This window comes from Duganella dendranthematis (assembly GCF_012849375.1).
GTDB classification, from domain to species: Bacteria; Pseudomonadota; Gammaproteobacteria; order Burkholderiales; family Burkholderiaceae_D; genus Rugamonas; species Rugamonas dendranthematis.
The window spans coordinates 6,112,655-6,168,018 of sequence record NZ_CP051684.1 but is presented as its reverse complement, the minus strand read 5'-3'; the positions used below and the strand labels follow the sequence as shown (position 1 = coordinate 6,168,018).

Below are 55,364 nucleotides of genomic sequence, written 5' to 3'. Positions count from 1 at the left end.
GCCGAGGTGCTGGGCGGGCTGGTCAAGAGTTTCCGCCAGGGCGGCGTCGGTTTCTATTACCGCGCCGGTCCGCGCGGCGGCTGGATCCACGCCGACACCGGCTTGCAGCGCACCTGGAAGGGTTGAGCGCGATCGGCTACACTGGCGTCTTGGCAACGCAACAGGATGAGCATGCAAGACAACAATGAGCCGCCACGCTTCCGTCCGGTGACGTGGAGCGGGCTGGAAACGCCCGTCGACGTGGAACTGTGGATCGAAGAGCACAACCAGGCTTTGCAGCAGCATATCGGCAAGAACGAGACTGGCTATGGGGTCTGCTTCACGCTGGCCGAGGGCGGCGAGATCTATCTGCAAACCACGCAGGACGGCCATCTGGTGCTGGACGTGACCGACGAAGCGTCCTGGGTGGCGCCGCTGATCATGGCGGCCGCGCGCGTTGCCGAAGCACCGGCCGGGTCGCTGTGGGTGCTGCCGGACGATAAGCTGGTGCAGTTGATGATAGGCTTGAGCGGTTTGATCGCCAGTTCTATCCTGGTCGTTGGCCATAACTTCGGCCTGCGTCGTCGCATGGGCGCCTGGTAGGCGTCCGCCCTGAAAGGAATTCCATGTTGAAACGTGAATTTATGCTGGCGCTGGTTGCGCTGAGCCTCGCTGTGCCGGCTTCGGCGGCCGACCTGCTGGCCACCGTCAAGGCGCGCGGCACGCTGAAGGTCGCGACCGAAGGCACCTATCCGCCGTTTAACTACCGCGAGAAGAATGGCGAACTGGCCGGCTACGACGTCGACGTCGCGCGCCTGGTCGCCAGCAAGCTGGGCCTGAAAGTGGAATTCGTCACCAGCGAGTGGGCCAGCATCCTGGCCGGGCTGGCGGCGGGCAAGTATGACGTGATTGTCGCCCAGGTCGGCATCAATCCCAAACGCGAGCAGGCCTTCGATTTTTCCGCACCGTATATCTACTCGATGCCGCAGCTGATCGTCCGTAACAACGAGACGGCCGGCTACAAGTCGCTGGCCGACCTCAAGGGCAAGAAGCTGGGCGTGGGGCAGGGCAGCGTCTACGAGCAGCAGGCCAAGGCTGCGACCGGCATCGAAGTGCGCAGCTATGCGGCGGCGCCGGACACCATGGCGGACCTGGCGGCCGGCCGCATCGACGCCGCACTCAACGATAGCCTGATGTCGGCCTATCTGCTGAAGATCTCCAAACTGCCGATCAAGGCTGGCGCGCAGGTCGGCGCGGTCGAGCGCATGGGCATTCCGTTCAAGAAGGGCAATCCCGAATTCAAGCAGGCGCTGAACAAGGTACTGGCGGACGCGGCGGCAGACGGCAGCCTCAAGGCCATCTCGCTGAAGTGGTTCGGCGTCGACGTCAGCAAGGCGCCGTAAGCGATGGAGTTGCTGGACCTGCTGCGCGAAGCCGCGCCGGTGATGCTGCGCGGCGCCGGCTATACGGTGCTGTTTGCGCTGGCGGCGATGGTGGGCGGGCTGCTGATCGGTTTCCCGGTGGCGGTGCTGCGCATGCTGCCGTACCGCCTGCTGGCGTGGCCGGCCGGCGTGTATGTCAGCCTGATGCGCGGCACGCCGCTGCTGGTGCAGATGTTCGTCATCTACTACGGCCTGCCCAGTGTCGGCATTGAATTTACGCCGGTCACGGCCGGCATCCTGGCGCTCAGTTTGAACTCCGGCGCCTTCCTGTCGGAGAGCCTGCGCGGCGCGATTTCCTCGATCAGCCAGGGCCAGTGGGCGGCCAGCTACAGCCTCGGCCTGGGCTACTGGCGCACGCTGTACTACGTGGTGCTGCCGCAGGCGCTGCGGGTAGCGGTGCCTGCCATGAGCAATACGCTGATCAGCCTGATCAAGGATACTTCGCTGGTGTCGGTCATCACGCTGACCGAGCTGATGCTGTCGACCAAGGAAGTCATCGCCACCACCTTCCAGCCGCTGCCGCTGTACCTGAGCGCGGCGGCCATTTATTGGCTGCTCAGCCTGCTGTTCGAGGCGCTGCAACGGCGCGCGGAACAACGCTTGAACCGCGCACACCGCAGCAGATAAGCGGTACGCTCGACATCCCCGTTGCGAGATGTTAGTCTTAAAACATCAACCAAGGGGGTGTATGGATAAGACTATGCACGCTGAGATTGCTGGCCTGTCGGTATTGCCGGGGCAGGCTGCGATCGAGCCTTATGCTATCAATGCAAACGCTGATGCGGCCGCCGCCGATGCCGTCGAGCCATCATGGTTCAACGACATCTACCTACTGGCGCCGGTCGGCTATTTCGTGTTGTCGTTCGATACCACCATCTTGCAGATGAATGTGGTCGGTGCCGATCAGCTCGGCATTCCGCGCGCCAATCCCGAGCGGGCCACGCTACGCCAGTTCGTGGCGCCGCGCTTCCACGACGACTTCGACCGTTTCCTGCGGCGCGCCGTCAACAGCGCCCAGCCCGAACAATGCAATCTGCAGATGCTGCGCGGCCGCGACCGCCAGGGTTTTCCGGTGTCGCTGCGCGCCAGCGCCGACAGCAGCGGCCAGGCCGTGCGCGTGGTGCTGGAGCCGGCCGAAGGCAAGCTGCCGGCGCTGGAGCACAGCGAGGAACGCTTCCGCCGCATCGTCCACAATGCCGAGGAAGGGATCTGGGAAATCGACGCCGCCGCCCGTACCAGCTTCGTCAATCCGAAGATGGCGCAGATGCTCGGCTACAGTATCGAGGAGATGCTGGAACAGCCGCTGGTGGCCTTCATGGACGAGGAAGGCCGCACCATCCTCGAACGCAATATCGCGCGCCGTCAGCAGGGCCAGGCCGCGCGCCACGAGTTCAAATTCCTCCGCAAGGACGGCGCCGAGCTGTGGGCCACGCTGGCCACCAATCCGATCTTCGACAGCGAGGGCGGCTACCGTGGCGCGCTGGCGCTGGTCAGCGACATCACCGACAGCCGCGCCTCCGCCGAGCTGATCTGGCAGCAGGCCAACTTCGACACGTTGACCGCGCTGCCCAACCGGCATATGTTCCAGGACCGCCTCGGCCAGGAGCTGAAGAAGGCGCGCCGCGAAGGCTTGCTGCTGGCGCTGCTGTTCATCGATCTGGACGGTTTTAAAGCCGTCAACGACACGCTTGGCCATGCGCAGGGCGACGCCTTGCTGGTGGAAGCGGCGCGCCGTATCGGCCGCTGCGTGCGCAATTCGGACACGGTGGCGCGCCTGGGCGGCGACGAGTTCATCGTCATTCTGCCGGGGCTGGAACAGGTTGATGGCGTCGACCGCATCGCCCAGAGCATGCTGACACTGCTGAGCAGGCCGTTCGTGCTGGACGGCGCGCAGCCGTCGATCTCGGCCAGCGTCGGCATCGCGCTGTATCCGGCCGACGCCAGCGCGTCCGATGAGCTGCTGCGCGCGGCCGACCAGGCCATGTACGCTGCCAAGCAAAGCGGCCGCAACCGCTACAGCTATTACACGCAAGATCTGCAACTGGCGGCGCAGGCGCGCCAGCAGGCCACGCTGGATCTGCGGACGGCGCTGGCGCAGCAGCAGTTCGCGCTGCATTACCAGCCCATCGTCAATCTGCGCAGCGGCAAGATCGAGCGCGCCGAAGCGCTGCTGCGCTGGCGCCATCCGCAGCGCGGACTGCTGGCGCCGGCCGAATTCCTGCCGTGCGCCGAAGCCGGCGGCATGATGCTGGAAATCGGCGACTGGGTGTTCCGCCAGGCCGCGCAGCAGGCGCGCCAGTGGCAGGACGAGCTGGGCAAGGGCTTCCAGGTCAGCATCAACCAGTCGTCGGCGCAGTTGCGCGGCGATACCGCGCTGTATGTGGACTGGCTGCGCCATGCGGCGGAGCTGGGCCTGGCGCCGCGCAGCATCGTGCTGGAGATTACCGAAGGCGTGCTGATGGACGCCAGCCGCGCCGCCGAACGCCTGCGCGACCTGCGCGAGATGGGCTTGCAGGTGGCGCTGGATAATTTCGGCACTGGCTATTCCTCGCTGTCGCATCTCAAGCATTTCGGCATCGACCTGCTCAAGCTGGACCGCAGCTTTATCCAGCATCTGGCCAACGACAGCGGCGACCTGGCGATGTGCGAGGCGCTGATCGTCATGGCCCACAAGCTGGGGCTGCGGGTAGTGGCGGAGGGCGTGGAGACGGCGGCGCAAAGCGGCTTGCTGGCCATGGCCGGCTGCGATTATGCCCAGGGATATGCGTTTGCCGGCGCGCTGCCGGCGCAAGAACTGGCCGCTCTGGCCAAGCGCGGCCTGCAGCTACTGCACTAACGGTTCAAGAACGCAGGCGCAGCAGCGACATCACGCGCTCGCGGCTGATGCCGGCCAGCGCCGAGGTGATCGACAGCAGCGACTGGTAGCCGGGCTGCTTGGTGGTGGAGACGAAATTCTGCGCCACCTGGTCCATGCCGCCCTTGGTGGCGGTCGGATCGGCGCTTTGCACGCGGGCCGCGACCTGGGCCAGCGCCTGGCGCACCGAGGCGATCGACTGCTCGACCTTGGACAGCGACTGCACCACCTGGGCCAGCGTGGTGCGGATCGATTCGAGGTCGGTGGTTTGCCAGGTGTCCGGATCGACTTGCGGCGCCTCCGCATCGGCCTTGACGCGGGTCAGCTGGCCGCCGGGGAAGCGGATGCCGCCGCCCTGCAGGGAGATGGTGTCGCGCACATTGGCCCACTGCGATTCCGCGGTGGAAAAGGTCAGCTGGCCGTCGTCGCTGATCTCGGCGCGCACGCCGGCCGGCGCCAGCGCGTCATTGAAGCGCTGAGCAATCTGCTCGTCGCTCAAGCCCGGCTCCAGCACCACCGAGCGCACATTCTGGCCGCCGCCAATAGAGACGGCGATCACCTCGCGGGCGCCGCCGCGCAGGTTGCTCAGGTTCAGGCCGCGCACGGTGAAGCTGGTGTTGCTGCCCTTGGTGCTGAAATTCAGCTGGCTGTCGAGCGTGCCGCCGGAGGCGCTGGTGCGGCTGCGCCAGCTGTTGCTAAACTGGCGCACCCGTGCTTCCAGCGCGCCGTCGGAACGCTGGCGGGTCGCCAGCCGGGTGCTGAGGTCGGATTTCAGGCTGCGCAGCTGGGCCGCGCTCTGTTCCAGAAAGTCGAGCGCCTGCTGGGCGCCGGAGATATCGCCTTGCAGCGGCTGGTCCCAATTGCTCAGACCGCGCCGCAGCGGCGCCGCTGCATTATTGGTCGGCGTGACCGGCGTGGCGGTGGCGGCGTTTTCGCCGTTCAAGCCCAGCGCGGTACCGTCCACCGCGCTGGCATTGCTGCCGGCGTTGGCGCCGGGAACAATCACCGGAGGCGTGGAGGCGGACGAAATTTGCATACGAGGCGGCGCTTATAAAATTACAGGATGTTGAACAGCGACAGGCCGCTGATTTTGGCGTAAGCCTTGTACGAGGCTTGCAGCGCCGTGTTATAGCCGTTCAGCTCGACGGTGGCCTGGCCGTAGTCCAGCGAATTCAATTCGAAAATCGCGTTCTGGTTCGACAGGCTGACGTTGGCGTGATTGCCGTTCAGCGTGTCCATGACGTTTTGCGCGCCGCCGAAGGTGGCGATCTTGCCCGCTACCAGCTCCAGCGTCGCGCTGGTGCTGTCCATGCTGTCGGCAATGGCGGCCTTGACTGCTGGATCGCCCGGGTCGACGGTGGTCTGCGACAAGGCATCGATGGTGGTGTCCAGCTTGTTGAGCATGCCTTCCAGACCGGAGACGTCAACGTTGACGGTCTGGCTGATACCGTTGCCGATCACCGACTTCTGCTGATTGGTGTTGCCGCTGAAGGTGTAGCGCGAACCGAGCGGCGCGCTGGCATCGTAACTGATGGCCGGGGTGCCGGTAGCGGTGCCGGAGAACACATAATTGCCCTCCTGGTCTTTTTCGTTGGCGCTGTACAGCAGGCTGTCGCGCAGTGAAGTGAAGGTGGTCACCATGGACTTCAGGTCGTCGCCGGTGTTGCTGCCGTCGGCCGCCAGCACCAGCTGGTCGTGGGCCTGGGTGATGTCGTTGACCATGCTCTGCAGATAGGTCTCGTTGGACGACAGGCGGATCTTGATGGCGCCGATATTGTCCTGGTACTGGCCGAGGATGGCTTCCTCGCGCGCCAGGCGCGACAGGCGCACGGCGGTGACCGGATCGTCGGACGGTACCTGGATCTTGTTGCCGCTGGACATTTGCGCGCTCAGCGAGGACAACTGGCCCTGGTTGTATTGCAGGCTGCGCGTCATGGTGGCCTGGAATTGACTGGTGGCGATACGCATGAAGCTCTCCTTAACCGAACATTTGCAGCGTGGATTCAAACAGGGTATTGGCCACGGCAATCACCTTCATATTGGCCTGATACATATTCTGGAATTCCACCAGGTTGATGCCTTCTTCGTCGCTGTTGACGGCGCTGGTGGATTTCCAGTCGTCTTCCGCCTGCGAACGGACGGTGGTGGCGGTCGCCAGCAGGGCCTGGTTTTGCTGGCTCTGGATGCCCAGCTTGCCGACCAGCTGGGTGTCGGCGTCGCTCAGCACCACGTCGGTGTTGCCGAGCGAGGACAGCTGGATCTTCTGACCCTTGACGTCAATCAGATTCTGCAGATTGCCGCTGTCGCCCGGCGTGCCGTCGCTGGAGAACGCCAGGCCGCCACTGGTAAAGCCGTCACTGATTTGCATGATGCCGGTGGTGGCGGGCACCTCGAACATCGGCTCGCCGGTGACGCCCGGGGCGGTGTAGCCGGTGGCCTGGGCGGCGTTGATCCGCGTTGCGACCTGGTCAGCCAATTCCTTGATCGAGGTCTGCAGCGGAATCAGCGTGTTTTGCTTGAAGTCGCCCAAACCGCCCAGCTGACCGCCGACCTTGGTGTCGTCCAGCGTGAACTTGACATTCGAGTAGCTCAGCTGCAGCACCGGCGAACCGCTTTCGGTGCTGTAGGACACGGTCGAGGCGGAGTCGCTCATCACCAGCGGCTCGCCGCTCTTCAGCGAGACGTTGACGCTGCCGTTCGGGTTGTAGACCACGTCCACGCCGACCTGCGCCGAGACGCTGTCGATCAGCTGTTCGCGCTTGTCCATCAGCGCCGAGGTGTTGGTGCCGGTGCCGCCGACCGAGACGATCTGCTTGTTCAGCAAGGCAATGCCGGCCAGCGATTCGTTCAGCGACGGCAGGATCGCCTGCTGCTGCTGGGTGACCGAGATCACCTGGTTGGCAGCCACGTTGTAAATCGAGTTGAACTGCTGGGCCATGGAGTTGGCCGTGGTGACCACCTGCTGGCGCAGCGGGCTGGAAGTCGGATCGACGCCGGCCGCATTGAGCGCCTTGAAAAAGTTGTCGATGCCATAACTGATACTGGACTGCTCGTCGCTCATGACCGTTTCCAGCGCCGTCAGGTAAGGCTGGGTCTGCGCGTGTGCGCCCAGATCCGAATTGGCGCGCCACATCTGTTGCAGCTGGTAGGTATTGCTGAAGCGCAGCAAGGAACCAATTTGCACGCCATTGCCCGCCGACAGCGTGCCCGGATCGGACGCGGTCGCCTTCAGCAGCACGCCCTGGCGGGTGTAGCCCGGGGTCTGGACGTTGGCCAGATTCTGGCTGACGGTATTCAGTGCGGCCTGGGCGGCCAGGGCGCCCGACAGTGCGTTATAAGTAATGGTCATGGTGCGGGTCTTTTCCTGGTGAAGTCCGAGGAACCCGTGGCGCGCTGCACAACGCCGGCGCCCACGGGTCCGATAGTAATAAGGGGCGACCGTTTATTGCTGCTGATTAAGCGATTCCGGAGAATTTTGCGATTCGGAAACTTTTGCGGAGGAATTATTGACGGCGACCGTGGTGGCGGGGACGGCCGGGGCGGCCGGCAGCAGCTGGCGCAGGATGGCGTCGGCCACGCCGAAGGCGCGTTTGCCGGCCAGCTGGTCGGCCACCAGGTTGTCGGCCATGTCCAGCATGTCCTGGTTGATGCGGTCCTTGCTCGGGCTGTCGTCGGCCGCCAGCGCGCGGGTGCCGTCGCGCATCTGGTGCAGCATGTGGCCGATGAAGAAGCTTTCAAACTTGACCGCCGCCTCGGTGGCCTTGGCGCGGTAGGCCGGATCGACGGTGTCGCCCGGCGCCGCCGCTTGCGGCGCCACGGCGGTGCTGCTCAGCTGGCCGGCGACGCCGTTGGCCAGGTTGCGGTCGAGGGGAGTGTCGAAGTTCATGCGGAATCCTTAAATGACGACCAGTTCGCCTTCGATGGCGCCGGCCTGATCGAGCGCCTGCAGGATCGCCATGATGTCGTCCGGGGTGGCGCCGAGGCTGTTGACCACGTCGATAATCGATTGCAGCTTGGCGCCGGCCGGCCATTTGAACATCTGGGCCGGGCCCTGGTCGGCGCTGACCTGCGACTGCGGCGACGACACGGTGGTGCCGCCGGCCAGCGCGTTCGGCTGGCTGACCTTGGTCGATTCGGAAATCACCACCTTCAGCGAACCGTGGGTGACGGCGGCGGCGCGCACGCGCAGGCCTTCGGCGATCACCACGGTGCCGGTGCGGGAATTGAACACCACTTTCGGCGCATCTTCGCCCACTTCCACATTCATCGACTCCAGCTTGGCCATGAAGGCCACGCGCTGGGTCGGATTGGCCGGCGCCACCACGTCGACGCTGGTGGCGTCGCTGGCGGTGGCGATGTCGCCGAAGCGCTTGTTGATCGAGTTGACGATGTTGATCGCCGTTTCAAAGTGGGGATGGCGCAGCGACAGGCGCACCGACGGCTTGGTGTTGAAGTCGCTCGGGATTTCGCGTTCGATATTGGCGCCGCTTGGAATGCGGCCGGAGGTCGGCGTGTTGACGGTAATCGACGAGCCCGACTTGCCCTGGGCGCTGTAGCCGCCCACCACCACATTGCCTTGCGCCAGCGCATAGGTTTCGCCGTCGGCCGCGCGCAGTGGGGTCAGCAGGAGGGCGCCGCCGCGCAGGCTCTTGGCGTCGCCCATCGACGACACCACCACGTCGATCGACTGGCCCTTGCGGTAGCCGGGCGGGAACACCGCCGACACCATCACGGTGGCGACGTTTTTCGATTTGGCGTCAGTGCCGTCCGGCACCTTGACGCCGAACTGCTTGAGCATATTGATCACGGACTGGCTGGAGAACTTGACCTGGGTCGAGTCGCCGCTGCCGTTCAGGCCGACCACCAGGCCGTAGCCGACCAGCGGATTGTCACGCACGCCCTCGATGGCGACCAGATTGCGCAGCGCCTGCGCGGCCTGCACCGGCAGGGTGGCGCCCAGCGTCATGCTGAGCGCCAGGGACACGGCGATAAACTTGCGGAAATTCATGTGGTCACCCGTCTTTCAGTAAAACTCAGAACGGCATCAATGGGCCGTTGAAGAAGCGCGTCAGCCAACCCGGCTGCTGGGTTTCGGCCAGCGTGCCTTGCGCCGAGTAGGCGATGCGGGCGTTGGCGATGCGTTGTGACGACACCTGGTTGTCGGCGTCGATATCGGCCGCGCGCAGGTAGCCGCGCAGGCGCACATATTCTTCGCCGTTGTTCAGGGTCAGGGTTTTTTCGCCGGAGATGCGCAGCAGGCCGTTCGGCAGCACTTCCTGCACGATCACGGTGATGGCGCCGGTCAAGGCGTTCTGCTGGGTGCTGGTGGCGTCGCCGGCAAAGGTGTTGGAGGCGCCCAGGCCGATCGCCGCCTTGCCGAAGGTCTTGCCCAGCAGATTAGGCGCGTTGATGTTGTCGGCCGACTGCTTGGAATAGCTGGTGCCGGCCTTCTTGCTGGCCTGTGTGGTTTCCAGCAGGTTGACGGTGACCACGTCGCCGACGCGGAAGGCGCGGCTGTCCGAGGTCAGCGACAGGCCGACGTCGGAGCTGAACACGCCGCCCGAGACGCCGCGCGGGCCGCTGTTGCGAGCCGCCGGTGGCGGTTCGTCGGACGGACCGGGCCGCACCGCCGGCGGCTGCAACTGGGCGCAGCCGGCCAGGGCCAGCGTCGCCAGCAGCAGCGTGGAGCGCAGTGCGGTGTGCATCAGCGTGCCGCCGCCGACAGGTACTGCAGCATATTGTCGGCTGCCGACAGCACCTTGGTGTTCATCTCGTAGGTGCGCTGGGCTGCAATCATGTCGACCATCTCTTCGACCACCTGGACGTTCGAGCCTTCCAGCGTGCCTTGCTTGATCTTGCCCCACTGGGCGGTACCCGGCTGGCCTTCGGTCGGCGTGCCCGACGACGGCGTTTCGGCGAACAGGTTCTCACCCAGGGCCAGCAGGCCGGTCGGGTTGATGAACGAGGTCAGCGTCAGCTGGCCCAGCGCCTGCGGCGTGACGTTGTCGGCGATCTTGGCCGACACGGTGCCGTCTTCGCCGATGGTCAGCGCGGTGGCGTTGGCCGGCACGGTGATCTGCGGAATCAGCGGCAGGCCGCTGGCGTTGACCAGGATGCCATTGGCGTCGACCTGCAACTGGCCGGCGCGGGTGTAGGCGGTTTCGCCGTTCGGCTGGCGCACCGACAGGAAGCCATTGCCCATCACCGAAATGTCGAGGTCGCGGCTGGTGGTTTGCAACACGCCCTGGGTGAACACCTTCTGGGTGCCGACCAGGTGCACGCCGTTACCCAGCTGCACGCCGGACGGCGCCAGCGTGTTGTTGTCGGCGCGCTGTGCGCCTGGCTGTGCTTCGACCGAGTAGAACAGGTCTTCGAACACCGCGCGGTCGCGCTTGAAGCCGACCGTGTTGGCATTGGCCAGATTATTGGCGATGGTTTGCAGCTTCATGTCCTGAGCTTGCACGCCGGTTTTGCTGATCCACATTGCTGGATTCATGATTTCTCCCTGGTGGTGTGTGGTTAGCTGCCGCTAATCAGGCGGTTGCCGGCTTCGGTCATCGAATCGGTCGACGTAAACAACTTCATCTGGATTTCAAACGTGCGGTTCAGGCTCATGGTGGCGACCATTTCTTCGACCGCCGACACATTGCTGCCTTCCAGGTGGCCGGGCCGCACCACTACGCTCGGGTCGGTGGCCAGCGGCGCGCCATCGCGCGCCACCAGCAGGCCGGCTTCGTTCTTGGTCAGTTCCGATCCTTCGGCCTTGACCAGACGCAGCTTGTCGATGGTTTGCATGATGGTGGTGCCGGGCGCCTGGATCGAAATGGTGCCATCGTTGCCGATGTCGATACGGGTGTACTCCGGCAGCGTGATCGGACCGCCTTCGCCCATCACCACGTCGCCGTTGACGCGCAGCGTGCCGGTTTCATCCAGCACCATATTGCCGGCGCGGGTGTAGGCTTCGCCGCCACCGGCGGTCTGCACCGTCAGGAAGCCGGCGCCGGCCACCGCCACGTCGAGCTCGCGGCCGGTGCTCTTCATCGTGCCCGGTTTGGTCGACACGCTATTGGCCTGCAACTGCGCCATGTGGCGGTCGTCGTAGCCGTAGCCGTTGACGGTCTGCGCGGTGGTCAGCTCCATATTGGCGCGGAAACCGCCGGTGTCGACGTTGGCCAGGTTGTTGGCGTGGACCTGTTGGCCGCGCAGGGCCCGTTCGGCCCCGCTCATGGCGGTGTAAATCAGCGCATCCATCGGTTAGTCCTTAGATCGCCTGCATCAGCGATTGCAGCATGGTGCTTTCGGTCTGGATCACTTTGGAGTTGGCCTGGTAGTTACGCTGCGAGGTCATCAGACCGACCAGTTCCGAGGTGATGTCGACGTTCGACTGTTCCAGCGTGGCGACGTTCAGCGTGCCGTTGACACCGACACCGGCGACGTCGGTATTGGCGGTGCCGGAGGCGGTCGAGGCTTCCCAGCTGGTGTCGCTGACCTGGGTCAGGCCCTGCTCGTTGGCGAAGGTGGCCAGCACCACGCGGCCGACGGTCTGGCTCTGGCCGTTGGTGTACTTGGCGATCACCGAACCATCGGTACCCAGCGAGACGCCGGAAAATGCGCCGGCGCTGTAACCGTCAACCGGCGAGTTGGAGGCGGTTGAGGTCTCGCCGGCGAAGTAGGTGGTGCCGGTGTAGTCGATGGTGACGGCGCCGCTCATTTTGGCGCCGCTGGCGAACTTCGGCCACTTGGTGGCGTCGGTGGTGTCCAGCTGCGAAAAATCGAGAGCGTTGACGGTCTTGGTGCTGTCGGCGTCGGCGTTCAGCTGGCCGGTGCCCGGGTCGAATGCCAGTTCCTTGGCCGGGCCGACCAGGTTGCCGTCAAGCGCGTAATTCACCGTCACCGCGCCTGGGCCGGTCATGCTGAAGTACTGCGTCAGCACGTGTTTGGTGCCGACGCTGTCGTACATGTCGGTCGACTTGCTGACGTTGTAGGTAGATGGATCCGGCGGCGTGGTTGGCGTCACGTCGTCTGGGAAAGCGTCCTTCACGGTCCAGTCGGCCGACAGGTTGCCCACATAGGTGGCCTTGGTGGTGATCTGCGCCGGGATCGATTTGTTCGGAATCGCCAGGTCGCCCTCGGCGCCCAGTTCGGTGCTTGGCGGCGTGATCGCCATGCCTTGCACGCGGCGGCCGGAAGCGTCCACCAAGTAACCGTCGAGCGAGGTGTCGAAGATGCCGACGCGGGTGTACTGCATGCTGTTGTTGGCGGTGCGCGTGACGAAGAAGCCGCGGCCGCTGATCGACGCGTCCAGGTTGTTGCCGGTGTTCAGGATGCCGCCCGACAGACCGATGCTTTGCGTGGTCGAACCGACCTGCACGCCGTTCAGCTGGCTGCCGGCCACCAGCGTGGCAAAGTTGGCGCGGTTCGATTTATAGCCGTAGGTGCCGGCATTGGCGATGTTGTGGCTGGTGACGTCCAGCGATTCGTTGATGGCCTGGATGCCGGACAGTGCGATATCGAAACTCATGATGGACCTTCCTGAAGAATGGGCAGATTAAATGGTGGTGGCGGCTTTGCCGTTGAAGGCGGACAGCGTGTCGGAACCGGTATCGCCGACATTCGAGACGTTCAGCTGCACGCTGCCGTTGGACAGCAGGCGCACATTGTTCAGGCGGCCCTGGATGTTGACGCTCGGGGTCTCCTTGCTGCTGGTTTCCAGCGCGACCGTGTAGCTGCCGGCCGGCAGGCCGAGGTTGGCCGGGTCGATGCTGAAGTCGACAATGCCCGGCGCCTGCGTGCCCAGCGCCACTTCGTGGCGGGCGCCGTCGCTGCCGGTCAGTACAAGCGTGGTGCTGGTGCTGGCCGCGGTCAGCGTGGCCTGGCCGGTAACCTTGGTGCTGCCGTCCAGCTTGACCGTGCTGGTGTTGATCATGACGTCGGAGCCGACCTGGCCGCCCAGCGCCATGACTTGCAGGCTCGACAGCGCGCTGGCGCTGGCCGAGGTGATGCTGGCCATGTTCTGCAGCGATTCGGTCTGCGACAGCTGGGTCAGCTGCTGGACGAATTGCGCCGGATCGGTCGGCGACAGCGGGTCCTGGTTCTGGATCTGCGCCACCAGCAGCTTGGTGAACATATCCGACGTTTCACTGGCGGTGTTACCGGTGATGCTGGTGCCAGTGGTGGTGCCGGTGCTGCTGTTGTTATTAAGGAGACTGACGGTCATGACTTAGCCTTCACCGAGTTTAAGGAGGGATTGCTGCATCGTGCGGATGCGGCCGAGAACTTCAACATTGGTCTCAAAGGCGCGCGAGGCCGACATCATGTCGGTCATCTCGGCCACCTGGTTGACGTTGGGGTAGAACACCATGCCGTCGCCGTTGGCCATCGGATTGCCCGGCTCGTAGACCTGGCGCAGCGGCTCGGCCGACTGCACCACGTCCAGCACCTGCACTTTGCCGCCGGCGCTGGCCATGCCGTCCGGGCTGTCGCCCATGACGGCGGCAAACACCGGCTTGCGGGCACGGTAGGTGTCGGCTTCGGTGCCGGCCACGGAATCGGCATTGGCCAGGTTACTGGCGATGGTATTGAGGCGCACAGTCTGGGCCGCCATGGCCGAACCGGCAATCTCGGAAATATTCTTGAACGACATCTGATACTCCTGTGACGGCCGCTTATTGACCGCTGATGGCCTTGGCCAGACCCTTGAAGCGCATATTGGCGAAGGTCAGGCTGGTCTGGAAATCGGTGGCGTTCTGCGAGAAGGCGGCTTGTTCGACGCCGATCTCGACGGTGTTGCCGTCGCGCGTAGGGTGGTAGGGCACGCGGAACAGGTTGGCGCTTTCGCCGCCGTCGCCGATGTCGCCATTGCCTTCGGCCTGGACATTGGCCAGCGTGGCGCTGAAGTCCATGTCGCGGGCCTGGAAGCCCGGCGTGTTTTCATTGGCGATGTTGGCCGCCAGGATGCGGGTGCGGTCGGCGCGCAAGGCCAGTGCATCGGCGTGGACGCCAGCCGCATCTTTGAAGTTAATGCCCATCTTCTTCCCCTGTGTGACGTTGCAGTAAAACGCATCGGCATGAGTACCAGTTGCTACTTGCCATGTAGAATGGCGGCCAAGCCCTGGTGGGCCACCGCTTCCGGCATCATAGTAGAGGTATTGCTCATGTTCAACAAACCTATTGTAACTGTTTCGGCCCGTAAGTTGCTGGTTTGCATTTCATTTTATTTGCCAACGGTCGCCTTTAGTGCGGTCACTGCCGAGCAGGTGCCGCCGCTCGTGGAAAAAGCCGCGCACGACCATGTCGCGCGCTGGACAGCGTCGAGCGGCTTGATCGAACCGCAATTCAGCGTCACCGTCGTGCCGGGTTCGCGGCCGTTGGCGGCCTGTTCCCAAGGCGTCACGGTGCAGGGCGCCGATACCCGGCAACCGGCGCGCATGCGTTTCATCGCCGTTTGCGCCGGCGCCGGCGGCTGGCGGTACGAGTTCATCGTGCGCGCCCAGATCAGTGCGCGCATTGCCGTCATGGCAAATGACTTGGCGATTGGTAAAGTTCTGGCAGACGAAGATGTGTTGCTGGAGCGCCACGAAATCGGCTCATTGACCGACGTCATCAGCGATCCGCAAGACGTGGTCGGCATGAGCGGCAAGCGGGCGCTGCGGGCTGGCGAGGTAGTGCGCAAGACGCTGCTGATGGCGCCGACGGTGGTCAAGCGCGGGGACCCGGTGCGGATTGTCGCGCGCCGCGATGAAATCGAGGTCAGTATGGCTGGCGAGGCGCTGGACGCCGGCGCCCGTGGCGACACGGTGCGGGTGCGCAATGCCAACGGCACGGTGATCCGCGCCCGCGTAACCGGCGCCGCCACGGTGGAACCCATGTCGATGCCGGTCACGGCTAGTTCTCCGTCGGAGTAGGACTGAGTTTGCCGCCGCGCTGCAATTGCGTGGCCACCTTGCTCAGCTTGTCTGCATAGTTGGGATCGGTGGCATAGCCGGCCTTGGCCAGTCCGCTGGCGAAGGCGCGTGCATCGCTGCCGGTGTTGAGGGCGGCCGCGTAGCGCGGATTGCTGGTCAGCAGATCGGCGTAGTCGCGGAAGGCGCTGCGTGTGTCCGGGTAGCTGCGGAAGCGCTCGGTCTTCTTCAGCAATGCGCCATGTTCGAATTCGGTGGTGCTGGCGACGGCGACGTCACCCTGCCAGCTGCTGCCGGCCTTGACCCCGAACAGGTTGTTGGCGTTGGCGGCGCCGTTCTTCAGCGGTTGCTTGCCCCAGCCCGATTCCAGCGCCGCATGGGCGGCCACCAGTTCCGGCGCCACGCCCAGCTTGTCGGCGGTTTCCTTGGCCCACGGCTGGATGGCGGCCAGGAATTGCTGCTGGCTGTCGCTGTCGACGCCATTCTCTTCGTCGATGACGCCGCTGGCGCGGTTGCGCAGCGCCATGGCTTGCAAGCTCATGGCCTGGGACGGGGCGACGTCGCTGGGAAAGCCGCCGTCGCCCTTGGCGATGTAGGTGGCGACGTCGGTCTGGACCTGCTGAAAGGCGCTGCTGAAGCTGCCGGCAGACGCAACACCGCCAGTGGCTGCGGTTGGGCGGCTGGCGGTCATATTGGAAACGGTGGCGGCAGTGGGGGCGGTGGCTTGCATCCCGCTAAGCTGGCGCATAAATCTGCTCCTCGCCATGCAGCACGCGCTGCATGATGGTGTATTGCTCGGCCAGCAAATCGCCGTTGCGTTTGCTGAGGCGCTTGCACTCGAGCACCGCAGTTTCCAGCGATGCCCAGTCAGCCTCCATTTTCTCCCGTGCCGCATTTTTCAGCAAGGCAAAAGCCTGAGCCATATTGCCAGTTTCACCAACTAAACGTTGTACCAGCGCCACGCGATCGCTGCGGCGTTGCTGCATGGCGTCGACTAGCGTGCCGATACCTTCGGCGGCGGCCTGCAGTTCGCTGGCTTTGTGGCGCAGCGAGGCGCGGAATTGTTCGTGCAGCAGTTCCTGCAACTGCGCATAGGCTTGCAGGTCATCGGCGATACCGGCCAGCAGGGCGCGCATGGCGTCCTGGCGGCTGAGGTTGCTTACTGCGGTGCTAACCGTCACTGTTCGCTCCCGTGGAAGCGCTGGATCAAGCCGGCCAGCTTGGCCGGGTCGAACGGCAGTTCGCCCTTGGCCAGCGCATCGCGCAGCATGTCGATTTTTTCCTGGTCGATTTCCGGCATCTCGCGCATCGCCTGCAGCGCCGGCTGCATGACCGACGATTGCAACGGTGCGGCGGACGGGGCGGGCGCCAGTGCCTCGGCGGCGTCGGCCGGGGCGCTGTCGGCTACGCGCTGGACGGCCAAGCCGTCCGGAGTCGATGTCGAGATTCTCATGCGGGTGCCTCTTGTTGGCTTGGTTTCCATACGTCTGTCTTATTTGTTGCGTCGCGGATCACGCAACGGACTGTCGCCCTGGCCGGTGAGCTGGTTGCGCAGCTTCTGCAACACGGTGGCGTCCGGCAATGCGGTGTCGACATCGTGGATCAGGGCGCTGCTGTTTTCCGGCATGCCGAACATGGCGGCAATGGTCTTGGCCTGGGCGGTGGTCAGAATCAGCAATTCGATGCGGCGGTTGACGCCGGCGTCGACGCGCTTGGTGTCGAGCGGCGCACGGTCGGCCATGCCCACCACTTGCAGCACCGATTCCGGATTCATCGAGCCGGCCAGCAGCTGGGCGCGGGCCGACATGGCGCGGTTGGCCGACAAGGTCCAGTTGGAGAAGGCGGCATAGCTGGTGTCGGCGTATTGCAGCGAATCGGTGTGGCCGACGATCAGCATCTGGTTTTCCATCTGCTTGAACAGCGGCCCCATCTTGCGCAGCAGCGCGCGGAACTTGTCGGTCGGCACCGCGCTGCCGCGCACGAACATGCCCTGGCGGTCGGTGTCGTGCATCATCACGCGCAGGCCGTAAGGCGTGATCACCGCTTCCAGATTCGAGGTCAGGCCGTAGTCGGCGCTCATCTTGGTCAGCGCCTTGGACAGCGCGGCCAGGTCGTCCGGGCTGTCATAGCGTACCTTGGACGATGGTTCGGACGGGATGTCGGTCTGCTCGGCCTGGGCCTTCTTGGTGCCTTCGGTTTCGGTGCTGCCGAAGTGCGGCATCGGGAAGCGGTCGATCAGGCTGCCGCGCGGGCCGCCGACCTGCTCCGGCATCACGCCCTTGCCCTGGTCGGTCTTGGCGCCGTCGGCCTCGGTCAGGATCTGTTGCAGCGACTCGGTATTGCGCGCCGCCATCAGCCACAGCACCAGGAACAAACACATCAGCGCGAGACAGAAGTCGGCGAACGCTACTTTCCAGGCGCCGCCGTGGTCGTCGTGCTTGTGCTTGCCGCCACCACGCTTGATGATGGTCTGGTCATGCGCTTTATCATGCGGCTTTAGCACCACGTCCTCCGCGACCAGAGTTGTCGGACGAACCGCTGTCGCGGCCTTCCAGATCGTTGATCCAGCGTTCCAGCTGGGCGAAGCTTGGCTTGATGTTCAGCTGTACCAGGCGGCGGCCGGCGTCGATCGCCAGCAGCGGCGGTTTGCCGGCCACGTGGGTGACCAGCACCACCTTGACGGTTTCCTTGTTGGCGGCTTCCGAGTTGACCAGCTGTTTCAGCATATTGCACAGTGGATCGATCAGGCCGTAGCACAGGAAAATACCAATGAAGGTCCCGACCATGGCGGCGCCGACGTGCTCGGCGATCTCGCCCGAGGTGGCGCCTTCGCTCACCGTGTTCATGGTGATCACGATCCCCAGCACCGCCGCCAGAATGCCGAAGCCCGGCATCGCTTCGCCGATCTTGTTGAGCGACTTGGCCGGCTGTTCCTGCTCGGTGTGGATGGCTTCCAGTTCCTGGTCCAGCACGCCTTCGAGTTCGTGCGCGTTGATTTTGCCCATGGCCATCAGACGGAAGTTGTCGACGATGAAGGCCAGCAGTTTCGGTTCTTCCAGAATGCGCGGATAGCGCTGGAACAGCGGGCTGTCCTTCGGCGCCTCGACGTGGGCGTCGAGCGCCTTCAGGCCGCCGGCGGCCAGTTGCAGCAGCTCGTACATCAGCAGTAGCAACTGGCGCTGGAATTCCGAGTCGTACTTCTTCTTCATGATCTTCTTGATCTGCGTCATCAGCTCCTTGAGCACGTGGGTCGGGTTACCGATCACCAGCGCGCCAATGCCCGAGCCGGCAATCACGATCAGCTCGATCGGTTGCCAGATCTGATGGAATGCTCCGCCCATCATGAAGAAGCCGCCGAAGACGCTGCCTAAAACGATGATAATGCCGACTATTTGCTGCATGATGATTCGCCTTTCCGCGTCATTTTTCTAATCCCTGCTGCCTCGCGCCCGATGTGTATCAGGTGCTTTGCAGAACTGCTTTCATTTTGTTCAGCGCCGCCTTGTTCAGCTGACAGACGCGGGCGTCGGTCAGGTCCAGCACGGCGGCGATTTCCTTGTAGCTCAATTCGAACTCGTAATACATTTGCACCACCCGCTGCTCGCGCTCGTCGAGGCCGCGCAGCGCCTGCTCCAGGCTGCGCCGCACCACCAGCTGGTCTTCCGGGCTGGGGGCGCTGTCGTTGCTCAGGCTTTCGTGCAGGATGTCGTCGAAGCTGGCGATCAGCTCGGCGTTCTCATCCAGCAGGTAAGCCTGGTAGGCGTCCGCCGTCAGGTTCAGGCCGCTCATGATTTCCTGCTCGCTGGGTTCATGGCCCAGCTTGCGGGTGAGGGCGCGCACGGCGTCGCGCAGCTTGTGGCTTTGCTGGCGCACCGCGCGCGGCCGCCAGTCCTGGCGGCGCAGCTCATCGAGGATGGCGCCGCGGATGCGCAGGCTGGCATAGCTGCCGAAGGCGCCGTCCGGCTCGCCGTAGCGGCGCAATGCTTCCAGCAGACCCATCAGGCCGATCTGCTCCATGTCGTCGCGGTCGATGGCGCCGGCGATCTGCGAGTTGAGCTGGCGCACGATGCGCTTGACCAGCGGCGCATACGCCATCAGATGCTTTTGCTCGTCGGCCACGCTGTGCGTCAGCGGCGCGGCGCCGTGCTCGCCATAACTCTCGGCATAAGTATCTGCAAATTCTTCCACGTATCCCATGCCCGCTCCACTGGTGTTCATGCTGCTATGGCTTACTCGACGATGAGCTTGCCAATCATGACTTCGTCAAAGGGCTTCTCGCGGCCTTCTTCCTCGAACTCGTGGTCGAAGGCCTTGTTCAATTCCGCGGCAAACTGGTCGATGGTCATCACGCGCGCGGTCGCCATCGGCAGGTTGGACAGGGTTTTCACGGCAACGCTGCGCAGCATCGGCAGGGTTTCCTTGGCTTCCTTCTCGCGTTTGGCGCTGGTCGACACCACCAGGTCGGCCGACAGATAATGCGTCACGGTTTCGTCCGGCTGATGCTTGAGCATCACCACCACTTTATCGACGGTCAGATACTTGGGCGGTTCGCCCGGTTTCTTTTCTTCCTTCTTGGCCGGCTTCTTCTTGGCATCCTTGCCGTCCGCTGCCGCCGCTTCCTCACCGCCTTTAGACATATACCAGACCGCGCCGCCGGCCACTGCGCCGCCCACGACCACAGCCAGGACGACAGCGATGATGACTTTCATGTTCTTCATTGTGCAGATTACTCCCCGGTCATGGCAAAGGTGGCGGTGCTGTCATCGTCGGACAGGGCGCGGCCCGGCGTGCGGCCGGACTCGTCGCGCTGCTGGCCGTTGCGGCCACCCTGGCCGCCCTGGTCGGTCTGCGACTGCGCGCGCGACGACGACACGGTGACGGCGACATCGGTGAACTGTTTGGTCGACAGGTCCTGGCGCACGCTGTCGCCGATGGTGTTGAGCTGGCGCACCACTTCGCTGTTGCTGGCGGTCAGGTTGACCTGCAGCGCGCCGGCGCTGTGGCGGATCGAGATTTCGATGCTGCCCATGTTCGGCGGTTCCAGGCGGATCACGGCGTGGTCGTTATTGCGTTGCAGCTGCAATTGCAGGCGGTCGCCGAGGGCGTCGCGCAGCGGTTGTTGCCACTGTTCCGGCGAACCGGCCAGGGTCACGGTGCTGCTGGCCTGACTGCTGGCCGGGGTCGTGCCCTGGCTGATGTTAAGACTGTTGACCGAGGTGGTGGCGCCGGTCAGGCTGCGGTTGCCATCGTCGGCGCCGGCATTGCTGGCGGCAGCCGTATTGGCGGCGGTGGCGGCATAGCTGGCGCTGCTGTCGGCAGCGCGCGGCGCAGCCGCGGCCCACGATGGCTGCGGACGCGCGACCACGGCAGGCTGCACCGGCACGGCGTTGTCGGCCTCAGCCACTGGCGCGGCGTTGTCGGCCGGGGCTGGGGTCGGGGCCGGGGAATCGCTGGTGGCCTGGCGCGGTTCGGCCATCGCCACGGCCACGCTGCTGGCAACAGCGGCGTTGCTGCTGGCAACAGCGGCGTTGCTGCTGGCGGCCGCCGGTGCGGCGACTGCGGTGGCGGCCAGCTTGGCGGCGGCGCTAATGGCCGACGCGTCCTCGGCCGGGGTCACGGCGACGCTGGCGGCGGCCAGGTTAAGGCGGGTGGCGTTGGCGCTCAGCGTCGAGGTGGCGCTGATGGCGTCGGTGCGCGCGGCATCGCCGTCGGTGGCTGCCGGGGCGGCCTGGGTTGGCGCCGGCGTCATGCTCAGCATGGAGGTGATCATGGCCGGCAGCAGACTGCTGGCGGCGGCACTGCTGCTGCCGGCAACGGCGGCGTCATCGGCTACCGGCTGGCTGCCGTCGGTGCTGGCTTGCGCGTCGGCCTGGGCGGCGTTGCTCACATCGGCCAGATTCAGCAGCTGGGAAAACAGCGGTGCGGCGACCGGCGCGGCGGCAGTGGCGGCTGCCAGTGCGGCCTGGGCGGCAGCGTCGGCGCTGCTGCGCTCAGGCTGCTGGGTGACGGCCTGGACTGGCTTTTGCGCCGGCTTCTGGCTGGCTTGCGCCGTGATGTTCTTGGTGCTGCTGCTGGCACTGTTCGCGCTGCTGTTGCCGCTGTTGTTCTTGCTGCTGTTGCTGCTATTCGCCGGTTTGGCGGAGACGGCCGTACTCTTGCCGGTATTGGCGGCAGCCGCCGCGGTGGCGTTGTTGGCGGCCACCGGGGCGGTGAGTTCGGCGCGTGCGGCTTGAGCGGCTGCCGCTGCGCTGGAGAGTGTCATGGTCATGCTTGGATTCCGGTGTCTGCGTGTTCACTGTCGAGGGCGTAAGCCAACCAGCCCTCCTGGGTTGCCTGCAATTGCTGCAACTTGCGGCCCAAGGCATCGGTGGCCAGGTCGCAGCGCTTGACGGCTTCATTGTGCATCTGCCGCAGGGCCGCCAGCGCGGCCCGTTCAGCACTGCTCCAGCTGCCTTGCGCCGCCATTTGCGGCAACGTGGTGGCTAGCATGGTGTTGATCGCCGTCAGCGTGCGCCAGTCTTCGGCGGCGATGGCGGCGCTCATTTTCTGCGTCAATTGCAGCAGGGTGCGCTGTCTATCCATTTTTGGCCTGGATCTGCTGCACGCCCAGCCAGCCCTTCTTGATGGTGGTCAGCAGGGTGGTGACTTCGTCGATGACGCTGGGGTCGAGACTGACGCCGGCCGTGTACAACCGGCCGGCACAGTATTCGTACAGGCGGCCCAGGTTTTGCACCACCTCACCGCCGTTATCGAAGTCGAGCGAACTCGACAGGCCGTTGATGATGTCGGTGCATTTGTTCAGGCTGTTGGCCTTGAGCTCGTAGCGCTTGCCTACCATATGGCCGCGTGCGCGCGCCAGCTCTTCGAGCAAGCCGTCGGTGAGCACCAGCACCAGTTCGATCGGCGACGCCCGTGCCACCTGGGCGTCCAGATTGGTGGAGTGGTAACTGCTGTAGGCTTCCTGATTCATCATGGTCTTCCCTGTACTGCGTCAAAAAATAAGTTACTTAACTGCTGCTGTCCGACGTGAACATCGCCGTGAACATATTCGAGGTGTTGGTCATCGACGCCTGCAGCTGCTGCAGCGCGGTGAACTGCGTCAGATAGCGTTTGTAGGCGTTGTTGAACTGGTCTTTCAGCGTGGCCTGGCGGTCCGCCAGGTTGCTTTGCAGCTTGTCGTTCTGTTCCTTGCGCTGGGTGATGAAGCCGCCGGCACTGGAGGTCCAGGCGGTGGTCAGCTTGTTCATCGCGCCCAGCACACCGCTGTCGACGCCGATGCCGGCGCGGCCGAACAGCTTGTCGAGGCCATTTGGATTGGCGGCGATGGCCTTGTTCAGGCGCGTCGAGTCGAGCGACAGCGTGCCGTCCTTGGTGGCGGTAATGCCGTAGCTGACCAGCGACTGGCCGCCGGTGGCGTCGCGCAGGATGGCGCTCAGGCGGTCGCGCAGGTTGGTGACGCCGGCGTCGTTGTAGAACGCCGCGTCTTCCGCCGTCGGCGACGGCGTGGCATTGGTGTCGGTCGACTCGACCACCGTGTGGTCGCCGGCCTTGGTCAGCGTGCCCACCGCGCTCATCAGCGCGTTGTAGGCGTCGACGAATTTCTGCACATTGGCGGCGGTGCCCGTACTGTCCTGGCCGACTGTGAGGCTGACCGCTGCATCGCTGGCGCCCTGGGCCTGGGTGACGGTAAAGGAAACGTCATCGATCACGTTGAAGGTATTCGAGGCTTGCTCGACCAGGGTGCCGTTCTTGCCGCCGACCAGCACCTGGGCATTGACCGCCTGGGTCAGCACGCTCTGGTTGGTGGTCGACAGGGCGTCGCTCAGGCCCGCGTCCACCGAAGCGGAGCTATCGATCGAGGCCACCTGGTTATCTGCGCCGGTCGTGTTGGAGGTCAGCACCAGGCGCGTCTTGCCATTGATGGTCATGGTCGAGGCGGTCACGCGCGATTTGTTGTCACTGGAGGCGTTGATGGCGGCCGCGACCTCCTTGGCGCTCAACAAGCCATCGTTGTTGCTGTCGGCCTTGCTCAGGTCGACGTCGATCGGGTCGCCGGTTTTCAGGTTGATGGTCAAGTTGCCGGCGTTGGCGCCGGCCGGGCCGGCGCCGCCAGCGCCGCTATCGATATCGTAGGCGACCTGGCCGGCCGTAGCCATTTGCTGCACATAGAACGAATAGGTGCCAGGGGTGGCGCTGGCCTTGGCGGTGGCGGTGGCGATCGCAGTGTTGCTGAACGTGGCCTTGGTGGCGGTGACCGTGGTGGTGCTGCTGGCCAGGCCTTGCAGCGCAGTCTGGAACGCGCTCAGCGCCGAACTCAGCGCGGTCAGACCGGTGCCGACCGCCGTGGCCTTGGTACCCTGCTTGTCGAGGATGGCCTTGGTCGGCGCGACATAGGAGTTGGCGAGGTTGGTCGCGGTGGTGGTCGGGTCGTAAGTAGGACTGCTGATAACTGCCATGATTCGTGCTCCCTGGAAGGATTATGAAGTGTACCCTGATACAGGGCGACCTTAATCGTTTCCCTATGAAAATATTCCGGACAATTTTTTGTAACGGCGTTTATTTTTGGCCGCGCAGCCACAATTGCGTTGCCAGATCGTCATGTTGCTTGCGTTCCTTGGCGTTTTTTTCCTGCGACACGATTTTTTGTTCCTTGCTGAGCACCTTGCCCATCACCTCCCGTTTTGCCCAGGCCGCATTGAGCGCCTGTTGCGAAACCGCCATATCGGCCTCGTGCATATGCAGGTCGAGCCGGTGACTGTCGGCCATGGCCATCACGGCCTGCTTGTAGTCGCCGCAGTTGCCGGCCAGGGCAGGGTGCAGGTTGCCGCTGGCGCCGCTGTTGGTGTACAGCGTGGTCAGGCGGTCCAGGTTTTTCTGGTAGCGTTCGCGCACGCTGGTCTTTTCCGCCATTTCCGTCTGCAGGCGCTCGACTTCGGTGTGGCGCAAGGCCACCAGCGTGGTCAGGTTACGGATCTTTTGTTGGCTCATGGTGTCATCAGCTTTTCAAGTTGCGCGATACAGTCGTTGATGGGCGCCGCTTCCTTGGTGCCCTGGCACAGGAAATCTTCCACGCGGGGATGCAGTTGCACGGCTTTGTCGGTGACCGGATCGGCGCCCGGCACGTAGGCGCCGAGCGGGATCAGGTCGCGCACGCGCTCGTGGCGCGCCATGCTGGCTTTCAGCGCGCGCGCCGCCATCTGGTGTTCGTGGTCGATCACTTGCATCATGCAACGACTGATCGAGGCGGCAATATCGATGGCCGGGTAGTGGCCGCGCTCGGCCAGTTCGCGGGTCATGACGATGTGGCCGTCGAGAATCGCGCGGGCCGTATCGACCACCGGGTCCTGCTGGTCGTCGCCCTCGGCCAATACGGTGTAGATGGCGCTCATGCTGCCGGTCTGGTTTTCGCCATTGCCGGCCGATTCCACCAGTTGCGGCAGGTTGGAGAACACCGACGGCGGATAGCCCTTGGTAGCCGGCGGCTCGCCCAGCGCCAGCGCCACTTCGCGCAGCGCCATGGCGTAGCGGGTCAGCGAGTCGACCAGCAGTAAAACATTGTTGCCCTGGTCGCGGTAGTGGGCCGCGATCGAGTGGCACAGTTCGGTGGCCATGACGCGCATCAGCGGGCTTTCGTCAGCCGGCGCGATGACCAGTACGGCTTTCTGCAAACCTTCCTTGCCCAGCGACATATCGACAAATTCGCGCACCTCGCGCGACCGTTCGCCGATCAGGCCGACAACGACCACATCGGCCACGGTCTGCCGGGTCATCAGGCCCAGCAGCACGGATTTGCCGACGCCGGAGCCGGCCATCAGGCCGACCCGCTGGCCCTTGCCCAGCGTCAGCATGGAATTGATGGCGCGCACGCCGACGTCGAGCGGTTCGGTGACCGGTTTCTTGCGCAGCGGATGGACGCGCGGCGGCTGCGACTCCAGCGGAAAATCGCCGCTCAGCTTGCCGAGGCCGTCGATCGGTTCGCCGAGGCCGTTAACCATGCGGCCCAGCCAGCTGGAACCGATTTGCAGACTGACTTTTTCCGGCGACGGCAACACGCGTGCGCCGGTGGTCAGGCCGACCGCCTTTTTGAACGGCATCAGAAAGGAAAGCTTGTCACGGAAGCCAACCACCTGGGCATCCAGCCATTCGCCGCTGACTGTCTCAATCTGACAACGCTGGCCGGTGTGTAAAGGACAACCTACTGCCTCAAGCAACAAACCGGACGCACCCACCAGGCGGCCCGTCGGGGTCGCCATGGGTACCGAGCCCAGTTCGAGATTGCGTAAGGCATCAGCGATCACTCGTCGCCCTCCGGTTCATCGCCGCTGTCGGCGATCTGTAATTGATTATCGACCTGTTCCATGACCGCCGCAAGCCGTTGATGGCAACCGGCATCCACTTCATTATCGCCGGCCTTGATGCGACATTCCCCTACTTCCAGACGGGCATCGGGGATCAGGTTCCAGCGCTTGGAACGTTTCGGGTCCAGCTCGGCAATGCGTTTCAGCTCTTCCGGATTCAGGAAGACATCGATTTCATCGCGGGTCGGCGGCATCGAGGCCAGGGTTTCTTCGACCAGCGCCATCAATTGCACCGGTTGCAGCGCCAGTTCGGCGCGGATCACCTGGCGCGCCACCTTGGCGACCAGATCGACCACTTCCTTGCGTTGCGCGGCGCGGTAGTCGGAGCGCAGTTTCTTCAGGCTTTTCAGCATGGCGTCGACCGGGCGCGCCATCTGGTCGTAGGCGACCAGGGTTTCGTGGCGGCCTTCTTCGCGGCCCTGTTCCTGGCCCGACTGGCGGCCGGTTTCAAAGCCGTCTTCCTGGCCGCGCGCCAGACCGATTTCGTAACCGTCGCGCTGACCCTGTTCAAACCCCTCGCTGACCGAGGCGGCCCACTGGGCGCCGCCGTCGCCGCCATGGCCGTGGCCATGACCGTGCGCCGCCGCCGCAGCGGCGCGCTGGGTGGTGAACTGCGCCAGCGGCGGGAAGCGGTAGGGACGGAACTGCTTCATTCAATCACCTGTTCAGCAAACAGCTGGATCTCGACTTCGCCGGCGTCGGCCAGCGCTTTGACGGTGGCCATGATTTCCTGGCGCGTCTGTTCGATGCGCGACATCGGTACCGGACCGGCGCGGCGCATCATGTCTTCGAAGGCCTGGGCCTGGCGTTTCGGCATGGTTTTCAGGATCGCATCGCGCACCGAAATATCGGCGCCCTTGAGCGCGATCGCCCACTGTTCCAGCGGCACATCTTCCAGGATGCGGGTCACCGCCTGTTCGGTCTGGTTGCCGAGGATGAAGAAGTCGTACATCGACAGCTCGATCTTGGACACCACGTCCGGATCGTGGGCGCGCAGCAGCTCGACCATCTGCGCGCGGTTGCTCGGCAGGCGGTTCAGGATCTCGGCGGTCTGGCGGATGCCTTCGACGCTGGTGCCTTGCGAGTCGAAGGAGCTCAGGCAGCGGTCGACCAGCTCGTCCAGCTCTTGCAGCAGGTCGGCGTCGACTTCTTCCATGCGCGCCAGGTTCAGCAGCACCAGGTCACGGGTATCCTGCGGCAGGCCGTCGATGATCTGGCCGGCCAGCGCGGCCGGCAGGAAGGCCAGGAACACCGCCTGCATCTGCACGTGCTCGTTGGAGATATATTCGGCCAGCCATTTCGGCGACGCCCATTGCAGGCGCGCCATCTTCGGCCGCAGTTCGTCGCCGTAGATGTTGTTCAGCACGGTATTCGCGAGATCGCCGCCCAGCGCCAGGTCCAGCGAGCGTTTCAGGTAGGAACGCGACGCGCCATGCACGCCCGACTGTTCGCGGTAGTCGTCGAAGAACTTCTGCATCGCGTTCTTGACCGACTCCACCTTGATGCCGCTCATGCGCGACATCACTTGCGTGACTTCCAGCAATTCCTCGCGCGACAGGCAGCGCAGCACGGCCGCAGCTGGCTCCTCGCCGATGCTGAGCAGCACGATGGCCGCTTGCTCCACCGGCGTCAGCTTGGTCGGCATGGCGTATTCGCCGCCGTCATCATCCATGTTATTGAGTTCGGCCATTTTTCTGCATCCATTGTTTGACGACTTCGGCTACGCGTTCCGGTTCTTTCGCGGCCAGCACTTTCAGGTGGTCGACCATGACGTCGACCGCCGAGCCTGGTGGCGGCAGATCGTAATTTTCCAGCAGCGGCACCACTGGCATGCCAGGCTGAGCGGACGTGCCGCCCAGCGCCGCGGCGCCACCGGCGGCGCCGGCGGTACCGGCCAGCACGGCCTGATCCTTGGCGCCGGCTTCCTTGGCTTCCTTGGCGGCGGCCACGGCAGCCTGTTCGGCGGCGCGGCGTTCGGCGTTGATGCGCGCGGTTTCTTGCGGGTCCGGCGCGAAGCGCATGGTGACCAGGCGCATGAGCGGACGCAGCAGCAGCAGGTAGCCGAGCAGGGCGGCCACGCCGTAGATCGCGTACTTGCTGATGTCGACGATGTTGTCGCGCTCTTCCCACCACGCGACCGGGGCGGCCTTGGCCGGGAAGTTCATGGCCGAGACCACCAGCTGGTCGCCGCGTTCGGCGTTGATGCCGAGACCGTTGCGCAGGATTTTGTCGATGTTGGCGATGTCGGCGGCGCTCCAGCCGGTTTTCGGCGTCGGCGCGGCGGCTTGCGCCAGCACCACGGCCACGCTCAGTTTTTCCAGGCGGCCACGGCTGCGCTTGGTCTGGATGATGCTGCGGTCATACGCATACTGGCGGGTGGTGGCGTTCTTGCGGGCGGTGCCATCGGCCGGGGCGGCGTTCGGGTCGGTGGCGCCACCGGCGGTCTGCTGGGCGGCGGCGGCCGGATTGGCGGCGGCCGGCGGCGGCCGGTTGGACAGCGTGCCCGGCACGCCCATCACCATTCGGTTGCGGTCCTGCTCTTCGCGCATGGCTTCGCTGGTGACTTTCGGATCGGCGCCGTACTTCTCGACGGTTTCCTCGACGCGGTCGTTGTCGACGGCGGCGGCCACCGACATGCGGTAGTTGTCGTCGCCGATCACCGGACCCAGCAGGCCCTTGATGTTGTTCTTGACGTCGTCCTGGTAGCGCTTGCTGGCGTCGTTGCCGCTGGTACCGGCGTCAAAGCCGTCGGCCAGGTCGATGTGGGACGACAGCAGATTGCCGGCCTGGTCCACCAGGCTGACGCGCGCCGGCGCCAGGCTGGCGACGCTGCCGGCCACCATGTTGACCACGGCGGCAATCGCTTCCGGCGGCAGCGTGGCGCCCGGTTTTAGCGCTACCACGACCGATGCCGACGATTTGTCGCCATCCGCCGATACGAACGAGGTCGACTTGGCGATCGACAGGTGCACGCGCGCATGCGAGATCGCATCCAGCGTCATGATCGATTGCGCCAGTTCGCCTTCCAGGCCGCGGCGGAAGCGCACGTCCTGGACGAATTGCGACACGCCCAGCGGGTCGTTCTTGTCCATCAGCTCCAGGCCGGCCGGCAGCTGGGCGGTGACGCCCTTGGCGGCCAGCAGCATGCGCACCTTGCCCAGCATCGATTCCGGCACCAGCACCTGGCCGCTTTCCGGATGGATGCGGTACGGGATGTGGTCGGTATCGAGCACGGTCATCATGTCCGGCGCCGAGACTTTCTCGCGCGCGCCGAACACCGGTTTGTAGCTGGACTGGTTGCTCCACATGTACATCATGGTCAGCGCCGTCAGGCCGATGGCCAGGATCAGCAGCGGGTACAGGGTTCTCAGCAGGGCAGGGGGCAGCGACGGCGCAGACGGGTTCGCGCGCCAGCGGCCGAAGGCGGACTTAAGGGTGTTAATCACAGTGAAGGCTTTCGCGGAGGCTTACAGCGGTAATTTGATCAGTTCGTCAAGGCCGCCCATGACTTTGTTGCGTACTTGCATCAGCATGGAGAAGGACAGGCCGGCATCCTGGCTGGACAGCATGGCGCCGACCAGGTCGTCGCTCTTGCCGGAATCGACATCGGCCATCTTCTGGCCGGCTTCGGCGTCCATGGCGTTGACGTGTTCGATGGCGCCTTGCATCGATTGGGCGAAGGAGGCGCCGTGCTGGCCCGCCTGTGCGCCGTACTGGTTGGCGGCAGCAATCGTGGGGCTGCTGTTCGCCAGGCTTTGCGCCGCGTTGGTCAACGACGCCAGGTCGGCCTGTATCAGGCTGGAGAATCCGTTACTCATCTTGCTACCCCCGTTTTTACCGCATTAATTCCAGATGACTACCTTAGCGAGATTGCCGTTAAGCAGCAAGCTCATGTTCAGATATTCTCGCGTCCTATACCAAACCTGCGACACATCTGTTGTGCATGTCACAGTCTTGTAAAAAAGGTAGTGTAGGACTGTCAGACTAACGCTGACGTATCGGGCCGGACGCCGTGCCACGCGGCCGTTTTTGCCTGATCGTTATCGACCAACTGTAAAATTTCTTTACGGCACCGGCGGGCGGCGCGCAAAACAATTATGCTGGGGCAAATATCGTTATAAATCATTCACTAAGCGCCATGTGTTCAGGTATGTTGCAGAGCAGCGAAAGACCCTACAATCTGAACTAAGCTTACCGGCTAGCAATATTCTTGTAAAGCAGAATTTGTCTCCAAGGAAATTATTCAGCCAAATATTGTTCATTAGCAATAATGTGAATTTTGAGGTATGCTGCTACCGAGATCGTCCTACTTTACGAAAAAATTGCGCCTGAAGTAACCAGTTTTTAGCTGGATAGTGCGATGATGGAGGAGTAGGAAGAATTAACCGCCATGGCCAATACATGACAACGACAAAACAGACGCAACATCAAGTGCTGGACCCCTGCCTGCTGGGCCGTCCGGTACACCTGCTGCATATTTTTGCGGCCCAGTTGCGCGACGATCTGACGCAGTCGATGCGTCTTAACATGAACCGCCGTTATTGGGGCGGTTTCCAGGTCGACGACGTGACGTTCAACCGGCTCGAAGGCAATGAAATCCGCAGCCGCTGGCTCAGCTTTGCGGCGCCGGCCGGTCAGATCGCCTTCTCGCTGGAACGCAAGGTGCTGCTCAGCGTGCTGAACTACCGCTATGGCAGCGGCGCCAAGAGCGACGCCAAGACCGATGGCAAGGCCGACACCGCCGCCGCCGTCGACGAAAACTCGGTGCGCGTGACCGCCACCGAGGAGCGTCTCGCTGTGGTACTGGGGCAACAGTTGACCGGCACCCTGGCCGGCCGCATCGAACTCAACCTGCCCGCCGTGGATAAACCGGTCCCTGCCGAAGGGGAGAACCACGAGCCGGCCGATACCGCATTCAAGCCTGCGCCTGGCGCGCAGCCGCCGAAAGGCGCGTGGGCGATCACCGTCACCGTGGCCGACATCAGCAGCGGCGCCACCGGCCAGTTCTGGTTTGCCCTCGACAAGAGCCTGATGGCCAGCGTGCTGCGCGGCCTGCTGCGCGACCGCGACAATGGCAAGAAAACCAAGACTGCCGCGCCGCTGGCGCAGCGCCTGCAGGTCGGCCTGATCGGCCGCCTGGCCAGCAAGGAAGTCTCGCTGGGCAGCTTGTACGATTTACAGGTTGGCGATGTGATCCCGATCAGCCTGGCCAGAGCAGACGTCCTGCTCGAAGATTCCCGCCTGTTTACGGCCGCAGTCACCGAGCACAAAGGCAAACTCTGTTTAACCTCTTTTGAAGACGCAGAATAATGATGAACATGAACGTAGCCAACCCTAGCGACGCCTTGCTGGACGACCTGTCGGAAGAGATGATTATCGACCAGCCCGGCAACGAGCTGACCGACATCCCGGCGGTCGCGCCGCGCCGCGATCTGCCGGCGATGATGCGCAAGATCCCGGTCACGCTGACGCTGGAAGTCGGGTCGGCCCGCATCTCGCTGGAAGAGCTGATGAACATCGGCGCCGACAGCGTGGTGGAACTCGATGTGCTGGCCGGCGAACCGCTGGTCATCAAGGTCAACGGCACCGCCATCGGCCGCGCCGAAGTGGTGGTGGCGGGCGAAAACTACGGCCTCAAAGTGATCGACCTCGATGGTCTGAATCTGGACATGATGACTCCATGACCTGGAGTATCAACGCGCCGTGGCGCCGCCGCCTGACGCTGGCCGCGCCGCTGGCGGCCTTGCTGGGACTGGGACTGGGGCTGGCCTGTGCGCCGGCGCAGGCGGTCGACCTGCTGGCCAACGTGGTGCCGGGCGCCAAGACCGAACTGACGGTCAAGATGCAAATCCTGATCATCATGACCTTGCTGGGACTGCTCCCGGTGATGGTCATGATGATGACCAGCTTTACCCGTTTCGTCATCGTGCTGTCGCTGTTGCGGCAGGCGCTGGGTTTGCAGCAGGGCTTGCCCAACCGGGTCATCACCGGCGTGGCGCTGATCCTGACCCTGCTGGTGATGCGGCCGATCGGCGACCAGATCTGGACCGAAGCCTTCGTGCCGTACGACCAGGACAAGATTGGCCTGGAAACCGCGCTGCAGATCGCCGAAAAGCCGGTGTCGCGCTTCATGCTGGCGCAAACCAGCAAGGCGGCGTTGCAGCAGATCGCCCACCTGGCCGGCGAGGACAAGATCACCGAGCCGGCGCAGCACGCCTTCACCGTCAAGCTGGCGGCGTTCGTGCTGTCGGAGCTGAAGACCGCGTTCCAGATCGGCTGCATGCTGTTCATTCCGTTCCTGGTGATCGACCTGGTGGTGTCGTCGGTGCTGATGGCGATGGGCATGATGATGCTGTCGCCGCTGGTGATTTCGCTGCCGTTCAAGCTGCTGCTGTTCGTGCTGGTGGACGGCTGGACGCTGACCGTGAATACGCTCGTGACGAGCATCCAGGCTTACTGATAGGAATAGGGCGGATCGATGCTGACACCCGAAATTGCGGTCGACCTGGTGGTCGAGTCACTGCACATCGTCATGCTGCTGGTGGTGGTGCTGGTGGTGCCGGGCCTGATCACCGGCCTGCTGGTGGCGCTGTTCCAGGCCGCCACCCAGATCAATGAACAGACGCTCAGTTTCCTGCCCAGGCTATTGATCACGCTGCTGGCGGTGATCCTGGCCGGGCGCTGGATGTCGACCCTGCTGATGGACTTCTGCGTGTCCATCTTCACCCGCGCCGCCACCCTGGTCGGCTAACAATTCTCATGGAAGCCATCTTCGCCCAGCTGCTGCCGATGCTGACCGCCCTGTGGTGGCCGTTCTGCCGCATCCTGGCGATGTTTATCGGCGCGCCGGTACTGGGCGAGGCGGTGACGCCGACCACGGTGCGCATCCTGATTGCGCTGGTGCTGGCGATTATCATGATGCCGCTGACCGCCGGCGCCGACTGGGGGCCGGCCGCCATCAATCCGTTCTCGCTGGCCGGGGTGGTGGCGACGCTGGAGCAGGGCCTGATCGGCTTCGTGCTGGGGCTGGCGTTCCACTTCGCCATGTCGGTGATCGGCGTGCTGGGCTTTATGGTGTCGTCGCAGATGGGCCTGTCGATGGCGGTGATGAACGACCCGATGAACGGGCAGTCGTCGGACGTCACCTCGGCGCTGCTGTCGACGCTGGCCATCATCATTTTCTTCTCGATCGACGGCCACCTGGTGATCGCCAACGTGATCGGCCAGAGCTTCCGCGCCTGGCCGCTGGGCCACGGCTTCGGCCCGCTGCTGATGCAGACGGTGGCCTACAACGTCGCCTGGATTTTCTCGGCCGCCATGCTGCTGGCGCTGCCGGTGGTGTTTTCCACCATGGTGGTACAGATCGGCTTCGGTTTCCTCAACCGCGTGGCGCCGGCGCTGAACCTGTTCGCGCTGGGCTTTTCGGTGATCACCATCTTCGGGCTGCTGATGCTGGCGCAGGTGGTGCGCTTCATTCCCGAGCACTATGTGCGCATGACCAATATGGTGCTGGAGATGATACGCCAGCAGATGCAGGTGGCCATCCATGGCTGACGACAGCACAGGCGACAAAACAGAAAAGGCTTCACAGCAGAAGCTGAAGAAGTCGCGCCAGGAAGGGCAGGTAGTCCGTTCGCGCGACCTGTCGACCGCGATCGGCATCCTGGTCAGCCTGAAGCTGTTCGTCTATCTGCTGCCTGGCTATATGGCCGAGTTCCACGAGATTTTTCACCTGAGCTTTGCCCCGTTCGACAGCGACGGCGCCATCGACAATGCATTGTCGATCGTCTTCAGCAGCGCCATGTGGCTGCTGATCAAGATGCTGCTGCCGCTGTTCGTGGTGCCGCTGTTCATCGTGCTGGGCGCCATGGTGCCAGGCGGCTGGGTGGTGTCGATGAAGCACTGGGAACCCAAGCTGTCGCGCATGAGTCCGATGGCGAATATCGGCCGCCTGTTCAGCGGCAAGCACGCGTTCGAGCTGCTGATTTCGATCGGCAAGGCCGGCGTGCTGATTGCCGTGCTGATCCACGTGGCGCGCTCCACCGTGCCGCAGTACACCCAGTTGCAAATGATGCCGATGGGGCAGGCCATGATGAGCGGCTCCAACCTGATGCTCGACGGCCTGATGTCATTGGTGGCGGTGTTCATCATCTTCGCGCTGATCGACGTGCCGGCGCAGGCCTTCTTCTTCGCCAAGAACCAGCGCATGTCCAAGCAGGACCTGAAGGAGGAGCACAAGTCGACCGAAGGCCGGCCGGAAGTGAAAGGCCGGATCCGCCAGCTGCAGCGCGCCATGGCCCGCCGCAGCGCGCGCAAGACGGTGCCGAGCGCCGACGTGGTGATCGTCAACCCGGAGCACTATGCGGTGGCGCTGAAGTACGATGCCGACAAAGCCGAGGCGCCGTACGTGGTGGCCAAGGGGGTGGACGAGATGGCGCTGTACATCAAGCAGCTGGCCGCCGAGTTCAAGATCGAAGTGATGGAGCTGCCGCCGCTGGCGCGCGCCATCTATAACACCAGCCAGGTCAACCAGCAGATCCCGGTGCAGCTGTACCAGGCGGTCTCGCAGGTGTTGAACTATGTGCTGCAGTTGCAAGCATTCCGTGCCGGACGGCGTAACGCCGCGCCGGTGCGTCCAGAAGACGTTGTTGTGCCCACATCCATGAGCGAGGTTGAGCAGTGAATTTTTTTCAGACCATGATTACGGAGATCCGTCGCCACAAGTTTGCCACCCCGGCATTCTTGCTGGTCATCCTGGCGATGATCATGTTGCCGTTGCCGCCGATATTGCTGGACGTAATGTTCACCTTCAATATCGTGCTGGCGCTGATCGTGATCCTGGGTTCGGTGCAGGTGCGCCGTCCGCTGGACTTCTCGGTGTTCCCGACGGTGCTGCTGGCCACCACCATGCTGCGCCTGACGCTGAACGTGGCGTCCACCCGCGTGGTGCTGCTGCACGGCCATGAAGGCACGGCCGCCGCCGGTCATGTGATCGAGGCCTTCGGTAATGTGGTGGTGGGCGGTAACTACGTGGTCGGTATCGTGGTGTTCGTGATTCTGATGATCATTAACTTCATGGTGGTGACCAAGGGTGCGGAGCGGATTTCCGAAGTGTCGGCGCGCTTCACGCTGGATGCGCTGCCCGGCAAGCAGATGGCGATTGACGCCGACCTTAACGCCGGCCTGATCAACCAGGAAAAAGCCCAGCAGCGCCGCCTGGAAGTAGCGGCCGAGGCCGACTTCTACGGCGCCATGGACGGTGCCTCCAAGTTCGTGCGCGGCGATGCCGTGGCGTCGATCCTGATTCTGATCATCAATATGGTGGGCGGCGTGGCGATTGGCGCGCTGATGCAGGACATGTCGTTCGGCGACGCCTTCCGCCAGTACGCGCTGCTGACCATCGGTGATGGCCTGGTAGCGCAGATCCCGGCGCTGCTGCTGTCGGCAGCCGCGGCGATTCTGGTCACCCGGATCTCGGATTCGGGCGACTTCGAGCAACAAGTCGGCAGTCAGGTCCTGACCTCGCCGCAGGTGATGTTCAGCGCCGCGCTGATGATGCTGATCCTGGCCATGGTGCCGGGCATGCCATGGCAGATGTTCGGCGTGTTCGCGCTGGCGCTGGCGTATGTCGGCTGGAAGTTATTAACCAGGGTCAAGGCGCCGGTTACCAATAACCTGGACGCCATCGAGGCGGCGCTGCGCGACGACCGTGCGCCCGAGCTCGATTGGACCTCGCTGCCGGCCGTACAGCCGCTGCAACTGGCGGTCGGCTACAAGCTGGTGGGCCTGATCGACAAGGCGCACGGCGAGCCGCTGACCAAGCGCATCAAGGGCGTGCGCCAGAGTATTTCGGAAGCCATGGGGCTGCTGCTGCCGCCGATCCAGGTGCGCGACGACCTCGGCCTGAAGCCGTCGCAGTATTCGGTGGTGCTGTCGGGCAGCGTGGTGTCGCAGGCCGAGGTGTTTGCCGATCGCCTGATGGCCATCCCGTCGCCCAATGTGTACGGCCAGATCGACGGCATCCCCGGCATCGAGCCGGCCTACGGCATGCCGGTGACGTGGATCGAGACCAGCGAGAAAGCCAATGCGCTGGGACTGGGCTACCAGGTGGTGGAGGCGCCAAGCGCGATCGCCACCCATTTGTCCAAGCTGATCCGCGAATACCTGCCGGAGCTGTTCCGCCACGAAGACGTGCCGGCCTTGATGGAGCGGCTCGCCGCCAGTTCGCCCAAGCTGGCGGCGGCGCTGGACAAGGCGCTGACCCACACGCAGATGCTGCGCGTGTTCCGCGTGCTGCTGGCGGAAAACGTCTCGCTGAAGGATATCGTGCCGATCGCCACCACGCTGGTGGACAGTTCGGAAACCACCAAGGACCCGATCCTGCTGGCGGCCGAGGTGCGCTGCGCGCTGCGGCGCCAGATCGTCACCGCGCTGTTCGGCCAGAAGACCGAGATGCGCGCCTTCAACCTCGGCGGCGACCTGGAGAATATGCTGCTGGGCTCGTTGAATCAGGCGCGCCAGAGCGGCAAGGTGGTGCTGGACAACTACCCGATCGACCCGCACCTGCTGGCCCAGCTACAGGTGAATATGCCGGTGGCGCGCGAGCAGATGAAGCAGCAGGCGACGCCGCCGCTGCTGCTGGTACTGCCGCAGATCCGGCCGCTGCTGGCGCGTTATGCGCGCCTGTTCGCGCCCGGCCTGCATGTGCTGTCGTACAACGAGATTCCGGAGAATCGCGAAGTCAGCATCATCGGCACGGTCGGTTAAGCCGGGCGCTGGCGGGCCAGGTCGGCCGCCACGGCGTCGATCACCGGTTGCCAGGCGCCGATGTGTTGCTGGCGGTACAAGGTGACGCTCGGATACCAGGGACTGCTGCTGCCATGCTCCAGCCAGCGCCATTCGAACGGCGTCGGCAGCAAGATCCAGGTGTTTTTGCCCAGCGCGCCGGCCAGGTGGGCGACGCTGGTGTCGACCGTCAGCACAATGTCCACCAGGTCGCACAGCGCGGCGGTGTCGCTGAAGTCCTTCAGCAGGTGGCTGACCTGGCGTACCGGCAGCGTGTCGAGCAGCGCCTGGTCTTCCGGCCGCACTTCCTTTTGCAGGCAGATGAATTCGTACTGCTCCGAGAAGATCGGCGCCAGCACCGACAGCGGCAGGCTGCGGTTATGGTCGTTGCCGTGCGTGGGCCGGCCGCTCCAGACCACGCCGACGCGCAGCCGCTTCTGCGGTCCCAGTTCGGCATGCCACTGCTGGCGTTTATCCGCATCGCTGGTCAGATAGGACGGGCTGGCCGGGATGGTGTCGATGTTGGTGTTGAACGCCAACGGCAGGCTCATCAGCGGAATATGGTAATCAAAGGCGGGGAGCGCTGCGCCGCGCACGACCACCTGGTCGACGTCTTTCAGCGAGGCCATCAGCGGCGCCAGTTCTTGCCATACCTCCAGCACCACGCGGGCGCCGCGCTGTTTCACCAGGCTGGCGTAGCGGCCGAACTGGATGGCGTCGCCCAGGCCCTGCTCGGGATGCAGCAGGATGGTCTTGCCTTTGAGCGATTCACGCCCGCTCCATTGCGGTTTCAGGAAGTGGCGCTTGGCCTTGTACAGCGGCAGCTGCTTGACTTGCCAGCGCCATTCGTAGGCGGGCCAGCCTTTTTCGAAGTCGCCGCGGCCCAGCAGCAGCAGGGCGCGGTTCCAGTTGGCCAGCGGCGAGCGCGGCGCGAAAGCCAGCGCGCGTTCGTAACAGGCCATGGCCTGGTCATCGAGGCCGAGCGCGCGCAACACCGTGCCCAGGTCGATATACACCTGTGGATTGGTGGGCGCGAGTTTCATCAGCTTTTCCAGCGCCACCCGCGCCGACTCGTAGTCGCGCTGAATGTCGTTGGCGGCCAACTGCTCCGGCGACGCATGGCGCGCCACCCGTTCCGTCCGCAGTTCCAGCGCGTGCCGCAGGCTGGCCAGCACCTCGGCATTCTGCCGGGTATTGTCGAGCGCGCGGGCGTGCAGTCGCTGCAGTTCGGCGTTGTCGCGATCCAGTTCCAGCGCGGCGACGTACATGGCAGCCGCCGATTCGAAATGCCCCAGCTGCTCCAGTTCGCCGCCGCGCTGACGATAGGCCGCCACCAGTTGCGCTTGCAGCGCCTGGGCGGCATCGTCGGTGCGCTGTGCTTCCGCTGCCTGGTCCAGCTGGCGCAATGCCAGCGCGCGCTGGCGGTAGGCCTGGAGGTGTTGCGGATCCAGCGTGATGGCCTGATCCAGGCTGGCCAGCGCCTCGTCGTAACGTTGGGCCGATAGCTGCAGGCGGCCGAGGTGGTAGTGCGCGTCGGCATAGTCCGGCAGCAGGGCGAGGGCTTGCCGGTAGCTTTCCTCGGCGGCGTCCGGCTGTCCCAGGTCTTGCAGGATATTGCCGCGATGGTTGTGCGCTTCGATGTTCTGCGGATTGAGCAGCAGCGCCTGCTCGACGTTGATCAGCGCCAGATTGTGCTGTTTGGTCTGCCACAACAGGGCGCCGCGGTTGTTCCAGGCCTGATCGTCGCCGGCGTCCAGCGCCAGCGCCTGTTCGTAGGCTTGCAGGGCTTCGTCGGTGCGCAGCAGCGACTGCAAGGTGACGGCGCGGTTGAAATGGGTGTTGGCATCGTCCGCCGCCAGCGCCAGCGCGCGGTCGTAGCTGCGCAGCGCCTCTTCCATCAGCTGCATTTCGCGCAGCGCGTTGCCGAGGTTGTTATGGGCGGCAGCGTGCGCCGGATCGACCGCCAGCGCCGAGCGGAAAAAGCTGGCCGCCACGTCAAAATTCCCACTCTGGAAGGCGGCAATGCCGGTATTGTGCAGCGCGTCGAAGTGCTGGGGTTCGAGTTGCAGCACTTGCTCATAGCTTTGCAGTGCTTGCGGCAATTGCCCCGCGCTGTGGAATTGAATGCCCTGTGCGAGCAACTGGTCTACATTGGAGGAGGTTGTCATAGATAGCAAGAAATGAGAGAAGAATCCGTCACTGCGGATCATACCTGAGCCTCACCCGGCCTGGGGGGCGGCGCTCGCCGAAAAGCCGCGCCTTATTGCAGTTCGTCGGCAACGGCGGGCCGCGACAGCAGCGTCGCCACTTCGGCCATGGCCTTGAACAGCGCCGTGGTCAGCGCTGCTGTGTGCAGCGGCGTCGGCTGCAGGTGGTCGCCGTTCGGCGGCAGTTCGCGCCGCAGGCGGCAGCGCAGGATGGTCAGGCCAGCGTGGCCGACCACCGCCGCCAGTCGTGGCAGGATGTCGCGCATGTGTTGCATGGCGGCGGTTTGGGCCGCGCCGATTTCCATCACCACGCCATTGCCGCTGGCAGGCTCCATCTGGATCACCACCCGGCCTATGCCGGGCAACATCATTTCCAGCCGCAACGCGCCCCGCGACCGGCGACGGCGCTGGCGGTCGTACTCCTCGTCTTCCTTGACCACCACCTTGAGCACCAGCCGTTCGGCGCCCCAGGCGAACACGGCAAAGCGCCATGGCTCCATCTCGGTCACCAGCGGCATGCCGGGGCGGCTGTCGCGCGGCGACTGGTCCGCCATGAACAGGCTGGCCGGCACATGCTGGCCGCGCGCCTGTTCCAGCCAGGCGGCGCGCTGCTCGCCGTAGGTGCGTATCATGACTTGCCAGGAGGCGGCCATCAGATTGGTATCGGGCGGTTGCCACACCAGCTGGCGCGACAGGAATACCTGGTTTGGCCGCATGGCCGCCGGGTCGGCGCCGTCCGGCATTTCGGCCAGCGCGGCGGCCAGCGCATCGGCGGCGGTAGGAGCCAGCGGCGCGCTATCGGGGCCGTCGAGAATGGCGCCGACCGCATTCGGACCAATGGCGCCGTTCGGCGCCGGCGGACCGAGGGCGAAGTCGGTGTCGAGCGGGCCTTCGCTGCCTGGCGCGCGCGCGATCTGGCCTGGCTGCGCCTGCGGCCGGTCCGGAACACTGATCGGGCGCGTTGCTGGTCCGATACGATCTACCGCCATCAGCTTGCTTTCTTAAATCGGGGGTATAAAAAAAGCCAACCGAAGTGTTCCGGTTGGCCCTTTGGTCGATCCGGATATGCGCTTGACATATCCGGATAGTACTACGATTACTGCAGCAGGGACATAACCAGCGACGAGGTGCTGTTCGACTGCTTCAGCATCGCGGTGCCAGCTTGCAGCAGCATCTGCGACGAGGTCATGTTCGACGATTCGGCCGCGAAGTCGGTGTCCATGATACGGCCGGTAGCAGCCTGCGTGTTGCTCGAGATGTTTTGCAAGTTGTTGTACACGTGGTCCAGACGGTTAGCGATTGCACCCATCTGCGAACGCATCGAACCCACTTTGTCGATTGCGGTTTTCAGCAGGTCGATGGTGGCATTGGCGTTGGTGCCGCCCGAGCCGTCGTCAGCGACGGTGTCGCTGATTTCGGTGCCGCCAGCGGTGCCGGCGGTGCCGTCAGCGCTGAACGACAGAGCTGCCGAACCCAGTGCATCGGTCATCGAGCCGACGGCGGTTGCCAGTTCGGTGACGTCCATTTTTTCGTCTTTCGAAGCGCCGATCTGGAACGTCAGGGTGGCGTTCTGGAAGGTGCTCGATGGGCCGCTGGCGGTGGTCGCGAACAGCTTGCTGCCGCCGAACGAGGTGTTGCCAACGATGTTGGTCAGCTCGTTGGTCAGGGCGTTGTATTCAGCTTGCATTGCGGTACGGTCAGCCGAGGTCGAGGAGGCATCCGCCGATTGGGTGGCCAGATCCTTCATGCGGGTCAGGATGTTGGTGGTTTCGTCCAGCGCGCCTTCGCCGGTTTGCAGCAGCGAGATCGAGTTCTGGGTGTTGCGCATGGCCATGGCCATACCGCTGGTTTGCGCTTTCAGGCGGGTTGCGATCTGCAGGCCTGCTGCGTCATCCATTGCCGAATTGACACGGAAGCCGGTGCTCAGGCGGGTCTGCGAGGTCGACAGGGCCGACTGGGTGCGGGAGATCGAGTTCTGTGCGGAAAGGGCCGCGGCGTTGGTGTGAAGGCTCAGCATGAAATAACTCCTGGTAGGTGGATTCAGTTCGGAGCAACGAATCTTTTGCGCTCTCCCAAGTACAAGACGACCGTATCTGGAAGGACATTAAATGCTTCGCGGAAATTTATTGAAAATAATTTGTAATCGCGCTGCGAGCCGCTGTTTTACGTCGTTTGTGGCCGCTGCCACCGGGTGATTATGGGCCGATTATGGCTGAGGATCAAATAAAAACAGCGCGGTGGTGAGCCGCGCTGTTTTTAAGGTGTTGCTTTTGTTTACATATTTGGATAGTTCGGGCCGCCGCCGCCTTCCGGCGTCACCCAGACGATGTTCTGGGTCGGATCCTTGATATCGCAGGTTTTGCAATGCACGCAGTTCTGGGCGTTGATCTGCAGGCGGTCGCCGCCGTCGTCGGTCTTGACGAATTCATACACCCCGGCCGGGCAGTAGCGCTGTTCCGGACCGGCGTACTGGGCCAGGTTGACATCCACCGGCACGCTGGCGTTCTTCAGCGTCAGGTGGATCGGCTGGTCCTCCGCGTGGTTGGTGTTGGAGATAAACACCGACGACAGGCGGTCGAAGGTCAGCTTGCCATCCGGTTTGGGGTAATTAATTGGCGTGAACTGCGAGGCCGGCTTCAGGCACTCGTGATCGGCGTGCGAGTGGCGCAGCGTCCATGGCGCTTTGCCGCGGAACACGATCTGGTCGATGCCGGTCATCAGCGAACCCAGGTACAGCCCCTTGTTCAGCCACGGCTTGACGTTGCGCGCCACGTGCAGCTCTTCGTGGAGCCACGACTGTTCAAACGCGACCGGGTAGGCGGCCAGCTCGTCGGCCTGGCGGCCGGCGCCCAGCGCCTCGAACACGGCGTCGGCGGCCAGCATGCCGGACTTGATCGCCGCGTGGCTGCCCTTGATGCGGCTCATATTCAGGAAACCGGCGTCGCAACCGATCAGCGCGCCGCCCGGGAATACCAGCTTCGGCAGCGATTGCAGGCCGCCGGCGGTGATCGCGCGGGCACCATACGAGATGCGCTTGCCGCCTTCGAGGAACTGGCGGATTTCCGGGTGAGTCTTGTAGCGCTGGAATTCTTCGTACGGCGACAGGTAAGGGTTGGCATAGTTCAGGCCGACCACGTAGCCGACCATCACCTGGTTGTTTTCCAGGTGATACAGGAAGGAGCCGCCGTAGGTTTTGCTGTCCAGCGGCCAGCCGGTGGTGTGGATCACCAGGCCGGGCTGATGCTTGGCCGGATCGATTTCCCACAACTCTTTAATGCCGATGCCGTACGACTGCGGGTCTTTACCCTTGTTCAGGTCGTACTTGGCCATCAGCTGCTTGCCCAGGTGGCCGCGCGAACCTTCGGCGAACAGTGTGTATTTGCCGTGCAGTTCCATGCCCAGCTGGAATTCCGGACCGGCTTCGCCGTCGCGCTTGACGCCCATATTGCCGGTGGCGATGCCCTTGACCGAGCCGTCGTCGTTGTACAGGATTTCGGCGGCGGCAAAGCCGGGGAAGATTTCCACGCCCAGCGCTTCGGCCTGCTGGCCCAGCCAGCGCACCACATTGCCCAGCGAGATGACGTAGTTGCCGTGGTTTTCAAAACACTTCGGCAGCAGGAAGTTCGGGGTCTTGAAGGAGCCGGTCTCGGTCAGGAACAGCACGCGGTCTTCGGTGACGGCGGTGTTGAGCGGTGCGCCTTTTTCTTTCCAGTCCGGGATCAGTTCGGTTAGCGCCTGGGGGTCCATCACGGCGCCGGACAGGATGTGGGCACCCAGTTCGCCGCCTTTTTCCAGCACGACGACGGACACTTCCTGGCCCTTGGCCGCAGCCAGCTGTTTGATCTTGATCGCTGCCGACAAGCCTGCCGGGCCGCCGCCGACGATGACGACGTCATACTCCATCGCATCGCGTGGGCCGTACTGTTCTACTAAGGATTGAGGCTGGGTCATGGTCTATTGTTATAGTGGTTTTGATGAATGTAAAAATTTTAGCACGAGTGTGCTTCTTTTTCTGCTGGATTGCTGCCATTTTCCGCGACATTATTAGACACCGCAATCTAATACTGGCGATTTGTGTAATGATTACGCTTAGACAGCAACCAACACACAGGAGCATCACGTGGGCATAGAAGTTAACTTTGAGGGAAAAATTGCGCTGATCACCGGCGCCTCCAGCGGTCTGGGAGCCCGGTTTGCCAAAGTGCTGGCCCAGGCGGGCGCGCAAGTGGTGCTGGCCTCGCGCCGCACCGAGCGGCTGAAAGAGCTGCGCGCCGAGATCGAGGCCGACGGCGGCGCCGCCCATGTGGTCAGCCTGGATGTGACCGATTACGCCAGCATCAAGTCGGCCATCGCCCACGCCGAGACCGAAGCGGGACCGATCGACATCCTGGTCAACAACTCGGGCGTGTCGACCACCCAGCGGCTGGTGGACGTGACGCCGGACGACTATGCGTTCGTGATGGACACCAATCTGCGCGGCGCCTTTTTTGTGGCGCAGGAGACCGCCAAGCGCATGATCGCGCGCGCCAAGGGCGATCCCGGCAAGCAGCACCGCATCATCAATATCGCCTCGGTGGCGGGGCTGCGCGTGCTGCCGCAGATCGGCGTCTACTGCATGAGCAAGGCTGGCGTGGTGCAGATGACCAAGGCCATGGCGGTGGAGTGGGGCAAGTACGGCATCAACACCAACGCCATTTGCCCGGGCTATATTTCGACCGAGATCAACGAGGATTATTTCGCCAGCGAGCAGGGCCAAAAGCTGGTGCAGATGCTGCCGCGCAAGCGTCCCGGCAAGCCGGAAGACCTGGACGGCCTGCTGTTGCTGCTGGCCGGCGAGGATTCCAACTTCATCAACGGCGCAATCATTTCCGCTGACGACGGCATGACCGCGACTTAAAGCTGGACACCCACCAATTTGTGCACCAACTCGGAAGAGGTGGACGCCGAGAACTTGCGCATCAGCTTGGCACGGTGCATTTCCACCGTGCGCGGGCTGAGATCGACCTGGCGGGCGATGGTTTTGCTGGTCTTGCCTTCCACCAGCAGGGCGGCGATTTCACGTTCGCGCGGCGTCAGTTCGGCGGTGACCGGCCGTTTTTCGCTGACGTCCTCGAAGGTCCAGATGCCGGCGCCAAGCGGGGCGTCGGACAGCATCGCGTGGCCGGTGACGTGACACCAGAACAGTTCGCCATCGGCGCGGCGCATGATGCGCTCGTCGGAATAGCGGCCCTTGGCGTTCATGATCGGCACGATGCGGTCGCCGGTGCGCAGGAATTCGTCCATGGTCGGATACAGCACCAGGAAGGACAGGCCTTCGAGCTGGTCGCGGGTGTAGCCGAACATGGCCGCCAGCGCGCCATTGCAGGTCTGGATGGTGCGATTTTCCGAAATGCACATGCCGACTGGCGCATGAAGGAAAATCGATTCGTAATCAATAATCGGCTGAGCGCGCATGTATGGGTAGGGTGCAGGTATTTCTACGGTATTGAACTTTCGATGGGCGTATTCTATGCTGGATCGCCGCATCGCTAACGTATTTAACATCGTTGGCAAGGCACACGCAACATAAATCATAAAGGGACATCCATGAACAAGATCTATCCGGACGCAGCTTCCGCCTTGAACGGCGTCGTCCAGAACGGCCAGACCATTGCCGTTGGCGGCTTCGGCCTGTGCGGCATCCCGGAGGCGCTGATCGGCGCACTGCGCGATTCCGGCGTCACTGGCCTGACCGCCATCTCCAACAACGCCGGTGTCGACGGTTTCGGCCTCGGCCAGTTGCTGGAGACTCGCCAGATTAAAAAGATGATCGCCTCCTACGTGGGCGAAAACAAGGAGTTCGCGCGCCAGTACCTGGCCGGCGAACTGGAACTGGAATTTACGCCGCAGGGCACGCTGGCCGAGAAACTGCGCGCCGGCGGCGCCGGCATTCCGGCCTTCTTCACCAAGACCGGCGTCGGCACCATCGTCGCCGACGGTAAGGAAATCCGCGAGTTTGACGGCGAACAATACGTGATGGAGCGCAGTCTGGTAGCCGACGTGGCACTGGTCAAGGCTTGGAAGGCCGATAAGGCCGGCAACCTGGTGTTCCGCAAGACCGCGCGCAATTTCAACCCCAACGCCGCCATGGCCGGCAAGATCTGCATCGCCGAAGTCGAACAGCTGGTGGAAACCGGCGAGATTGATCCGGACCAGGTGCACCTGCCCAGCATCTATGTGCATCGCATTGTGGTCAACGCCACGCCGGAAAAACGCATCGAGCAGCGCACCATTCGCGCCGCCAACCAAGAATAACGGAGAACATAATCATGGCATGGACTCGTGATGAAATGGCTGCGCGCGCAGCCAAGGAACTGCAGGACGGTTACTACGTCAACCTCGGCATCGGCTTGCCGACGCTGGTGGCCAATTATGTGCCGACCGGCATCGAAGTCTTCCTGCAATCGGAAAACGGCCTGCTGGGCATCGGCCCGTTCCCGACCGAAGCAGAGATCGACGCCGACCTGATCAACGCCGGCAAGCAGACCGTGACGGCGCTGCCGGGCTCGGCCTATTTCAGCTCGGCCGACTCGTTCGGCATGATCCGCGGCGGCAAGATCAACCTGGCCATCCTGGGGGCGATGCAGGTGTCGGAGCAGGGCGACCTGGCCAACTGGATGATTCCGGGCAAAATGGTCAAGGGCATGGGCGGCGCGATGGATCTGGTGGCCGGCGTCAAGAAAGTGGTGGTGCTGATGGAGCACGTGGCCACCGCCAAGGACGGCTCGACCTCGCACAAGCTGCTGCCGAAATGCGACCTGCCGCTGACCGGCGTTGGCGTGGTGGACCTGGTGATCACCGACCTCGGCGTGCTGGAAGTGAGCGATACCGGCCTGAAGGTGACCGAACTGGCGCCGGGCGTGACCAAGGACCAGATCCAGGCCGCCACCGGCGTCAAGCTGCTCTTTGCTGCGCTGTAAAAAGTTTTGATTCAATGCAACGGCACGCTACGGCGTGCCGTTTTTTATTTGCGCCACATCAGATCTAGATCAGATCCCTCATCCTCCTGCGTTCCATACTGGCCGTAGCAATCCGCAGCTGGCAACTATTTCCGTGAGTAAATTACGAAATAGATCACTTTTGCTTTCAGTAAATTATTTCCTGTAGTACACTTCTTTTGATGATTTAGATATCTTTACTTGCAAGGAGTGTCATGAGCAGTTGCGCAAAATGTGGCAATGATAATCGGCCGGGTGTTAAGTTTTGCAAGTTTTGTGGCGATGCGCTGGCTGCGCCTGTCGCGCCGCTGGCTTGTGTGACTTGCAATGCGCCGCTACAGGCAGGCGCGAAGTTCTGCAAGCAGTGCGGTACTCCGGCTTCAGCTGCCATTGAACCCGCGTCGGTCGCGCCGCCAGAAGTAGTAGCAGCGCCGGAGTCTATCGCGCCAGCTGCGTCTATCACGACCGCTGAGCCGGTCGCGCCGCCGTCAATCGAGCCGCCTGCGCCGATTTCAGTACCTGAGCCGATGACGACGCCCGCGCCAATTGAATCAGCTGCGCCGGTCACGCCGCCTGAGTCAATCGAAACACCTGCGCCGGTCACGCCGCCTAAGCCGGTGATTCCGCCCGTGCCTGCTGCGCCTGTGGAACTTCCCGGCAAGCAGGCATCATTGCTGCCCAAAATTGCCGCCGCAGTCTGCGTTGTTGCCGTGGCAACCGGCGGCGCTTTCTACGCCTACAAGCGCACCAGTGCCGAAGCGCCGGCGATGGCTGCAGTTCCCGTGGTTGCCGCCCCGGCGGAAGTGGCGACAGCGCCAGCACCTGCGCCAACGCCTGAGCCAACGCCTGAGCAAACCGCGCCAGCGATCGTTGCTGAACCGGCAGCCCCAGTGCCGGTCCCGGTGGTCGTCGCGCCAGTTGTTGCCAAACCTGCGGCGGCAGCCAAGGCGGACGCGCGCGCGCGCGTCACGCCACCCGCGCCCCGGCAGCGGCCCTCGCCGCGCCGGCGGGCAATTCAGATGCGGCCGAAATCATGGCCCGCAAGGTCTCGACGCTGCTCGCCAAAGCCAACGGCTACATCGAGAACAAACAGTACGACAAAGCCATCGCCACCGCCGAAAACGTCCTTGAATTCGATCCTGGCAGCAACGCAGCACGCGCCATGATCAACAAAGCCAAAACCAAACAACTGGAAGCGCTGCGCTCTGGCAGCACTCTTGATTAACGAAAGGACACATCATGATCAACTTCAAAAAATCCATTCTGGCCGTGTGCATCACCTCCCTGGTGCTGGCCGGTTGTGCCGCGCCTGGCGGACAGGGCGGCCAGAGCGGCAGCGTCAACAGCGACACCGCACTGCGTTGCGCCGCCTTTGGCGTGGGCGGCGCGCTGCTGGGGGTGATGGTCGGCGGCAAGGGCGCGGCAGTCAAAGGCGCGGCGGTAGGCTTGGCGGCTTGCGCCGTGGTGGAAATCGCCTCGCGCCAGACCAAATCGTCGGCCACTGTGGACGAGCAATATCGCAGCAGCAACCGCAACCAGCTGCCGCAAACCGCGAAAATCGACGCCTACACCATGTCGGTCACGCCCAACGGTGTGGCCAAGGCCGGTGACGCCATCCGCGTGCAATCGAGCATCCGCGCCATTTCCGGCGTGCGCGATCCGGTCACCGAGGTGAAGGAACAACTGGTGGTCTACGCCCCGAGCGGCGAGGAATTCAAGCGTGGCGAGAAAAAAGTCAACGACAGCACCGGTAGCGGCGAATACGAAAACACCTTCACCCTGCGCTTGCCGGACGGCGCGCCGCAGGGCATGTATAAATTCAAGACCCAGATCTTCCTGAACGGCAAGCCCGCCAGCGTCCACGAAAGCAGCGTCCAGGTCGCCGCGCTCGACCTGCCGTCGCCGCACATGGCCGTCGCCGCTCGCTAACCTGATTTTTACCTGGGACACTTCATGACTTCCACTGCAAATGGCGTCACGCCATCGTACGGGCTGCTGCGCGCGGCCGAAGCCGTCACCAACTGGCGGGCACTGGCCGCGACCGGCCTGGCCGGCCTGGCCATTCTGCTCAGCGTATTTCTGAGTATCGCGCTGACCAAGGCCAGCTTCCTGCTCGGCGCCGCCGGCGGCCTGCTCACGCTGGTGGTGGCGCTGTCCGGCTACTCGGCGGTCGGCATCCTGCTGATGCGCCAGGCGCAGCAGCAGCCAGTCGGCATCGTCGACGCCTTCACCCAGGCCGTCTTTACCGTGCACCGTCTGCTGGGTGTGGCACTGATGATGCTGCTCCTCGTGATCGTGGTCAGCATCGGTGCCACGCTGATCCTGCTGTGCTGCAAGATCCCCGGTATCGGCAGCCTGCTGTATGCAATTGCATTCCCGGCACTGACGGTGCTGATCGGCACGCTCATCGCCGGAATGCTGTACGTGGCCTTGCCGCTGGCGGCGCCGGCGGTATGGGAAGGCAACACCGTCTGGCAGACTACCGCGCGGCTGCTGGTCATCATGCGCCAGCGCCTGGCTCCCGTGATCATCAACCTGGTGATCCTTAGCCTACTGGTGTTCGTGCTGGCCGGCGTGGTTTCGCTGGTGCTGTATTCGGGCTACATGACCACGGCCGGGCTGTCGGCTGCGGTGGGCATCAATCCGTTTGGCGGCGTGGTGCAAGCCCTGCAAAGTACGATGATGGGCGGCGGCATGGGCGGCATGGGGTATGGCGGCTACGGCGACGGCCAGTCGTATGGCGGCGCGGTGGCGTTTGCCAGCGGCCTGCTGCTGATGGTGGGCGGCATTGTTCCCGGCCTGACGTACATCAACGGCATCTGCCTGGTGTATCTGCAAACCATCGAAGGCCTGCACTTCGGGCAGGCGGAAGAAGAAATCCGCGCCCGCATGGACGATGCCAAGCGACTGGCCAAGGAAGCCAAGGACCGTGCCAACGCACAGATGCAGGCCGCCAAAGCCTCGGCGCAGCGGGCGGATACCCCGGCGGCAGCGGAGCCGGCCCCAGTCCCGGCGGCACAGCGTAGCTGCTTCGCCTGTCATGCGCCGTTGGCGGCGGACGACGTGTTTTGCGGCGAGTGCGGCAAGAAAAACGACTAGGAACGGCAATGACACGTTTTTGCACGCAATGCGGTACGCCGGCCGATGACGATGCACGCTTCTGCGAAGATTGCGGCGCAGCATTCAAGCCGGTAGCACAAGCTGCCGCAGTCCAGGCGGTCACCTTGTCGCCCGCGTCAACCGGCCGCAACAGCAAGCGCCTGGCCATCGCCGGCGCTTCGGTGACGGCGGTGCTGTTGGCCGGCGGGGTGGCGGCCTATCTGTTGGCCGACGAGCAGGCGACGCCGGAGCTGTTCAGCCAAGCCATCGATCATTATTACGCCACCAGTCCTGCCGCAGCGGCCAAGCTGCTGTGCGTCGGTGGTCTCCAGCTCAACGGTGAACCGGTGGTGCTTAACAGCTTTGAGTCGGGCCGGCGCGGCTTGATGGACGAACTGGTGGCCGCCGGCCTGTACCAGCCGCCGGCGGTGCAGGGCGGTGGCGGCTTCATGTCGCTGGAAACTTACCGCTACAGCCGCACCGAGGCGGGAACGCGCGCCGTGCAAAATGGCAGGCTGTGCGTGGCACAGGGCTTGCGGATAAAAACTGTACAGCTCGGCCACGGCCAATCGGGGACACAGCAGGTGGCCTTGTTCCGTTACGAATTCAAGCAGCCCGAAGCCTGGCTGACGGGCAAGCTGGCCGCACGCGCGGCGCGCGCCCTGTCGCTCGACGAAGACCATGCGGCGGTCATGGTGCTGCGCGACGGTAAATGGATCATGACCACCGACGACCCCGACGTGGCCAGCATGCGCGCGGCCGGACGTGGCGCGATGGCGCCGCAGCCATCGTTGCTGCAGCGTGTGAAAGGCTGGTTCCGCACCGGCAATCCGTTGATCGGCAAATGGCGCATTACCACGATCTCGTGGCTGCACAATGGCGTGATCAGCTTTGCTGCCGATCAGGCTTCGGTAGGGCGCCCGAATGAACCCGTGACCTACGAGGTGAAGGGCGATACCGTAGTCGTCCGCTACACCCAACGCAACGCCAGCGACGTCTTCACCATCCAGGACGACGACCACATCAGCATCCTCGCCGGCAACGACTCCCTGCTGCTGGAACGTGTTAAAGAGTAAAACATGAGCTACGAATTCAATCCTGAAAGTAAACTGTTCGAGTTTCCCAACCCGTACAAGATCGAAAATATGGCCTGGCTGGCCGCTGGCGGACTACTGACGCTGGGCGGCATCGGCACCCTGGTGGCGGTGCGCGAACGCATCGCGCTCGGCGCCGACCTGGCCGCGCTGAAAGTCATCGGCATTGCGGTGTTGCTGATGGGACTGGGGTTCTGGTTTCTGGCGCGCGCGTTCGTGCAGTTGCGCTATTTCTTTGGCCGCAATCGTCCCGCCAGCCTGGCGCCGGTGGTGGCGGCCGACGTGGATGGCGACAGCAATGGCGCCAAGCATTACAAAGAGACGCTGCGCCAGAACGCCATCAGCTATCCCGAGCCCAAGGGCGCGCTGAATGGCTTGCTGTATTCGATGATGCCGGCGCTGATTTTCGCGCCGCGCGTGATCCGGCAGGCGGCGCAAAGCCAGTTTTACAATTTCCTGGCGCTGGCCGCCACGCTGGCGAGTTTCCTGGTGTGCTGGCTGGCGTTTGGCCAGAGTGGCGCCGCCGGCTGGATCGGGCTGGTCTACGGGCTGTTCGCGTTCGTCCAGATCATGCAGCCGATGGCCGGTAGCCGTGGCGTCAATGGCGACGAGCAGGTGGGCAAGGGCAGCCTGATCGTGCTGGTGCTGCTCGCTGTGCTGGGGCCGGTGCTGTTGGGCATGGTGGCCGGCCATCTGCCGCCGCTGGGCCAGCTGTCGATCAATGGCGTGGTGTTTGTCGGGCTGGTGTGTGCGTTGCTGAGTTGCGCCGTGTTTGGCATGGCGCTGAAAAACCAGCTGCGCGCCGCGCCAGCCGCCGTCGGTTCGGCGCGGGTCATGGAAACGGTGACCATGAACGCCCATCCGAACAAGCTGATCGAAGAGCTGGACCGCATCCTGATGACGCGCTGGTACAGCAACATTCCGAATCGCCGCTACACGCGCCGTTCGCCCCAGGTCGACGGCCGCCAGGGCCAATTTGCCGCCGAGATGTTTGAGGAAACCCAGCCGCGTCCGCAAGCCGACCGGGTCGCCGAGGGCCTCGGCCATGCGGTGTCCAGCCCGCGGTTCTTCTGGCTGACCTGCCTGACGGCGCTGGGCCTTGCCTGCGTGGTGGCCGGCACCATTGCCGCGATGCTGGTCAGCCAGCATATTCTACAGGCCGAACCGGTGGCCGGCACCATGGCGTTTGCGGTCAGCCAGTTCGCGGTCGGCGTGTTCTGCCTGCGTGCCGCGCATGTGCTGTGGGGACGCTTCGATTTTGTTTCCGAGCTGATCTGGGTGGATATCAACGGCAGCTACGAGTCGGCCCAGATGCACATCGGTAACCAAGTGACGTCGCAGGTGCAAAGCAGCAAAAATGTCATCAATATCGAGTCGATGACCATGCGGGTTTGGGTGTCGGAGATTGATACAGTTATTTTTGGCAAGGATGAGTACCGGCAGCTGGTCGGCATGCGGGGCGTGCCGGCGCTGGCCAATGAACTGGCGCAGATGCTCAAGGGCTTTGGCGAAACCCGCGCCTCGATCGTGGCGCCATCGTCGCAGCAGGATCTGGAGCGGGCGCACAACATGGCGCTGATCGGCAAGGTCGTCGCCGGCCAGGCGGCCGTGGACGCGGTAGAATTGCTGGGCGGGCACCGGCCCGCACCGGTGGTCATGCCGGTGCTGCCAATGTGCAGGCAGTGTGGCGCAGGCATGGAAAGCGACGCCCGTTTTTGCACGGACTGCGGCACGGCGGCCTGACTTTGCCGCCGTTGCGCAACAAGGTGCTGGCCGGCGGCGCGACGCCGCACCAGCAGTGGCGGTTTAATTTCTCACCGGGTTACTCCATGCGTGTTGTGTGGCTGCTGCTGGGCTTGTTATGGACGTGCGCCGCTGGCGCACAAGCGTATAAAACCGGTGCGGCGCCGGCCTGGGTGGTGCCGCTGGCGGCCGAGCCAGCCACGCCGCCGACCTGGCAACCGCAGCGCGGCAGCGTCGCCTATCTGCTGCGCGACATGCAAACGCGGGTCGACCAGCGCGGCAAAGTCACCTACGTCCACGTGGCCAGCAAGGCGCTGGATGGCGGCGGCGTCGAGAAGCTCGCCAATCTCAGCATCAATTTCGATCCGACCTACCAGCGCCTGACGCTGCACGCCATCAACCTGATCCGCGCCGGCAAGGTGATTCCCAAACTGCCCGGCGCCAAGGTCCAGCTGCTGCAGCGCGAGACCGAACTGGACTACCTGGTCTACGACGGCAGCAAGACCGCCAGCGTGCTGCTGGACGATGTGCGCATCGGCGACATCGTCGAGTATGCCTTCAGCCTGGACGGCAGCAATCCGGTGTTCCAGGGTAAGGTTACCAGCCGCGTCGATATGTCCTGGTCGGTGCCGGTGGACCGTGCATTCGCGCGCCTGCTGATCCCATCCAGCCGGCCGCTGCGGCTGGTCACGCACAACAGCAAGCTGCAACCGGTGGTCAGCGAAGCGGACGGCTATCGTGATTACCGCTGGGATGCGCAGAATATCGCCGCTACCAAGGTCGACAAGGGCGCGCCGGAATGGTTCAACCCGTATGCGGCGGTGCAGTGGACCGAGTTCGACGACTGGGCGTCGGTGGTGCAATGGTCGCTGCCGCTGTACCAGACGCCGCGCGCGCCCGGACCGGCATTGCACGACGAAATCGCCCGCATCAGACGCGAGTACAGCAGCGCCGCTGGCCGTGCGGCAGCGGTATTGCAGCTGGTGCAGCGCGACGTGCGCTACCTCGGCATCGAAGTCGGTCCGGGCTCGCACGCGCCGACCGCGCCGGACAAGGTCTACCAGCGCCGCTTCGGCGACTGCAAGGACAAGACACTGCTGACCGTCACCATGCTACGCGCGCTGGATATCGACGCCGCGCCGGCGCTGGTGAATACCGAAATTACCAGGGATGTCGCCAATTGGGCGCCGACGCCGCTGGCCTTCAACCATGTGCTGGTGCGGGCGCGCATCGACGGCCAGGTCTACTGGCTGGATCCGACCCGCAGCATGCAGCAGGGAGAACTGGCGCATCTGTACCAGCCGGACTACGGCTACGCGCTGGTACTGGAGCCGGGCAGTACGGCGCTGAGCCGCATGGCGCTTTCCACCGGCAGCCTCAAGACCATCCGCGCGGTGTTCGATTCCACGGCGGGCGTCGACCAGCCGGTGAACTACACCATCCACACCACGGTGCAGGGCGAGCGCGCCGACAACCTGCGCCGCCAGCTGCGCTACACCCGCAGCGACATGGAGACGCAGTACCAGAATTTCTACGCGCGCCGCTACGAAGGCATCCACGCCAGCGGCGGCATGGATATCAAGGACGACGAGGCGCTGAATGAATTGACCACGCTGGAGTCCTATCGCATTCCGCGTTTCTGGGTGCGCGACGACAAGCACAGCCGCAGCCAGGCACAGGTGGAATCGTCGGAAATCGAGGAGCCGCTGAAGGCCCCGGAAGCCATCAGCCGCAACGCGCCGCTGCGGCAGGAATATCCGCGCGAAATTATCGAAGTGACCGAAGTGCGCCTGCCGTACGCATGGAACATCAAGACCAGCGAGACCACCGTGCGTGACCCGGCGTTTGAGTTTTCCTACAAGGTCACCAAGGGCGCCGACTGCAAGAGCGTGCTCATCGCCGCCCACTACAAGGCGCTGCGCGACGCCATCGAGCCGGGCGACATGGGCAACTATGCGGCCCATCTGAAGCAGGCGCGGGACGCCGTCGGCTACAGCCTGTACAGCAGCCCGGATGCCGGCGCGGCCAGCGAGAAATCGGAAACGACGCAGCCGGTGCGGCGCGGCTGGCTGGTGCCGGTGGTGGCGGTGCTCATGCTGGTGACATTAGCGGTGCTGGCGCAGCGCATGCAACAAGCGCCGCCGGCGCACGCCGAAGTCAACCGGCGGCTGCTGCTGGCGGCGGTGCTGGCCGCAGGCCTGGGCGTGGGATGCTGGATGGCGCCCGAGCTGGTCAAGGTCATGCCGGGGGTGACCATGGCGCTGCTGGCCTTGCTGGTCCGCTATCTGCTGCGCATTGTGCCGACGGTGCCGGCCAATCACGTCGCCTATCCGCTGGCGCTGCGACTGTATCGCGCGCGCGACCGTCGCGTGCCGAAGGCGCTGTACTTCTTCCAGCGCGAGATGTTGCCGCTACTGGGCTGGTGCGCCATCGGCGCGGTGCTGGCCAGGCTGGTGTCGCTGATCGCCTAGCGCGCCCGGCGCCGCCGGGCAACCGTGCCGACCAGCGCCAGGCCACCCAGCAGCATCGCGTAGGTCGCAGGCTCCGGCACCGCACTGGTCAGGCTCCAGCGGCTGGCCGAGTATGCTTCGACACCCGGACCTTCTGCGTAAGCCCCGCGCGGAGTAGAGTAATTGATGACGTTGGTGGCGGTGGCGCCATTGACGGGGCCGGACAACAACACGTTCTGGAAGCTGCGGTCAAACAGCAGGAAATTATTCGCCAGGCCGTCAAAGGAAAACACCGCGTTGCCCGAGAACGTGCTGTTTTGCGAATTGATCAGACCGGCGACGGCAGTCCCATTGATGCTGAACGTGACATTGCTAATGTGTTCGACCAGATTACCGCTGGCGGCGCCGTCCAATTTTCCGCTGACTACCTCGCCGTTCAGGAAATGATACGAAAACTCGTACGTAGTGGCGTGGGCCGCCGTCGCTGCCGCCAGCAGGATGCTGGCAGCGGCGAAGTGTCGTAGCATGGTGTGCATGTAGTGTCTCCCTGATATGGAAATTGTGTATTCAGCACTATCCCATGGAGGCGCACGCTTGTCTGTCGCACAAACGTGCTACATGGCCGGCAGGGCAATGCCGTAGTAGCGGCGCCGGTAGACGACCACGCCGACAGCCCCCACCAACACCAGGGCGATCAGGCCCAATAAATCCTGCCCGCCGTGCGTGGCCACCGCCGGCTGGCTGGAAACCATGGTGGCGGCGTTAAACTTGTTGCCGACACTGTAGGCACCGATGACCAGCTCCTGGTCGTTGATGGCGTTGACCAGATACAGGCCGTAGCCGCCGCGATGCACCGTCATCTTGCCGTCGCGGTAGACGAAGGAACGGCGTTCGTCGCCGACGCGGATGCTGCCGACCACATGGCCGGCATTGTTGACGGCGGTGGCGTAGCTGTCGCCGTAGCCGATCAGCGCGCCCAGGTCGACCATCTTGCCCTTGTTCCACATGAAGGCGTGCCAGCGGCGGTCTGGCGTCTCCGACGCGCCCACCACCACGCCGTTGTCGCTGATGGCGCTGGCGCTGCTGACCCGTCCGCCCAGGGTGCCGAGATCCTGCATGCTGCCGCCCGGCGCGGCCAGGAAGGCGTGGCGGTAGCCATTGGCCAGCGCGGCCGTGCCGACCACGGTGCCCTGGCTATTGATGCCGGCCGCGTAGCTGATCCTGCCGCCCAGCGTGCCGAGGTCGAGCGGTTCGCCGCCGGGTGTGCTGACGAAGGCGCGGTAATAGCCGTCGCTGGTATCGGAGAAACCGGCCACCTGGCCGTCGTTGTTGATGGCGGCACCGTAGCTGCTGTTGCCGCCCAGCGTGCCGACATCCTGCATCCGCTCGCCGTGACGGACCATGAAGGCGCGCCAGTAGCCGCTGGCGTTCTGTGCCGTGCCGACCACGTCGCCGTTGGCGTTGATGCCTCGGGT

Annotated in this window: 58 protein-coding genes and 1 pseudogene (2 of these 59 running past the window's edge); 23 read left to right on the top strand and 36 right to left on the bottom strand. The window is 63.9% G+C overall.

The features are described from left to right. The 5 genes from HH213_RS28265 to HH213_RS28245 form a co-directional block, all read left to right on the top strand. On the top strand, nt 1-126 hold the final stretch of the coding sequence (locus HH213_RS28265) for a YcbK family protein (protein ID WP_443093323.1). It extends 630 nt beyond the left edge of the window; 126 of the gene's 756 nt are visible here — the last part of the coding sequence; its start codon lies off the left edge, out of view; the stop codon is at nt 124-126. Nucleotides 127-171: 45 nt separating this feature from the next. Further along, on the top strand, nt 172-582 hold the full coding sequence (locus HH213_RS28260) for a hypothetical protein (RefSeq protein WP_169114479.1): 411 nt from the start codon (nt 172-174) through the stop codon (nt 580-582). 23 nt (nt 583-605) lie between these two features. Then, a complete protein-coding gene (locus HH213_RS28255) occupies nt 606-1,382 on the top strand; it encodes a transporter substrate-binding domain-containing protein (RefSeq protein WP_169114478.1) in 777 nt (258 codons plus the stop codon). 3 nt (nt 1,383-1,385) lie between these two features. After that, nucleotides 1,386-2,048, top strand: coding sequence for an amino acid ABC transporter permease (locus HH213_RS28250; RefSeq protein ID WP_110849530.1), 663 nt, complete (start codon nt 1,386-1,388; stop codon nt 2,046-2,048). Between the two features lie 73 nt (nt 2,049-2,121). Beyond that, a complete protein-coding gene (locus HH213_RS28245; RefSeq protein ID WP_229263208.1) occupies nt 2,122-4,257 on the top strand; it encodes a putative bifunctional diguanylate cyclase/phosphodiesterase in 2,136 nt (711 codons plus the stop codon). A 4-nt stretch (nt 4,258-4,261) separates the two neighbouring features. Here the strand turns inward: HH213_RS28245 and HH213_RS28240 are convergent, their stop codons facing one another. The 12 genes from HH213_RS28240 to flgB all read right to left on the bottom strand — a co-directional run bounded on the left by HH213_RS28240 (nt 4,262) and on the right by flgB (nt 14,303). Continuing rightward, nucleotides 4,262-5,311, bottom strand: coding sequence for a hypothetical protein (locus HH213_RS28240; protein WP_110849532.1), 1,050 nt, complete (start codon nt 5,309-5,311; stop codon nt 4,262-4,264). Nucleotides 5,312-5,331: 20 nt separating this feature from the next. Then, nucleotides 5,332-6,243 carry a flagellar hook-associated protein FlgL gene (gene flgL / locus HH213_RS28235; RefSeq protein WP_110849533.1) on the bottom strand — a complete coding sequence of 304 codons (912 nt, stop codon included), beginning with the start codon at nt 6,241-6,243 and terminating at the stop codon, nt 5,332-5,334. Between the two features lie 10 nt (nt 6,244-6,253). After that, entirely contained in the window at nt 6,254-7,624 is a 1,371-nt protein-coding gene (flgK, locus tag HH213_RS28230; RefSeq protein WP_110849534.1) for a flagellar hook-associated protein FlgK, read from the bottom strand. Between the two features lie 93 nt (nt 7,625-7,717). Continuing rightward, the gene (locus HH213_RS28225) at nt 7,718-8,161 is read right to left on the bottom strand and encodes a hypothetical protein (protein WP_169114476.1); all 444 of its coding nucleotides are present in this window, start codon (nt 8,159-8,161) and stop codon (nt 7,718-7,720) included. Nucleotides 8,162-8,170: 9 nt separating this feature from the next. Further along, nucleotides 8,171-9,283 carry a flagellar basal body P-ring protein FlgI gene (locus tag HH213_RS28220; protein WP_169114475.1) on the bottom strand — a complete coding sequence of 371 codons (1,113 nt, stop codon included), beginning with the start codon at nt 9,281-9,283 and terminating at the stop codon, nt 8,171-8,173. 25 nt (nt 9,284-9,308) lie between these two features. Then, nucleotides 9,309-9,980: a flagellar basal body L-ring protein FlgH gene (flgH, locus tag HH213_RS28215; RefSeq protein WP_110849537.1), complete on the bottom strand. Its 672-nt coding sequence runs from the start codon at nt 9,978-9,980 to the stop codon at nt 9,309-9,311. Beyond that, entirely contained in the window at nt 9,980-10,771 is a 792-nt protein-coding gene (gene flgG / locus HH213_RS28210) for a flagellar basal-body rod protein FlgG (protein WP_169114474.1), read from the bottom strand. Before flgG ends, flgH begins: the two co-directional genes overlap by 1 nt. 23 nt (nt 10,772-10,794) lie before the next feature. Next, nucleotides 10,795-11,526, bottom strand: coding sequence for a flagellar basal body rod protein FlgF (locus HH213_RS28205; RefSeq protein WP_110849539.1), 732 nt, complete (start codon nt 11,524-11,526; stop codon nt 10,795-10,797). A gap of 10 nt (nt 11,527-11,536) precedes the next feature. Then, nucleotides 11,537-12,796 carry a flagellar hook protein FlgE gene (locus HH213_RS28200; protein WP_169114473.1) on the bottom strand — a complete coding sequence of 420 codons (1,260 nt, stop codon included), beginning with the start codon at nt 12,794-12,796 and terminating at the stop codon, nt 11,537-11,539. 27 nt (nt 12,797-12,823) lie between these two features. After that, nucleotides 12,824-13,492, bottom strand: a complete 669-nt coding sequence (locus HH213_RS28195) for a flagellar hook capping FlgD N-terminal domain-containing protein (protein WP_110849541.1) — start codon at nt 13,490-13,492, stop codon at nt 12,824-12,826. 3 nt (nt 13,493-13,495) lie between these two features. Further along, nucleotides 13,496-13,918 (bottom strand): flagellar basal body rod protein FlgC, encoded by a 423-nt coding sequence (gene flgC, locus HH213_RS28190; protein ID WP_161045240.1) that lies wholly within the window; start codon nt 13,916-13,918, stop codon nt 13,496-13,498. Nucleotides 13,919-13,940: 22 nt separating this feature from the next. Continuing rightward, the gene (gene flgB / locus HH213_RS28185; protein WP_110849543.1) at nt 13,941-14,303 is read right to left on the bottom strand and encodes a flagellar basal body rod protein FlgB; all 363 of its coding nucleotides are present in this window, start codon (nt 14,301-14,303) and stop codon (nt 13,941-13,943) included. A 240-nt stretch (nt 14,304-14,543) separates the two neighbouring features. Between flgB and flgA the strand changes: the two genes are divergently transcribed. After that, nucleotides 14,544-15,179, top strand: coding sequence for a flagellar basal body P-ring formation chaperone FlgA (gene flgA, locus HH213_RS28180; protein WP_229263207.1), 636 nt, complete (start codon nt 14,544-14,546; stop codon nt 15,177-15,179). On the opposite strand, the gene HH213_RS28175 is transcribed toward flgA, so the two are convergent. From HH213_RS28175 to fliE, 17 genes are all read right to left on the bottom strand, one after another. Continuing rightward, nucleotides 15,160-15,924, bottom strand: a complete 765-nt coding sequence (locus HH213_RS28175) for a glycoside hydrolase family 73 protein (RefSeq protein WP_169114471.1) — start codon at nt 15,922-15,924, stop codon at nt 15,160-15,162. The genes flgA and HH213_RS28175 overlap by 20 nt on opposite strands. Further along, entirely contained in the window at nt 15,911-16,357 is a 447-nt protein-coding gene (flgN, locus tag HH213_RS28170) for a flagellar export chaperone FlgN (RefSeq protein WP_229263206.1), read from the bottom strand. The genes HH213_RS28175 and flgN overlap by 14 nt, the downstream gene beginning before the upstream one ends. After that, on the bottom strand, nt 16,354-16,629 hold the full coding sequence (locus HH213_RS28165; protein ID WP_110849545.1) for a flagellar biosynthesis anti-sigma factor FlgM: 276 nt from the start codon (nt 16,627-16,629) through the stop codon (nt 16,354-16,356). Before HH213_RS28165 ends, flgN begins: the two co-directional genes overlap by 4 nt. Before the next feature lie 39 nt (nt 16,630-16,668). Then, nucleotides 16,669-17,679 carry a flagellar motor protein MotB gene (locus tag HH213_RS28160; RefSeq protein ID WP_110849546.1) on the bottom strand — a complete coding sequence of 337 codons (1,011 nt, stop codon included), beginning with the start codon at nt 17,677-17,679 and terminating at the stop codon, nt 16,669-16,671. Then, nucleotides 17,663-18,577 carry a flagellar motor stator protein MotA gene (gene motA / locus HH213_RS28155; RefSeq protein ID WP_110849547.1) on the bottom strand — a complete coding sequence of 305 codons (915 nt, stop codon included), beginning with the start codon at nt 18,575-18,577 and terminating at the stop codon, nt 17,663-17,665. Before motA ends, HH213_RS28160 begins: the two co-directional genes overlap by 17 nt. A gap of 58 nt (nt 18,578-18,635) precedes the next feature. Further along, entirely contained in the window at nt 18,636-19,373 is a 738-nt protein-coding gene (locus HH213_RS28150; RefSeq protein WP_110849548.1) for a FliA/WhiG family RNA polymerase sigma factor, read from the bottom strand. A 32-nt stretch (nt 19,374-19,405) separates the two neighbouring features. After that, nucleotides 19,406-19,894 (bottom strand): flagellar basal body-associated FliL family protein, encoded by a 489-nt coding sequence (locus HH213_RS28145; RefSeq protein ID WP_110849549.1) that lies wholly within the window; start codon nt 19,892-19,894, stop codon nt 19,406-19,408. Nucleotides 19,895-19,902: 8 nt separating this feature from the next. Next, on the bottom strand, nt 19,903-21,444 hold the full coding sequence (locus HH213_RS30490; protein ID WP_169114470.1) for a flagellar hook-length control protein FliK: 1,542 nt from the start codon (nt 21,442-21,444) through the stop codon (nt 19,903-19,905). Continuing rightward, on the bottom strand, nt 21,441-21,758 hold the full coding sequence (locus HH213_RS28135; protein ID WP_169114469.1) for a hypothetical protein: 318 nt from the start codon (nt 21,756-21,758) through the stop codon (nt 21,441-21,443). Before HH213_RS28135 ends, HH213_RS30490 begins: the two co-directional genes overlap by 4 nt. After that, nucleotides 21,751-22,149, bottom strand: a complete 399-nt coding sequence (gene fliS / locus HH213_RS28130; RefSeq protein ID WP_110849552.1) for a flagellar export chaperone FliS — start codon at nt 22,147-22,149, stop codon at nt 21,751-21,753. Before fliS ends, HH213_RS28135 begins: the two co-directional genes overlap by 8 nt. Nucleotides 22,150-22,183: 34 nt before the next feature. Continuing rightward, nucleotides 22,184-23,632, bottom strand: coding sequence for a flagellar filament capping protein FliD (fliD, locus tag HH213_RS28125; RefSeq protein WP_169114468.1), 1,449 nt, complete (start codon nt 23,630-23,632; stop codon nt 22,184-22,186). A gap of 100 nt (nt 23,633-23,732) precedes the next feature. Next, nucleotides 23,733-24,164: a flagellar FliJ family protein gene (locus HH213_RS28120; RefSeq protein ID WP_169114467.1), complete on the bottom strand. Its 432-nt coding sequence runs from the start codon at nt 24,162-24,164 to the stop codon at nt 23,733-23,735. Beyond that, complete coding sequence (gene fliI / locus HH213_RS28115) at nt 24,161-25,474, bottom strand: flagellar protein export ATPase FliI (RefSeq protein WP_169114466.1); 1,314 nt, start codon at nt 25,472-25,474, stop codon at nt 24,161-24,163. The genes HH213_RS28120 and fliI overlap by 4 nt, the downstream gene beginning before the upstream one ends. After that, a complete protein-coding gene (gene fliH / locus HH213_RS28110) occupies nt 25,471-26,187 on the bottom strand; it encodes a flagellar assembly protein FliH (RefSeq protein ID WP_110849556.1) in 717 nt (238 codons plus the stop codon). Before fliH ends, fliI begins: the two co-directional genes overlap by 4 nt. Further along, the gene (locus HH213_RS28105) at nt 26,184-27,224 is read right to left on the bottom strand and encodes a flagellar motor switch protein FliG (RefSeq protein WP_110849557.1); all 1,041 of its coding nucleotides are present in this window, start codon (nt 27,222-27,224) and stop codon (nt 26,184-26,186) included. The genes fliH and HH213_RS28105 overlap by 4 nt, the downstream gene beginning before the upstream one ends. Then, nucleotides 27,208-28,980: a flagellar basal-body MS-ring/collar protein FliF gene (fliF, locus tag HH213_RS28100; protein WP_110849558.1), complete on the bottom strand. Its 1,773-nt coding sequence runs from the start codon at nt 28,978-28,980 to the stop codon at nt 27,208-27,210. Before fliF ends, HH213_RS28105 begins: the two co-directional genes overlap by 17 nt. 21 nt (nt 28,981-29,001) lie before the next feature. Then, nucleotides 29,002-29,352 (bottom strand): flagellar hook-basal body complex protein FliE, encoded by a 351-nt coding sequence (gene fliE, locus HH213_RS28095; RefSeq protein WP_110849559.1) that lies wholly within the window; start codon nt 29,350-29,352, stop codon nt 29,002-29,004. A 583-nt stretch (nt 29,353-29,935) separates the two neighbouring features. Between fliE and HH213_RS28090 the strand changes: the two genes are divergently transcribed. Genes HH213_RS28090 through HH213_RS28060 form a run of 7 tightly spaced genes read left to right on the top strand, consistent with a single transcriptional unit; the run spans nt 29,936 to nt 36,301 of the window. Next, on the top strand, nt 29,936-30,844 hold the full coding sequence (locus HH213_RS28090; RefSeq protein ID WP_169114465.1) for a FliM/FliN family flagellar motor switch protein: 909 nt from the start codon (nt 29,936-29,938) through the stop codon (nt 30,842-30,844). Nucleotides 30,845-30,846: 2 nt separating this feature from the next. After that, a complete protein-coding gene (locus HH213_RS28085) occupies nt 30,847-31,218 on the top strand; it encodes a FliM/FliN family flagellar motor switch protein (protein WP_174864471.1) in 372 nt (123 codons plus the stop codon). Next, nucleotides 31,215-31,994 (top strand): flagellar type III secretion system pore protein FliP, encoded by a 780-nt coding sequence (gene fliP / locus HH213_RS28080; RefSeq protein WP_169114464.1) that lies wholly within the window; start codon nt 31,215-31,217, stop codon nt 31,992-31,994. Before HH213_RS28085 ends, fliP begins: the two co-directional genes overlap by 4 nt. Nucleotides 31,995-32,012: 18 nt before the next feature. Next, nucleotides 32,013-32,285, top strand: coding sequence for a flagellar biosynthesis protein FliQ (gene fliQ / locus HH213_RS28075; RefSeq protein WP_110849563.1), 273 nt, complete (start codon nt 32,013-32,015; stop codon nt 32,283-32,285). 8 nt (nt 32,286-32,293) lie between these two features. Next, nucleotides 32,294-33,088: a flagellar biosynthetic protein FliR gene (locus HH213_RS28070; RefSeq protein ID WP_110849564.1), complete on the top strand. Its 795-nt coding sequence runs from the start codon at nt 32,294-32,296 to the stop codon at nt 33,086-33,088. After that, nucleotides 33,081-34,217 (top strand): EscU/YscU/HrcU family type III secretion system export apparatus switch protein, encoded by a 1,137-nt coding sequence (locus tag HH213_RS28065; protein WP_110849565.1) that lies wholly within the window; start codon nt 33,081-33,083, stop codon nt 34,215-34,217. The genes HH213_RS28070 and HH213_RS28065 overlap by 8 nt, the downstream gene beginning before the upstream one ends. Before the next feature lie 14 nt (nt 34,218-34,231). Further along, entirely contained in the window at nt 34,232-36,301 is a 2,070-nt protein-coding gene (locus HH213_RS28060) for a flagellar biosynthesis protein FlhA (RefSeq protein ID WP_174864442.1), read from the top strand. On the opposite strand, the gene HH213_RS28055 is transcribed toward HH213_RS28060, so the two are convergent. The 4 genes from HH213_RS28055 to HH213_RS28040 form a co-directional block, all read right to left on the bottom strand. Beyond that, entirely contained in the window at nt 36,298-38,487 is a 2,190-nt protein-coding gene (locus HH213_RS28055) for a tetratricopeptide repeat protein (protein ID WP_169114463.1), read from the bottom strand. The genes HH213_RS28060 and HH213_RS28055 overlap by 4 nt on opposite strands. 92 nt (nt 38,488-38,579) lie before the next feature. Then, nucleotides 38,580-39,515: a hypothetical protein gene (locus HH213_RS28050; RefSeq protein ID WP_110849568.1), complete on the bottom strand. Its 936-nt coding sequence runs from the start codon at nt 39,513-39,515 to the stop codon at nt 38,580-38,582. A gap of 107 nt (nt 39,516-39,622) precedes the next feature. Continuing rightward, on the bottom strand, nt 39,623-40,543 hold the full coding sequence (locus tag HH213_RS28045; RefSeq protein WP_169114462.1) for a flagellin N-terminal helical domain-containing protein: 921 nt from the start codon (nt 40,541-40,543) through the stop codon (nt 39,623-39,625). A gap of 257 nt (nt 40,544-40,800) precedes the next feature. After that, on the bottom strand, nt 40,801-42,429 hold the full coding sequence (locus tag HH213_RS28040; protein ID WP_110849570.1) for an electron transfer flavoprotein-ubiquinone oxidoreductase: 1,629 nt from the start codon (nt 42,427-42,429) through the stop codon (nt 40,801-40,803). A 217-nt stretch (nt 42,430-42,646) separates the two neighbouring features. On the opposite strand from HH213_RS28040, the gene HH213_RS28035 reads away from it, so the two are divergent. After that, nucleotides 42,647-43,423, top strand: a complete 777-nt coding sequence (locus tag HH213_RS28035; protein WP_110849571.1) for an SDR family oxidoreductase — start codon at nt 42,647-42,649, stop codon at nt 43,421-43,423. On the opposite strand, the gene HH213_RS28030 is transcribed toward HH213_RS28035, so the two are convergent. Beyond that, the gene (locus HH213_RS28030; RefSeq protein WP_110849572.1) at nt 43,420-43,980 is read right to left on the bottom strand and encodes a PAS and helix-turn-helix domain-containing protein; all 561 of its coding nucleotides are present in this window, start codon (nt 43,978-43,980) and stop codon (nt 43,420-43,422) included. The two genes, HH213_RS28035 and HH213_RS28030, sit on opposite strands and share 4 nt — an antisense overlap. Nucleotides 43,981-44,112: 132 nt before the next feature. Here HH213_RS28030 and HH213_RS28025 point away from each other — a divergent pair, with 132 nt between their 5' ends. The 9 genes and pseudogenes from HH213_RS28025 to HH213_RS27990 all read left to right on the top strand — a co-directional run bounded on the left by HH213_RS28025 (nt 44,113) and on the right by HH213_RS27990 (nt 53,910). Then, complete coding sequence (locus tag HH213_RS28025; protein WP_110849573.1) at nt 44,113-44,820, top strand: CoA transferase subunit A; 708 nt, start codon at nt 44,113-44,115, stop codon at nt 44,818-44,820. Nucleotides 44,821-44,834: 14 nt separating this feature from the next. After that, nucleotides 44,835-45,485 (top strand): CoA transferase subunit B, encoded by a 651-nt coding sequence (locus HH213_RS28020; protein ID WP_169114461.1) that lies wholly within the window; start codon nt 44,835-44,837, stop codon nt 45,483-45,485. A 233-nt stretch (nt 45,486-45,718) separates the two neighbouring features. Further along, nucleotides 45,719-45,814, top strand: a pseudogene (locus HH213_RS30740) (zinc-ribbon domain-containing protein); the annotation flags it as partial. A gap of 722 nt (nt 45,815-46,536) precedes the next feature. Next, nucleotides 46,537-46,728 (top strand): hypothetical protein, encoded by a 192-nt coding sequence (locus HH213_RS30385; protein WP_229263202.1) that lies wholly within the window; start codon nt 46,537-46,539, stop codon nt 46,726-46,728. A gap of 14 nt (nt 46,729-46,742) precedes the next feature. Then, the gene (locus HH213_RS28010) at nt 46,743-47,432 is read left to right on the top strand and encodes a hypothetical protein (RefSeq protein ID WP_169114459.1); all 690 of its coding nucleotides are present in this window, start codon (nt 46,743-46,745) and stop codon (nt 47,430-47,432) included. 24 nt (nt 47,433-47,456) lie between these two features. Continuing rightward, nucleotides 47,457-48,602, top strand: coding sequence for a hypothetical protein (locus HH213_RS28005; protein ID WP_110849577.1), 1,146 nt, complete (start codon nt 47,457-47,459; stop codon nt 48,600-48,602). A gap of 8 nt (nt 48,603-48,610) precedes the next feature. Then, nucleotides 48,611-49,678, top strand: a complete 1,068-nt coding sequence (locus HH213_RS28000; protein WP_169114458.1) for a zinc ribbon domain-containing protein — start codon at nt 48,611-48,613, stop codon at nt 49,676-49,678. Between the two features lie 3 nt (nt 49,679-49,681). Continuing rightward, nucleotides 49,682-51,439, top strand: coding sequence for a zinc ribbon domain-containing protein (locus tag HH213_RS27995; protein WP_169114457.1), 1,758 nt, complete (start codon nt 49,682-49,684; stop codon nt 51,437-51,439). After that, a complete protein-coding gene (locus tag HH213_RS27990) occupies nt 51,412-53,910 on the top strand; it encodes a DUF3857 domain-containing transglutaminase family protein (RefSeq protein ID WP_169114456.1) in 2,499 nt (832 codons plus the stop codon). Before HH213_RS27995 ends, HH213_RS27990 begins: the two co-directional genes overlap by 28 nt. Here the strand turns inward: HH213_RS27990 and HH213_RS27985 are convergent. Beyond that, nucleotides 53,907-54,425 carry a PEPxxWA-CTERM sorting domain-containing protein gene (locus tag HH213_RS27985; RefSeq protein WP_169114455.1) on the bottom strand — a complete coding sequence of 173 codons (519 nt, stop codon included), beginning with the start codon at nt 54,423-54,425 and terminating at the stop codon, nt 53,907-53,909. The two genes, HH213_RS27990 and HH213_RS27985, sit on opposite strands and share 4 nt — an antisense overlap. A 78-nt stretch (nt 54,426-54,503) precedes the next feature. Next, nucleotides 54,504-55,364, bottom strand: partial view of an HAF repeat-containing protein gene (locus HH213_RS27980; protein ID WP_169114454.1) — the 3' portion only. 171 nt of this gene lie beyond the right edge of the window; only the last 861 of its 1,032 coding nucleotides appear in the window; its start codon lies beyond the right edge, outside the window; it ends in the stop codon at nt 54,504-54,506.

Coding starts and splice junctions, on each gene's coding strand:
- HH213_RS28225 (WP_169114476.1), bottom strand. CDS start 8,161: ATGAACTTCGACACTCCCCTCGACCGCAACCTGGCCAACGGCGTCGCC.
- HH213_RS28070 (WP_110849564.1), top strand. CDS start 32,294: ATGGAAGCCATCTTCGCCCAGCTGCTGCCGATGCTGACCGCCCTGTGG.
- flgB (WP_110849543.1), bottom strand. CDS start 14,303: ATGGGCATTAACTTCAAAGATGCGGCTGGCGTCCACGCCGATGCACTG.
- HH213_RS28145 (WP_110849549.1), bottom strand. CDS start 19,894: ATGAAGAACATGAAAGTCATCATCGCTGTCGTCCTGGCTGTGGTCGTG.
- HH213_RS28105 (WP_110849557.1), bottom strand. CDS start 27,224: ATGGCCGAACTCAATAACATGGATGATGACGGCGGCGAATACGCCATG.
- flgG (WP_169114474.1), bottom strand. CDS start 10,771: ATGAATCCAGCAATGTGGATCAGCAAAACCGGCGTGCAAGCTCAGGAC.
- HH213_RS28175 (WP_169114471.1), bottom strand. CDS start 15,924: ATGCGCCAGCTTAGCGGGATGCAAGCCACCGCCCCCACTGCCGCCACC.
- HH213_RS27985 (WP_169114455.1), bottom strand. CDS start 54,425: ATGCACACCATGCTACGACACTTCGCCGCTGCCAGCATCCTGCTGGCG.
- HH213_RS28205 (WP_110849539.1), bottom strand. CDS start 11,526: ATGGATGCGCTGATTTACACCGCCATGAGCGGGGCCGAACGGGCCCTG.
- HH213_RS28010 (WP_169114459.1), top strand. CDS start 46,743: ATGATCAACTTCAAAAAATCCATTCTGGCCGTGTGCATCACCTCCCTG.
- HH213_RS28050 (WP_110849568.1), bottom strand. CDS start 39,515: ATGGCGGTAGATCGTATCGGACCAGCAACGCGCCCGATCAGTGTTCCG.
- HH213_RS28195 (WP_110849541.1), bottom strand. CDS start 13,492: ATGACCGTCAGTCTCCTTAATAACAACAGCAGCACCGGCACCACCACT.
- HH213_RS28090 (WP_169114465.1), top strand. CDS start 29,936: ATGACAACGACAAAACAGACGCAACATCAAGTGCTGGACCCCTGCCTG.
- HH213_RS28085 (WP_174864471.1), top strand. CDS start 30,847: ATGAACATGAACGTAGCCAACCCTAGCGACGCCTTGCTGGACGACCTG.
- HH213_RS28260 (WP_169114479.1), top strand. CDS start 172: ATGCAAGACAACAATGAGCCGCCACGCTTCCGTCCGGTGACGTGGAGC.
- HH213_RS28135 (WP_169114469.1), bottom strand. CDS start 21,758: ATGGATAGACAGCGCACCCTGCTGCAATTGACGCAGAAAATGAGCGCC.
- HH213_RS28200 (WP_169114473.1), bottom strand. CDS start 12,796: ATGAGTTTCGATATCGCACTGTCCGGCATCCAGGCCATCAACGAATCG.
- fliP (WP_169114464.1), top strand. CDS start 31,215: ATGACCTGGAGTATCAACGCGCCGTGGCGCCGCCGCCTGACGCTGGCC.
- HH213_RS28005 (WP_110849577.1), top strand. CDS start 47,457: ATGACTTCCACTGCAAATGGCGTCACGCCATCGTACGGGCTGCTGCGC.
- HH213_RS28120 (WP_169114467.1), bottom strand. CDS start 24,164: ATGAGCCAACAAAAGATCCGTAACCTGACCACGCTGGTGGCCTTGCGC.
- fliD (WP_169114468.1), bottom strand. CDS start 23,632: ATGGCAGTTATCAGCAGTCCTACTTACGACCCGACCACCACCGCGACC.
- HH213_RS28045 (WP_169114462.1), bottom strand. CDS start 40,543: ATGCTGAGCCTTCACACCAACGCCGCGGCCCTTTCCGCACAGAACTCG.
- HH213_RS28060 (WP_174864442.1), top strand. CDS start 34,232: ATGATTACGGAGATCCGTCGCCACAAGTTTGCCACCCCGGCATTCTTG.
- HH213_RS28065 (WP_110849565.1), top strand. CDS start 33,081: ATGGCTGACGACAGCACAGGCGACAAAACAGAAAAGGCTTCACAGCAG.
- fliS (WP_110849552.1), bottom strand. CDS start 22,149: ATGATGAATCAGGAAGCCTACAGCAGTTACCACTCCACCAATCTGGAC.
- HH213_RS28245 (WP_229263208.1), top strand. CDS start 2,122: ATGCACGCTGAGATTGCTGGCCTGTCGGTATTGCCGGGGCAGGCTGCG.
- fliH (WP_110849556.1), bottom strand. CDS start 26,187: ATGAAGCAGTTCCGTCCCTACCGCTTCCCGCCGCTGGCGCAGTTCACC.
- flgL (WP_110849533.1), bottom strand. CDS start 6,243: ATGCGTATCGCCACCAGTCAATTCCAGGCCACCATGACGCGCAGCCTG.
- HH213_RS28150 (WP_110849548.1), bottom strand. CDS start 19,373: ATGGGATACGTGGAAGAATTTGCAGATACTTATGCCGAGAGTTATGGC.
- HH213_RS28040 (WP_110849570.1), bottom strand. CDS start 42,429: ATGGAGTATGACGTCGTCATCGTCGGCGGCGGCCCGGCAGGCTTGTCG.
- flgH (WP_110849537.1), bottom strand. CDS start 9,980: ATGCACACCGCACTGCGCTCCACGCTGCTGCTGGCGACGCTGGCCCTG.
- HH213_RS28020 (WP_169114461.1), top strand. CDS start 44,835: ATGGCATGGACTCGTGATGAAATGGCTGCGCGCGCAGCCAAGGAACTG.
- fliE (WP_110849559.1), bottom strand. CDS start 29,352: ATGAGTAACGGATTCTCCAGCCTGATACAGGCCGACCTGGCGTCGTTG.
- flgC (WP_161045240.1), bottom strand. CDS start 13,918: ATGTCGTTCAAGAATATTTCCGAGATTGCCGGTTCGGCCATGGCGGCC.
- HH213_RS28030 (WP_110849572.1), bottom strand. CDS start 43,980: ATGCGCGCTCAGCCGATTATTGATTACGAATCGATTTTCCTTCATGCG.
- HH213_RS28025 (WP_110849573.1), top strand. CDS start 44,113: ATGAACAAGATCTATCCGGACGCAGCTTCCGCCTTGAACGGCGTCGTC.
- HH213_RS28000 (WP_169114458.1), top strand. CDS start 48,611: ATGACACGTTTTTGCACGCAATGCGGTACGCCGGCCGATGACGATGCA.
- HH213_RS28220 (WP_169114475.1), bottom strand. CDS start 9,283: ATGAATTTCCGCAAGTTTATCGCCGTGTCCCTGGCGCTCAGCATGACG.
- HH213_RS28240 (WP_110849532.1), bottom strand. CDS start 5,311: ATGCAAATTTCGTCCGCCTCCACGCCTCCGGTGATTGTTCCCGGCGCC.
- HH213_RS27995 (WP_169114457.1), top strand. CDS start 49,682: ATGAGCTACGAATTCAATCCTGAAAGTAAACTGTTCGAGTTTCCCAAC.
- HH213_RS28255 (WP_169114478.1), top strand. CDS start 606: ATGTTGAAACGTGAATTTATGCTGGCGCTGGTTGCGCTGAGCCTCGCT.
- fliQ (WP_110849563.1), top strand. CDS start 32,013: ATGCTGACACCCGAAATTGCGGTCGACCTGGTGGTCGAGTCACTGCAC.
- flgK (WP_110849534.1), bottom strand. CDS start 7,624: ATGACCATTACTTATAACGCACTGTCGGGCGCCCTGGCCGCCCAGGCC.
- HH213_RS28165 (WP_110849545.1), bottom strand. CDS start 16,629: ATGAGAATCTCGACATCGACTCCGGACGGCTTGGCCGTCCAGCGCGTA.
- HH213_RS30385 (WP_229263202.1), top strand. CDS start 46,537: ATGGCCCGCAAGGTCTCGACGCTGCTCGCCAAAGCCAACGGCTACATC.
- HH213_RS28055 (WP_169114463.1), bottom strand. CDS start 38,487: ATGACAACCTCCTCCAATGTAGACCAGTTGCTCGCACAGGGCATTCAA.
- HH213_RS30490 (WP_169114470.1), bottom strand. CDS start 21,444: ATGACCATGACACTCTCCAGCGCAGCGGCAGCCGCTCAAGCCGCACGC.
- HH213_RS28250 (WP_110849530.1), top strand. CDS start 1,386: ATGGAGTTGCTGGACCTGCTGCGCGAAGCCGCGCCGGTGATGCTGCGC.
- motA (WP_110849547.1), bottom strand. CDS start 18,577: ATGCAGCAAATAGTCGGCATTATCATCGTTTTAGGCAGCGTCTTCGGC.